Here is a 57,671-nt window from a genome sequence, read left to right as displayed (position 1 = left end):
TGGAAAAACCTTGACTGCCAGTCAGGTCTTAACCCACTTTCTTTTTCCACCTGCCAAACAATATGGAATGGTAAATAAGCTTAGCGGTGGTGAAAAGAAAAGGCTTCAATTAATGCGGGTTCTTATGAAGAACCCCAATTATTTGATTCTGGATGAGCCTACTAATGATCTGGATATAGATACCTTAAATGTACTTGAAGATTTCCTGATTAACTTCCCTGGAATTTTGATGTTGGTTTCACACGATAGATATTTAATTGACAGACTAACTGATCAGCTGTTTATTTTCGAAGGCGATGGAAATGTTCCTATCTATTCGGGTAATTACACAGATTATAGACTTGAACAGGAAGAACCTAAGAAGCCTACCAAATCTGTATTAAAAGCAGAAATAATTAATTCTGAACCTGAGGTACAGAAACGGAAACTGAGTTTCAAAGAAGAAAAAGAACTACAGAGCCTTGAATCAGAAACAGAAGAGCTTGAAAAACAGGTGGCGATACTAACTTCAGAATTAAACTCAGGTATTACAGATCATGCTCAATTGTCTGGAATCGCTATAAAAATAAAGGATTTAAAAGACACTATTGATGGCATGACCCTCAGGTGGCTAGAACTTACAGATTTAAAAGACAATAGATGAGCATATCAGATATAATAGCATCAATTGGGGTTTCACTTTTATTAATCGCTTTTTTTCTGAATCTAAAAAAGATAATGGGCACGGATAATAAATGGTACAGTGGGCTCAACATTGTTGGTGCAGCACTTTGTGGTTATTCATCCTACCTAATAGCATTCTACCCTTTTGTAATACTAGAAGCGGTTTGGGTTCTGGCAGCATTAAGTTCTTTTGTAAAGCGTGTTCCACGTGAAACAATTATTAAATAGTAATGATTAATTTTAAAAAAAATTATTGTTCCACGTGGAACATCAAAAAAAATGTTTGACAAATACGATGTAATAGTTGTTGGCGCGGGGCATGCGGGCTGTGAGGCTGCAGCAGTAGCAGCAAACCTGGGCTCAAAGGTTTTGCTCATTACCATGAACATGGAAACAATTGCACAAATGAGTTGCAATCCTGCAATGGGCGGAGTAGCTAAGGGGCAAATTGTGCGCGAAATAGATGCTCTGGGCGGTTATTCGGGAATAATAACCGATAAAACAACCCTGCAATTTAGAATGCTAAACAGCTCAAAAGGACCGGCCATGTGGAGTCCTAGAGCACAAAGCGACAGGAAAAGATTTGCTGAAGAATGGAGGCTAGCACTAGAAAGAACGCCCAACGTAGATTTTTGGCAAGATACTGCTACCTCATTATTAATTGAAGATGACCGGGTGCGTGGAGTAAAAACATCACTCGGAATAGAAATTACTTCAAGGGCGGTGGTGTTAACAAATGGCACATTCCTTAATGGAATTATTCATATAGGCGAGAAAAAATTTGGGGGCGGTAGAACGGGCGAAAAATCAGCAACTGGAATAACAGAACAATTAGTTGAATTGGGCTTTGAAGCAGGAAGAATGAAAACCGGTACTCCGCCACGAGTAGATGGCCGCTCACTCGACTATTCAAAAATGGAAGAACAATGGGGCGATGATAAGAGAGGAAGGTTTTCGTATACCGATGTAGAACTACCTAAAGAACAAAGATGCTGCTGGATAACCTATACAAATTCAGAAGTACACGAAACACTAAAAGAGGGTTTTGAAAAATCGCCTATGTTCACAGGAAGAATTAAAGGACTAGGACCAAGGTATTGTCCATCCATAGAAGATAAAATAAACCGCTTCGCAGAAAGAGACAGACATCAGATTTTTGTAGAACCCGAGGGTTGGAATACTGTAGAAATTTATGTCAACGGATTTTCAACCTCACTACCAGAAGATGTTCAATATAGAGCATTAACAAAAATTCCAGGGTTTGAGAATGCAAAAATGTTTAGGCCCGGATATGCAATAGAGTATGATTTCTTTCCACCAACTCAATTAAGTTTAACACTCGAAACCAAAAAAATTAAAAATCTGTATTTCGCAGGACAAATCAACGGAACAACGGGATATGAAGAAGCGGCTTGCCAAGGATTTATGGCAGGAATTAATGCTCATCTAAAAATAAACGAAAAAGAGGAGTTAATACTAAAAAGAGCGGAATCCTATATTGGAGTATTAATAGATGACCTGGTTACAAAAGGAACCGAAGAACCATACAGAATGTTCACCTCTAGAGCAGAACACAGATTGTTATTGCGTCAAGACAATGCAGATATTAGACTAAGTCAAATTGGGCATAAATTGGGCCTAATTAATGATGAAAGACTAGAAAAAGTAAATCAGAAAATAAAAAATTCGGATACCATCGTAACTTATTTAAAAAACACATCTATTGCACCAAGCGCTATAAATAATATTCTAGAAAAGCAGGGTACACCGGGAATAAGCCAAAATGTTAAACTGTTTCAATTAATCACCAGACCTCAAATCAGTTTTGAAGATCTTAGAAAAGCAGACCCAAACTTTAATACTATCTTAAATTCTTATGATCAAGAAACAGTTGAACAAGCAGAAATAAAAGTTAAATACGAAAGCTATTTTGAGAAAGAATTAGAAATAGTTGATAAAATGAAAAGGATGGAAGATCAAATTATAAATCCTGAATTTAATTATCGCGAACTTGTATCTCTTTCAAAAGAAGCCCGCGAAAAGCTAATGAAAATAAAGCCAAGAACTTTAGGTCAAGCTTCTAGAATATCTGGTGTTTCACCTTCTGATATTTCGGTTTTAATGGTTCACATGAGTAGATGATATGTAAAACATTGATTAACAATAACTTACACAAAAATTGGGTTCACAAAAAAACATTGTTTATAGGACACTTTCTAGGGTGTGCCAATATTATTATTCCAAAACAATATAAAATTCGCCAGAGGGCTTAAAAATGGCAAAAATTAAAAAGACAATATTTTTAACATTTCCGGGACTGGTATTTTTATACTCCTTGTTCCTGATATCGTGTGCAAGTGTCCAATCGCCAACCGGTGGACCAAGAGACACCATCCAACCCGTCATAGTTAAAGAAATACCCAAAAATTTAACAAGAAACTTTTCGGGATCTGAAATTGAAATAGAGTTTGACGAATTTGTTAAGCTCAGTAATGAATTTACAGAAATAAGCGTATCACCCGCGATGGACATACCGCCTGTCTATAAAGCAAAAAAGGAAATACTGAAACTCAGCTTTGAAGAGGCTTTACAAAAAAACACTACCTACACCATTAATTTTGGAAAAGCAATTGCTGATGTAAACGAGGGTAACATCCTAAAAAATTACAGTTACGTTTTCTCAACTGGCGATCAAATAGATTCCCTGTCCATTTCTGGTAAAGTTATTAATTCACTTACCAAACAAAAACTAAAAGACGTTACGGTTTTCATTTTACCAACAAGTCAGGATTCACTATTCGGAAAGAAAAAAGCTAGCTTCTTTACAACAACAGATACTTCGGGAACATTTAAACTATCAAATTTACGAGAAGATAACTATCGAATCTATGCGCTAAGTGAACAAGGGGGCGATCGAATCTATAATGGAAATTCTGAAGAAATCGGATTTTTGAATCAGGAAATAAATCTTAATAAAGATACAAGCAATATAGAGCTACGGGTTTTTAAAGAGGTACCAAAACTGTTTTCAATAACCGACAGAAAGATTGAAACCGATGGCCGAATCACCCTAATATTCAATAAAGCCATTCTTAACCCTTCGCTCACTATATTAGAACCAATCGAACTAAATACAAGTAAAACTGTAGAGTTTTCAACCACCAGAGATACGGCTCTAATCTGGCTTCCTGAACTTAGTTTTGATTCCATAAAAGTTGCTGTGAACTCAAAAGAAATAGGCTTAGATACAGTTGTTCTGAGAAGAAACAAAAGAGACACGTATACCCCATTGGTTAGTATAACCGATAATATTATTGGAACCAAAATAAGACCAGGCTCAGAACTTGCAATCAAGTTTTCATCACCCATAAAATCATTCGATAATAAACTTATAACTATACTAGAAGACTCAGTAGCACTACGGGGTTATGAACTAGTAAAAAACGAAAAAAGCCCAAAAACATATACCATAAAATACCCCTGGAAGCTCAAGAAACAATATATTTTAAAACTAGAGAGTGGTGCTTTCACAGATATACTGGGCACTAAAACAAAGGTCTATGCCAGAAAATTTGATCTCGATAGTGAAGATAATTATGGAAGTATATCTATTAAAGTTGGTGTACCAGACACCAGTAAAACCTATATCATACAATGGCTTAATGACAGCGATAAAGCACTAAGACAAGACCGGATTAGCAAAAACACGGTATTGAATTATACCCGATACCCAACAGCAAAGTACAAGATAAGAGTCATCTACGATGAGAATAATAATGGGGAATGGGATACTGGAAATATAATCTTAAAGAGACAGCCCGAAAATACCTGGACATTTGAAAAAACCATATCCTTGCGACCAAACTGGGATCTGGAAGAGGTAGTAACTATTCCGAATCCGGGATAAACCAGTTGGAATACATTTTATAGTTTTCTGGCAACTTCTTTAATAACGCGATCTGTTCTTCGGTTAACGGTTTGATCTTCTTTGCGGGTACACCAGCGTATAAATAACCAGATTCACAAACAGTGTTTTCAAGAACTATAGCTCCTGCAGCAATAATACAGAACTCTTGTACAACAACATGATCCATTACGATTGCCCCCATCCCTATCAACACGTGGTCTTGTAGGGTACATCCATGTACCAGCGCATTATGCCCAATTGAAACATTACTGCCTATACTAGTAGCGGCACTCAAATAGGTACAATGAATAACTGCACCATCCTGAATATTGGTATTATCACCAATCCTAATGTAATTTACATCTCCTCTGATCACCGCGTTGAACCATACAGAACAATGATTACCCAGGGTAACGTCACCTACAATAGTAGAATTTTCTGCTAGAAAACAGTTTTCACCCATCACTGGATAAACACCTTTAACTGGTAAGATTAGTGGCATAATTTATACATTTTAAAAAACTGTGTCGTGAGGGTCTTGGGCGTGAGGCTTATAATCTGTAGTATAATGAAGCCCACGACTTTCTTTGCGCATCATGGCCGACTTAATTACTATATAGGCATTTTGAATAACATTTCTTAATTCACAAAGTTTAACAGAAAGGGTGGTCTTTTTATAGAAACTCTCGGTTTCTTCATGTAATAAACCCAAACGCCTTAAGGCGCGTTCTAATCTGAAATCAGATCGAACAATACCAACGTAATCGCTCATGACCTTTTGGGTTTCACGAAGATTATGGGTCACTAAAATATCTTCATTCGATAATCTAGTATCTGTTTCATCCCACTCTGGTATATTATCAGGAATAACATTATTCTTAAACACTTTAATAGCGTGCTCAAATATTCTATGCGCAAAAACGGGTGCCTCAAGAAGAGAATTTGAAGCCAAACGGTTTGCACCATGAAGCCCAGTAGAGGTACATTCACCACAAGCATACAAGCGGTGTATCGACGATTTGCCATGTTCATCAACCAATATGCCGCCACACATATAATGTGCGGCCGGGGTTACCGGAATCATGTCATGTGTCATATCTATTCCAATACTCAAACACTTGGCATAGATATTTGGAAAATGAGATAAAATATCAGCCTTGGCACGATGCCGTATATCTAAATAAACAAAATCATCTCCCGACTTCTTCATTTCTGCATCTATTGCGCGAGCCACAATATCACGCGGAGCAAGAGAGCCTCTATCATCGTAATTCTGCATGAACTCTTCGCCATTCTTTGTTTTTAAAACACCGCCAAAACCTCTAACAGCTTCCGAAATTAAAAAAGAAGGATACTCGCCCGGATTATATAAAGCTGTGGGATGAAACTGTATGAATTCCATATTCCGAACTTTGGCTTTAGCACGATAAGCCATTGCAATTCCATCGCCTGTGGCTATTACAGGATTGGTAGTGGTGGCATAAATATGACCGGCACCACCAGAAGCCATTAATGTAACTTTAGATAAAAACTTTTCTACTTTATTTGAGGCGGTATTTAAAGCATAAATACCATAACATTCAATATCTCCAGATTTTTTGTCTACAAACTCACCAATATGATGTTGTGTAATAAGTTCAACAGCAAAATAATGGGTTAAAATTTCAATATTGGGATTACTATGAATTTGTGCTAATAACGCCCGTTCTATTTCAAACCCGGTTATATCCTTATAATGTAGCACCCGACTTTCAGAGTGTCCACCCTCTTTGGCAAGATCAAATATTCCTTTTTTTGTTTTATCAAAATGGGTACCGTATTTAATAATTTCATCAATACGAGCGGGACCTTCTTTTACAACTATTTCAACTATGTGCTTATCACATAAGCCATCTCCAGCAATAAGGGTATCTTCTATGTGTTTATCAAACGAATCTTCCTGCTTATCAACAACAACCGCTACACCACCTTGAGCATATTTTGTATTAGATTCATCTTCATTTGCTTTTGTAACTATCAGAACCTTTCCATATTGTGCTGCTTTTAATGCAAAACTTAAACCGGCAATTCCTGAACCAATAACTAAAAAATCAACATTCTTCATAGAATAAAAAAAAATAAAATATATCAGCAGTAAAGCTCATGTTAATAACCTCATCAAAGATGTTAATTTAGTGGTAATAGTAGTTGAATAAAATACTAACAAGCTTATAAATTGTTCAATTCAACCGAAATTAGTTTATTTTTGATTTAGTTTTAATCAAATAAATAGGAGTATTCCACTTTATGTAAATTCTAAAAAATAAACATATAACTAATTAAAAAATAATTAGGATAATTAAACTACTTGTTAATCAATACGATAGCATTAAATAATTGTTTAGAAATTGTTAAGAATTAATTAAAACAAATAAATCATATACATTTTTATATTTTTTTTAAACATTACCAACACGCTAATAAACAATAAGAATCTTATTTAAAATATAAATTGTATTTATTGAATAGTTGATAAATGAATACCTTCGAAGAACTTAATAGCAAAGGATTTATAGACGAACCGATTGACCCATCGCTTGATCTATTCGCAGAAATTAAACGTTTAAAAAAAGAAAAAAATGCGGTTATACTAGCACATTATTACCAGGAGCCAGATATTCAGGATATTGCAGATTATATTGGAGATAGTCTTGGTCTATCGCAAGAAGCAGCTAAAACCGATGCCGATGTAATAGTTTTTGCTGGTGTACATTTTATGGCAGAAACCGCAAAAATACTATCTCCTCAAAAGAAAGTATTATTACCAGATTTAAAAGCAGGTTGCTCTTTATCAGATAGTTGTCCGCCACGATTGTTTGCAAAATTTAAAGAGAAGTACCCCGATCATATGGTTATAACCTATGTGAATTGTACTGCAGAACTGAAGGCTATGAGTGATATTGTATGTACTTCATCTAATGCTGTTCAGATAGTAGAAAGTTTACCAAAAGATCAAAAAATAATCTTTGGACCCGATAAAAATCTAGGTGCATATGTAGCAAAAAAAACAGGTAGAAATCTAGTTCTTTGGAATGGTGCATGTATGGTTCATGAAATATTTTCACAACAAAGAATATTAAAATTAAAAAATAGACATCCCGAAGCTATTTTTATTGCTCATCCTGAATGTGAAGAGTCTATTCTTAAAATGGCTGATTATATAGGCTCTACTACTGGATTATTAAAATATACAATTAACAATCAAGCTACAGAATTTATAGTTGCTACCGAAAGTGGAATAATTCACCAGATGGAAAAGGCTAGTCCGAATAAAACGTTTATTCCGGCGCCACCAAATAATTCATGTGCATGCAATGATTGCCCACACATGAAAAGAAATACGCTAGAAAAATTATATTTATGTATTAAAAATAATCTTCCTGAAGTAAATGTTCCAATGGATATTATTTTAAAAGCACAAAAACCCATTGAGCGAATGTTAGAAATATCTGCAAAATTTGGATTATAAATTATGAATAACCAATCATCCGGTTTTCTTAAAAATTATAGTAGTATTCTTAAATTATTGCTAGGAATTATAGTAGGAACCATCTTGGGTTTACTATTGGGTAAGAAAGTTGAGGTACTTAAACCTCTTGGAGATATATTTTTAAACCTGCTTTTCACCGCAGTTATTCCTCTTATTTTCTTTGCAATATCTTCTTCTGTAGCCAATATGGACAGGGATAAAAAGATGGGTAAGATTATGTTTTTAACCCTACTGGTTTTTGTTGGAACTGTTTTTATTTCAGCCGTTTTAACCGTATGTACCGTTTGGTTATTCCCTTTACCTCAAACCATAGAAAATACTGTACTGGTGGTGGATGAAATGAAAACTCAAAGCTGGGGTGAACAGGCTACTAGTTTGTTAACTGTGAATGAGTTTTATGAACTTCTATCCCGCAAAAGCATGCTTGCTTTTATTATTTTTTCATTGCTTATTGGGTTTGCTACTTCCAGATCTGCTGAAAAAGCTGAGCCGTTTAAAAAATTTCTTATTGCCGGCGATGAAGTAATGAAGCAACTTCTTATTCTGATAATGAAAATTGCTCCAATTGGTCTGGGTGCTTATTTTGCCTATCAGATTGGTGTATTTGGTCCTCAGTTATTTGGAACCTATGGTCATTCAATGGCTATTTATTATGGATTAAGTTTGTTTTATTTTATCGTTTTCTTCAGTCTTTTTGCTTTTATTGCTGCAGGAATTCCCGGGGTTAAAATTTATTGGAAAAACAATATAATTCCCTCTTTTACTGCATTAAGTACCTGCAGCAGCATTGCCACTATTCCAGTAAATTTGACCGCCGCCAGGGCAATGAAAGTTCCAGATCATATAGCCAACCTAGCAATTCCCCTTGGGGCACCACTTCATAAAGACGGATCAAGTATTTCTGCAATTATAAAAATTGCAGCAGTTTTTGCAATTATGGGCAAAGATTTTATGAATCCCGAAACAATAATTATTGCTTTAGGGTTAACGGTTATCTTGAGCACTGTTGAAGGCGGAATCCCAAATGGAGGATATATTGCCGAGATTATGATCATGACTGTTTATAATTTTCCGGTTGAAATGCTTCCCGTTGTCATGATTATTGGCACACTGGTCGATCCAATGGCTACATTATTAAATGCAACTGGCGATACCGTTTCTGCCATGCTGGTTACCCGGTTTTCGGAAGGAAAAGACTGGTTAAAAAATGCTATTTAATATTTCTATGAATCCATTATTATTCATTGTTTACTTATTATTTATATTTTTCTTCAACAAGCCCGAAGATCTTCATACGCTATTTAAATCCTCGCAACTTATCGTAGTTACCTCGGGTTCATGGAATAAAATTGAGGGAGAAATGAATGTTTATGAATACGAATCGGGTGCATGGAAATTGGTTCTAAAGGATATTCCAATCGTGACGGGCAGAAGCGGCATGGCTTGGGGAAAGGGTTTACATCCAACAGAACTCAATAAAGGCAGGTTAAAAAAAGAAGGTGATGGCAATTCACCCGCCGGCATATTTTATTTAAGCGGCTTATTTGGATACCAAGAAATAAACGCTAAAATGACTTCTCTGAAAGTTGATCTGCAAACCTTTTGTGTGGATGATTCTAAATCAGCTTTTTATAATCAAATAGTGAAAACAGACACGGTTAAAAAAGACTGGGACTCGGCCGAAACCATGCGAATGAAAAGCGATGTTTATAAGTACGGAATCTTTGTTGATTATAATACCAAGCCCGTAACACCTAACGGGGGCTCGTGTATATTTATGCATATTTGGAGTGGAAGCACCAGCCCGACGGCGGGTTGTACCGCGATGAAAGAGGCCGATATTTTGAAGCTTATTGATTTTCTTGATCAGAAGAAAAACCCCATTCTGGTTCAGTTACCGCGTTCAGAGTATGATCAACTGAAACACCGGTATAAATTACCCTAGCCTAATCGTATTTCTTGTTTTTACACCTTTGCCACCAAAAAAAAATGGTTTACTGATGAAAATTAGCACCTTTGTGTTTTAAGAAATTATCATGTTTGAAAACAAGGGACGCACAGAAATCGAGCAATTAGGAGAGTTTGGCTTAATCGATCATTTAACAAAAAATTTTGCGATCAGCAATAAAAGCACACTTAAGGCCATTGGCGATGATGCAGCCGTTTTGAATTTTGAAGGCAAGAAGACGCTAATTTCAACCGATCTTTTACTTGAGGGAATTCATTTTGATCTTGCCTACACACCATTAAAACATTTAGGCTACAAGGCCGTTCAGGTTAACCTGAGTGACATATATGCAATGAATGGCACAGCTACCCAAATCACGGTATCTATTGGCTTATCCAGCAAATTCCCCCTCGAAGCCATTGAGGAATTATATCAAGGCATTAGTATTGCCTGTGAAAAGTACGGTATTGATGTGGTAGGCGGTGATACAAGCTCATCTAAGCAGGGCCTAATCATTAGCGTAACCAGTATTGGTTATGCCGACGAAAAAGACATTTGTTATCGCAATGGTGCAAACGAAGGCGATCTGTTATGTGTTTCAGGCGATCTTGGTGGTGCATACATAGGGCTTCAGTTGCTTGAAAGAGAAAAAAACATATTTCTTGAAAACCCGAATATTCAGCCCGATTTAGAAGGTAAAGATTATATCGTAGAGCGTCAGCTTAAACCAGAATCTAGGAAAGATATCGTTGAAGCGTTGAAGCTTATGAAAATCAAGCCAACATCTATGATTGATATTTCTGATGGGCTCGCATCCGAGATATTGCACATTTGCAAACAGTCAAACAAGGGCTGCAATTTATACGAAGAAAAGATTCCTATTGATCCAATGACCTATGATACGGCTCGAGAATTTGGTATTGACCCTACGGTTTGCGCTTTAAACGGAGGTGAAGATTATGAACTGCTCTTTACAATTAAGCAATCTGATTTTGAAAAGATCAAAAACAATCCAGACATCTCCATTATTGGTCATATGACCGAAGCGTCGGCGGGTTGTAATCTAATCTCTAAATCAGAAAAAGTTCATCCAATTAAAGCGCAGGGCTGGAACTCTTTAAAAGCTAATCAGGAATAGGGTGTATTCAACGAAATTCAGAATATAAAAAAGGTATATATTTAATGATCTTATACTATAACCCATGAACACAAGAGCTTGTAAATTTTTTTTAGTCTTATTGACATGGTCAATAAGTACTATAGCACAAACCAATAATAATAATTCACCCGCACCGGTTTTTCCAATACCAAGCCCAGAGCAAATGTTGTGGCACGAAATGGAAACCAATGCATTTGTACATTTCACCACCAATACATTTACTGGTTTAGAGTGGGGGTTTGGTGATGAAAAGGAATCTATATTTAACCCTACTGCGCTAGATGCAGGTCAATGGGCTAAAACACTAAAAGAAACGGGTTTTAAAACCATGATTTTAACCACAAAACATCATGATGGTTTTTGTTTATGGCCAAGTAAGTATACCGAACATTCGATAAAGAATAGTCCTTATAAAAGCGGAAAGGGTGATTTGGTAAAAGAAGCAGCAGACGCTTCAAAAAAATTCGGGCTTAAATTTGGAGTTTACTTGTCGCCATGGGATAGAAACCATCCCGAATATGGCCGACCAGCTTATTTGGAATACTACAGAAACCAGTTAAAAGAATTATTTACGAATTACGGGCCAGTTTTTGAAATGTGGTTTGATGGTGCAAACGGAGGCGACGGATATTATGGCGGTGCTCGCGAGGCTAGAAAAATAAATGCCAAATCTTATTACGATTGGCCAAAAACCCTAGACATTGTTAGCAAAATTCAACCCGGGGTTATTTTTTTCAGCGATGCCGGACCGGGTGTTAGATGGGTAGGAAACGAACGCGGATTAGCTGGCGAAACCAACTGGAATACTATTTCAACAGATACTTTACATGCCGGAAAGTCTGGAATATCAGACATTTTAAATACGGGTTCAATTCATGGAGATCAGTGGATTCCCGCCGAAGTTGATGTTTCAATTCGTCCCGGATGGTTTTACCATGCCAAAGAAGACGATAAAGTAAAGACCCCTCAACAATTGTTTGATATCTATTTGACTTCTGTTGGAAGAGGATCAACCTTGCTTCTTAACATTCCGCCAGATCAGCGCGGTCTTTTTCATGAAAAAGATGTAGAATCTTTAAAGGGCTACAAAAAGCTTTTAGATACCGAATTTGCAAACAATTTGGCTAAACAAGCGAGCGTAAAAACCAATTCTTTTAGAGCTAATTCACCAAAATATGCTGGAGCAAACCTAACCGATTCGAACAAAGAAACATACTGGGCCACAAACGATGGTCAGTTAAGCGGTAGTTTTGAAGTTGACCTAGGTAAAGTTTCTAAGGTAAAGTACATCCTGCTGCAAGAATATATCAAGCTTGGTCAACGCGTTAAAAGTTTTACTGTGGAGGTGTGGAATAATGGACAATGGACCAAGGTTGCGGCTGCAAGCACCATAGGTTATAAAAGAATAGTAAAAATTGATCCCATTCAAGCCTCAAAAATTCGGGTTACGATACTGGATTCCAAAGCATGTCCGCTGATTTCAACTATAGAAGTATATTAATGGTCGATAAAAAATACAAAGGAACAGTTGTAACCATCACCTTTAAACTATTGCCTAAATCAGAACCATAGGTTTTTTAAAGATCATCTTCATTAATGAATTTTTGATCCAGTTGCTTTCCTGTCTTAGCACCCAGTTTCTTGATCTTTTCTGCAGTAATGCTAAGATTACCCCTGCCGCTAGACAATTTGTTTATAGCTTTATCATAAGCATCTTGACTTTGCCTGATGTTTTTACCGATACCCTCCATGTCGCCAACAAAACCAATAAATTTATCATACATCTCACCACTTAGTCTGGCAATTTCCATTACGTTGCGGTTCTGACGTTCCTGTTTCCACATACTAGCAATGGTGCGCAATGTGGCTAGTAGCGTTGATGGGCTTACAATAACCACCCGTTTATCCCAGGCAAAATTGAACAGTTCGGCATCTTTTTGAACCGCAATTCCAAAAGAAGATTCTATCGGAACAAATAACATCACAAAGTCGGGTGAGTTGATCTTATAGAGCTCGCTGTAGTTTTTTGATGATAACTCTTGGATGTGATTTCGTATAGAGGCAACATGCTGTTTTGTAAATAATTCGCGATCTTCTTCGGTTTCGCTATTTACTAGGCGTTCATATGCAATTAAAGAAACCTTGGCATCAATAATCAAGTGCTTATCATCAGGAAGATCAATAACCACATCGGGTTGAAAACGACCACCTTCAGACGATTGATGTGAAGCCTGGATTCTGTATTCCTGATCTTTCACTAATCCAGAACGCTCCAAAACCCTTTCTAAAATCATTTCGCCCCAGTTTCCTTGCTTTTTATTATCTCCCTTTAATGCTTTGGTCAGGTTTTGTGTTTCAAGGTTCATCAGGTTAGACTGCTCAATCAGCTGGTTAATATGACCTTTCAAAACATTTCTTTCATCCGATTCGGCCTTGTACACCTTTTCAACTTTTTCTTCAAACGCCTTAATGTTTTCTTTGAATGGATTTAAAATAATATCCAGGTTGGTTCGGTTTTCTTCAGTGAATTTCTTTGTTTTTTCATCTAGGATTCGCGAGGCTATTAGCTCAAAATCTTTATTGAATTTTTCTTGATTATCTCTGATTTCTGCTTTTTGTTCGTCGACTTTTTCCTGTTGTGCCCTCAAATAGGAACGCGAGCTTTCCAGAGATTTCATTGCTTCGGTTAGTTTTTCCCGTTCAGAATCTAACTCTTTTTGCAGCTTATCTGATTCTGCCTTCAGGTTATCGGCACGTTCTTCAGCTTTTGCTTTGCTTATATTTAATTGGTCGATTACTTCCTGACTTATTCCCCCTGTTTTTGTCTTGGTTCTGACGAATATAAAAAACAGAATAATCACCAATGCTGCAACGATAATACTATAGATTTCCATTTTGTTGAAATTTATTTAAAATACATTTTTGGCTACTCTTTTAAAGATCAATAAGATTTGCGACTTGCTCACCAAGCAGGCTTCCCATTGCAATACCCATTCCATTGCATCGAACCGCACAATAAAGACCGGGCCCGATCTTCTTTACAATCGGTTTCAATTCCTTTCCAAATCCCATAACCCCACTCCAACGCTGTTCAATCTTAACTTTTTGTTGTGGAACGATGGTTCCAAAAAGCAATTTTTCAAGATATTCTTGAATAATATCTGTGATTCCAATTTCAAGTGTTTGCTCAGTTTCAAAATCAAGATCTCTGCCTCCACCTAGAAGAATACGATCACCAACATTTCTGAAATAGGTATACCCCCGGTTATAATGAAAACTCCCTTTAATTTTCAAACCCTTTATGGGCTGGGTAATCAAAATTTGTCCCCTTCCGGGAATTACATCTAGTTCTGGAATTAACTCTGCTCCGAATGCATTGCTTGCTAAAATTATAGATTTTGCTTTGAATTTACCCTGATTGGTGATGAGAGCTTGTTCATTTAATTCAGATTCAATTTTTAGCACCCGGCAATTATTAAAAACCGAAACGCCCAACCCTTGCACTTTTGATACTAATGCGAGCATCATTTTTCCGGTGTCTATCTGGCCTTCGTAGTTGTTTTGGATGAGGTTTGTGATACCATTCATGCCGAAATCAGCAATTTTAGCATTATTAACTGCATAAATGTCAGGCTTTCCAATTACCGACCCTAGCAATTTATTAAAGTAGGGAATCTGTTCAATACACGTTTTTGCAAAATCTAATTCTGATTCCTTAAATACTTCATAACCGCCGTATTGTTTAAATAAAATAGCCTTATCTCCCAAATTTTTTCTCAGCTTTTCCAGCCCCTTCCAGCGCAACTCTATTAATTCCGCGATTTGCTCTTCGCTTCCTGTTTTTAATTCTTCAATTAGCTCTGAAATGCTTCCAAAGCATGCAAAACCCGCATTTTTAGTGCTAGCGCCTGCGGGCAGGAACCCAGCCTCTAACACCCCAATTTTTAATTTGGGTTTTTGTGATTTTAGGCTTAAAGCTGCACTTAATCCCACAATCCCGCTGCCGATTATCAAAACATCCAAACCGCTTAAAAAGGACTCTTGTTCCCAATAAGAAAAATTATTTTTCATACGTTATTAAAGGTAAATTATTTGTGATTATTTTTATTCGGAATAATTTTTGAATGGTTTATTAATAAATTAAATAAAATGGGAATAATTTTAATGATAGTCATAGCCGTAGTAAGTTTTGCGGTTCAATGGCGTTTCAAAAGTAAATTTAAACAGTATACCGAAATGCCTCTTGGATCTGGCTATAGCGGAAAGGATATAGCAGATAAAATGTTAAAGGACAACGGTATTTATGATGTCCAGATCATTTCGGCCGAGGGGCAGTTGTCAGATCATTATAACCCTGCTGATCGTACCGTAAATTTAAGCCCGGAGGTTTACCATGGAAGAAGTGTTGCCGCGGCAGCTGTTGCCGCACATGAATGCGGACACGCAGTTCAGCATGCAAAAGCATACAGCTGGTTAAAATTCAGATCTTCAGTAGTACCCGCTGTGAACGTAGCATCCAAGATTACGCAATGGGCCTTAATGATTGGCGTGATGCTCATGATTTTTTCTGGGGATATTACGGTTCTAGCAATTGGAGTTGTGGCATTGGCTATAGTTACGCTATTTGCCTTTATTACCCTCCCTGTTGAATTTGATGCAAGTAATCGGGCATTGGTATGGTTACAGAATAATCGGGGCATTATGCAGGCCGATAGTGAGAATGATCAGGCCAAAGATGCACTTTGGTGGGCTGCAATGACTTATGTGGTTGCCGCCTTAAGTTCTCTTGCAACTCTGGTATATTATGCCAGCATGTTGATGGGCAGAAGAGACGAATAATTTAGGTTTAATAAAAAAGCCCCGTACTGATAATAATCAATACGGGGCTTTTTTGTATAGAAACTTTTTTAATTAAGTTTAAAAGGTGTGATCAAATAAAATTCAGGGATATTGACCCGAAAAGTTTGACCATCTACTATTCGTTTCATTTCATATGAACCCTTCATACTACCAATATCTGTTTTTAAATTACAGCCTGAAACATATTCATGATTGTTTCCGGGTTCAATTACGGGTTGTTGACCTACTACTCCTTCGCCTTCAACCTCACGTTTTGTACCATTAGAATCGAAGATAGTCCAGTGGCGATTCATCAATTGAACACTGTATTCACCCATGTTTTCTATTTTTACCCGATATGCGAACATGAAATGCTCGTTTACCGGATTAGAGTATTCTGGTTGGTATATGGTGTCTACCGATACTTTTACTCCGTCAGTAATCTTTGTTACCATAATGTATTGACTTTATGAGGGACAATATAAAAATAAAATTTTATCAGACCATTTCAGTTTGGAAACGTTCATTAATTTCTTCAAGAACAGCATGAATTTCATCAATGCTCTCGAGCGAAACTAACTTCATCCGATATTCCTTAAAATCAGCTATACCTTTAAAATAATTGGCATAATGCCTTCTCATTTCAAAAACCCCTGTTTTATTACCTTTCCAGGCAATAGACTTGTCTAAGTGTGTTTTACAAACTTCTACCCGCTCAGTGATTGTGGGTTCAGCTAAATATTCACCCGTTTTAAAAAAGTGTTTGATTTCTCGGAATATCCATGGGTATCCAATCGCAGCTCTGCCAATCATGATACCATCAATTTCATATTCCATACGCCAAAGGGCAGCTTTTTCTATAGAGTTTACATCTCCATTTCCAAAAATTGGAATCTTTATTCTCGGGTTTCTTTTGATTTCCCGAATCAGAGTCCAGTCTGCTTCACCTTTATACATCTGAGCACGGGTACGCCCATGGATGGTTAAGGCCTGAATTCCGATATCCTGCAAACGCTCGGCTACTTCGTAAATATTTTTGGTGTTATCATCCCATCCAAGACGGGTTTTTACCGTTACCGGAAGATGTGTAGATTCAACAACGGCTTTTGTCATTAAAACCATTTTATCAATATCCTGCAATAAACTTGCCCCAGCACCACGGCAAGCCACATTTTTTACAGGACAGCCATAGTTGATATCGATTAGATCGGGTTTTGCCAGTGTGGCAATGCGAGTTGCTTCACGCATACTTTCAATTTCACTGCCAAAAATTTGTATACCAATTGGTCGCTCATATTCAAAAATATCAAGCTTTGCACGGCTTTTAGCCGCATCCCGAATTAGACCCTCTGACGAGATAAATTCAGTATACATCATATCTACCCCATTCTGTTTACATACAAAACGGAACGGCGGATCGCTCACATCCTCCATTGGAGCAAGTAAAAGCGGGAACTCCCCTAAATCAATATTTCCTATCTTTACAGACATTAGCTATCTTTCGAACGTGTATTTTTACATGATCTTATTGATCGATGTAAAAAGCAAAATTACAAATAAATTATTAGCATGTTTAAATCAAGGTCAACAGAACGTCATCCTTTTAGCTCACTGTTACTATTGCTTCTTTTGGTATTTACTTGCGCCATAGCTTTTACCATTATTGCGTTTGTAGCCGGCATTTTAATCTATGGTTTTCAACCCATTATTAGCATGTCAGAAAGCGATTCGTCTAATGTCGAAATGCTTAGGCTATTGCAGATCGTTTCATCTTTCGGGATGTTTGTAGTGGCGGCCTTTATATTTGCAAAAATTCAAAGTAGCGATTGGTTAACGTACTTAAATCTCAAAAAATTTAATCTCGTTTTAGCAATACTTACGCTTTTGATCATACTCAGTTTTAGTCCACTCTTAGAGTTTAGTAATGAGCTGAACAAGAACATGGTTTTACCCAAATTCTTAAATGAACTTGAGGCTTGGATGAAATTGAAGGAAGCCCAAATGGCTGAAATGACCAAGCAGCTGCTTGTCATGAAATCAATTCCCGTATTATTAATCAATTTGTTAATGCTTGCGATCATACCAGCTGTTGGTGAAGAGTTTATATTCAGGGGTTGTTTACAGAAGATATTTGGCCGCTGGATTGGTAATTACCACATTGCTATCTGGATAACGGCAATTATTTTCAGTGCCATACATTTTCAGTTTTATGGTTTTATGCCGCGTATGTTACTAGGTGCCTTGTTTGGATATCTTTTAGTTTGGAGTGGTAGTCTATGGCTTCCAATTCTTGCTCATTTTATGAATAATGGCGTTGCAGTAGTTACTGCCTATGTTTTTCAGCAGCAGGGAAAGCCCTTAGAATTGATGTATGAATCTGATCCAGCTAGCCAGCCAGTTTTTATTGCAAGCATTGCTGTTATGGCAGTATTGCTCTGGTATTTTTACAACTATAGTTTTAAATTAAAAGAAATAAATACAGAGCTATCTGATGGAAGCAGGCTGGGTTAAGGTATATACATCTGCTGATTTTTTTAAATCAGAATTGGTACGACAAGTTTTAATTGATCATGAAATTGATGCTATTCTTATCAATAAGCAGGGTTTTCCTTATCGAATTGGCGAGGCTGAGGTTTATATCCATGAAGGTAATGCTCAAAAAGCATTAGAAATAATCACAGAAAACGAATTATAAATGAAAACAAGGGCTATAACAGGTTTTATTTTTGCATTTATTGTATTGGCTTTGATTCTGATCAATGGTTATTCATTTACTGCCCTTTTTATAATTATTACCACCCTGTGCACACTAGAATTTTATAAACTGGTTAAGGCTGGTGATGTAAAACCCCAAGTAATTACTGGGCTTGTGTTGGTATTTAGTGTGATTATTCCTTTTATCTTTCATTTTTTATACGGCAAACCCATTAGCAATTTACTTTTTTGTGTCCCATTTATCATTCTTGTTATCATTACTGAGCTGTATAGAAATCACAGCATTCCATTCCATAATATCGCTTACACAATCTTTGGGGTTGTTTATGCAACGGTACCCTTCTGTTTTTTTTATGCCCTTGCTTTTAGCAATGGCCAATACTCGTTCCATTATCCCCTTGGTTTTATACTTATGCTTTGGTCTAGTGATACTGGAGCGTACGTTTTTGGGATCACTTTTGGAAAAAATCGTCTTTTTGAAAGGCATTCACCTAAAAAAAGTTGGGAAGGTTTTGCCGGAGGGCTTATATGCAGCATGCTAACCGCATTTATTTTAAGTATCTATTTTACTGAGTTGCCGCAAATTCACTGGTTGGTGATTGGTGCCATTATTGCATCTGCGGGTACCCTGGGTGATTTATCCGAATCAATGCTAAAGCGTAGCCTCTCAACAAAAGACTCGGGATCATTCCTTCCTGGGCATGGGGGTTTTCTCGACCGCTTTGATGGACTTTTGCTAGCAGCTCCTCTTGTTTTTGTATATTTACACGTGATCACAATTAATTTTTGATCCTAGCCCTAAAATTGGAATTCTTTTTATTTAACCTCCAGTAGAATCCTAAAATTTATGGAGCAGAACTTTTACACTAATCCAAATCCGGGCCCAGAGAACCAGCCCAAAGCCGATCGCTCATTATTGTATATGGGTATCGTACTTGGTCTTGTTATTGTAATCTTGGGCTATCTCACTCTTTTTGTTGATGATGCAGCGAGTGTTTTTTCTAGTAAAGAAGAAGCAAAGTTGGTTACCATAGTAGAGAACAATTCAGATGTTCTGAATGAGAATTCTGCGATGGATGATGAAGAGGTTAAAAATTCATTGATCAAGTTTATAGAGGTTTTTTACACCGATCAGAAAAAAGGATATTTTGACCCACCAAGTTATTTTCCACCCATAACCCGTACGTACTATAATTATCATAATCTAACCTATCAGAGAATTAAGGAGCTTCATTGGAAGCGAATGGCAGACAGGAAGAATTTTGATTTGAATTGGATCGTTTCTACTCTTGAATTTGATCGAAGTGGAAATGAATTAATTGCCAGCTATTGGACAGTAGTTCGCTATTTTCAGCCTTCCCGCAATCAGGATGTGACAGCTGATATCCAATACGAAATGATTATTAATCAGGAAGGGAAGATCAGCTCATTAAGAGAGCTGGAAATAAAGAATCTTGTTGAAACACCCCATAACTCTTCAATTGATACTTCTAGGAGTGTAGAAATCGCAATTGGCCCTGATGTAAAATCATCTGAGAAGGAAATTCAGCTGAGTCAATCAGCCGAGTCTGTAAATGAAGGCTTAAGATATGAAGGGAAGTTGTATGATCTTGGAAATGTAGAGCTAGCTCCAGAATATCAGGGTGGGCAAAAAGCACTGCTTAAATTTTTGGCCGCTAAACTCAAGTATCCCGTACGCGCAAAAGAGAACAAGGTTCAGGGTAAGGTTTATATTGGTTTTATTGTAGAAAAGAACGGTAGCCTGAGTGATTTCAAGGTGGTTAGGGGCCTTGGTGCTGGTTGCGATGAAGAAGCAATACGTATACTTAAATTAAGCCCGATCTGGAAACCGGCTTATGTTAATGGAAAGCCTGTTAGAACTTCCTATACGCTACCCATAGCCTTTCAGTTAGGTATTTAAAGTTAATTACAATCAGGTACCAGTGCAATTTCTTGCAACATTTCAATTGCGGTATCTAGCGTTTGAACATGTTCAATGGCTAAGCGAAGCGTGTTTTTTACTTCTTTCAGATTGCTGATTCTGGGATGAGCTTGCAAAAATGAAAGTACCTTGCCAAACTGTTCCGTTTCAAAATAAGCTGATTGCTTATTTGTAAGAAAATATCCCCTTAATACTCCGTTCTTAAATGAGATCTTTTCAAATCCAATCATTTTACCAAGATTCTGCAGGCGCCAGGTATTGATCAGCTCAATTACCTGTTGCGGAACTGGTCCGAATCGATCTGCCAATTTCTGTCTAAAAGCATCTAAATCCACCTCATTTTCAATGTTTGAAAGCTCGGTATATAAATTGTAACGTTCGGCAATATTGGTTACATATTCATCAGGTATCATTACCTCCAGATCAGTATCAACATGGGTGAATGATATGAAAGGCCTTGGTTTTTCATCACTAAACAAATTTTTGAACTCATCGTCTTTCAACTCCTGAATGGCTTCATCAAGAATTTTATGATACATTTCAAAACCAATTTCAGCAATGAATCCGCTTTGTTCTGCTCCCAAAAGATTTCCACTTCCGCGAATATCCAAATCGCGCATAGCCACATTAAATCCGCTGCCCAAATCCGAAAACTCTTCTATGGCGCTCAGTCGTTTGCGGGCCTCATTGGTGAGTGTTGACAACGGCGGACTTAAAAGATAGCAAAACGCTTTCTTGTTGGAACGCCCAACACGCCCACGCATTTGATGCAGATCACTTAGGCCAAACATGTGTGCATGATTGATTAGAATTGTATTTGCATTGGCGATATCTAATCCCGCTTCAATAATTGTTGTGGCAACTAAAACGTCATACTCGCCCCCAACAAATTTTAGCATCACATCTTCTAGTGCATCACCTTCCAGTTGCCCATGAGCTATTCCAATTCTGGCCTTTGGAACCAAGGTATTGATCAGCCCACCAAGTTGCATCAGGTCTTGAACTCTGTTATGAATGAAAAAAATCTGTCCTCCACGGTCAATCTCAAACTCTACAGCTTCTTTGATCAGCTTTTCGTTGAAAACATGAAGTTCGGTAAGAACAGGCTGCCGGTTTGGTGGTGGAGTACTGATGATACTCAGATCTCTTGCACCCATCAATGAAAAATGAAGTGTGCGTGGAATTGGTGTAGCCGTTAAGGTTAAGGTATCTACATTGGCTCTGAACTGCTTCAGTTTTTCTTTAACTCCCACCCCAAATTTTTGCTCTTCATCAATGATCAGTAGACCCAGATCTTTAAATTTTACATCTTTACTTACAATTCTGTGTGTACCTATGATAATATCAACCTTGCCCTGAGCAAGTTTTTCGAGGGTTTCTTTGATCTGTTTTGCTGATTTAAACCGATTGATATAATCGATATTGCACGGAAAATCTTTTAGTCGCGAAGTAAAAGTTTTAAAATGCTGTAAGGCCAGAATGGTAGTAGGAACTAGAATGGCTACTTGTTTGCTGTCTGTTACTGCTTTAAACGCTGCACGAATAGCGATCTCTGTTTTTCCAAATCCTACATCACCACACACCAACCGATCCATTGGATGAGCTGATTCCATGTCTTTTTTTACATCTGCGGTAGCTTTTACCTGATCGGGCGTATCTTCATAAATGAAAGATGCTTCAAGTTCGGTTTGTAGGTAAGTATCGGGAAGAAATGCTGTTCCAGTCTGTGATTTTCTAATTGCGTAAAGTTTGATCAGATCGCGGGCAATATCTTTAACTTTTTTTTTCGTGGTTTTCTTCAGTTTTTCCCAGGTATCTGTTCCAAGCTTATTCATTTTGGGAACAGTTCCTTCTTTTCCCGAATACTTAGAGATGCGGTTCAGAGAATTGATATTCACATAAAGTAAATCATTATCGGCATAAATTAGGCGTATCATTTCTTGCGATCTGCCATTCACATCAACTTTTTCGAGTCCAGCATATTTACCGATTCCATGGTCTATATGCGTAATAAAATCACCGGGCTTTAGATCGCGAAGTTCTTTCAGGGTAATTGCCTGACTACGGATATAGCCTCGCTTTAATTTGTATTTGTAATATCTGTCAAAGATCTGATGATCAGTATAGCAGGCCAATTTTTGTCCATGGTCAATAAATCCTTCTCTTAGCGACAGGTGAATTGGTTTGAATTGAATTCCCGCTTTTAAATCGTCAAAAATGCTGTATAAACGTTCTATCTGTTTTGTAGAATCGGTGAAGATCAGGTTTTCGACACCCGCATTTTCATTTTCTTTGAAGTTATGAATGAGCAGATTAAAATCTTTGTTGAATGAGGGCTGGGGTTTTGTATCGAAGTGAATGGTTTCATCTGCTTCGTAAAAAAACTGTTTACCAAACTCAATCAGATCAAAATCTTTAAGCTGGTCAGCCAGCATTTTTTCATCTGTGAAGTTAAATTTTGGATCAATCCATTGAGGATTTTGATTCTTATCTTCAACAGCTAATGCCTTCCAGAATTCAACCGCTTTTTTAAATCCTGTTTTTACAATGTCAAGTGTGAATTCTACATCTTTGAACCAGATGATACTATCCTGATCAATGTATTCAAGAAGGGATATATTGTGGTCTGTTAGAAATTTCGACTGAACATTGGGCACAACGGTAATGCTTTTTACCTGTTCAACCGAAAGCTGGTTTTCAATTTCAAAGGTTCGTATACTTTCTATATAATCAGCAAAAAACTCGATTCGGTAAGGAAGTTCGTGCGAAAAAGAAAAGATATCTACAATTCCTCCCCTGATTGAAAACTGTCCGGGTTCATAAACAAAATCAACACGTTCAAATTCATATTCGATCAAAAATTCATTGATGAATTCAATACTTAGTTTGTTTCCTACAGAAATTTCGAGTGTATTTTTTTCAAGTGCTTGCCGGTCGATGACCTTTTCTGCTAAGGCCTCTGGATAGGTAACTATTATTTTTCCGAATTCACTGGCATGATTTAGTTCGTTTAACACTTCGGCTCGCTGCAAAACATGGCTGTTGTCGACCTGGGTAAATTCAAATGATTTTCTGAATGATGAGGGGAAAAACAAAACCTCTTTTTCAAGAAGGCTTTCAAGATCGTTCAAAAAATACGCTGCTTCTTCGCGTTCTGGTAGCACAAAGATCAAGTGCCTGTGAAGTAAAAAATACGCAGCTATCGCAATGACCGAATCACTTGACCCGATAAGACCTTTTAAATGAACCCGAGTTTTTCTGCCCTTATTTAGGCTTTCTGCCAGGATGGCTATGCGGGGGTCCGATTTATACTGAATTAAAATATCCCGAATGTTCACGCCCTGATTTTCAATTCAAATATACTATTTAGGCGACAAATATTTTTCGTTGAGGTTTAATAGGATGCATTTCTGCTTATTAAATTCATGCTAAATTGCAATTTGGTCAAATCAAAAAATTTGAGTAACATAGTATGAATTCGTTACTCTTATCATTCAAGAGAATCACATGCTAAAAAAAATACCTATAGAATTAATGGTTTGGGCTGGAGCTTTATTGTTCCTTGCATGTACTAAGACCTCTGGTATGTCACATTCTTCATTATGTCCACTTCACCTTCTCGGTTTTGATTGGTGTCCTGGATGCGGATTGGGCCGGTCAATCAGGTACATGCTTCATGGAGATCCCATACGTTCATTTGGTCAGCATTGGTTTGGAATTCCGGCATTATTTATCCTGATTTACAGAATCATACACTTATTAAATAATTTCCTTATAAATTTATATAATTCAACACAGTTTCAACATGGAAAGAGACATACTAGTTAATTTAAAGGGCATGAGCCCCGATGAATACTCTTATTTGAGGCAGATTTTAACTGAAATGAATGAGCGGCAGTCTCAGAATTTCGTTGCATTTTATTCGAACCGTCGCAAAGATCCTCAAGAAATTCTTCTCTTCACATTACTTGGCTTTTTAGGTATTGCCGGAATACAGCGTTTTATTGTTGGTAATATAGGCATGGGTATTCTATATGTTTTGACAGCTGGTTTATGTTTTATTGGGACAATAGTTGATACCATTAATCATAAAGCCTTAACTTTTGAGCATAACCGTAAGGCTGCAAATGAGTGTGCACTTCTAGTCAAAATGATGGATAATCCACCATTGAATTCTATTTAATTTATGAATAGCGGGACTGGAAAGATCCTCATATTGTCTGGACTTTTACTATTTTTTATAGGATTACTGATCTATTTTTTTCACGATAAATTGAGCTGGATAGGAAACTTGCCAGGAGATTTGAAGATTGAGCGGCCGGGTTTCAAACTTTATACTCCCTTTACCACAATGATTCTATTCAGTATTCTAATCAGTTTGATTATTCGGATTTGGAGCTGGATAAACAAATAGGGTATCTTTGAATATGAAATTAAGAGAATTAACCTCTTTTCTTGAAGAGATCGCACCATTGGCTTATCAAGAAGACTATGATAATTCAGGTCTTATTGTGGGCAATCAGGATATGGAAGTATCTGGCGCCCTGATCTCTTTAGATTGCACAGAGTCTGTTATTGATGAAGCCATCCAGCTCGGTTTCAATTTGATCATTTCTCACCATCCCATTGTTTTCAAGGGCCTTAAAAAGTTTAATGGAAATAGTTATGTGGAACGGGTGGTGATCAAAGCAATTAAACATGATATTGCCATTTATGCGATACACACAAATTTGGATCATATCCTGCAAGGTGTGAACAAGAAAATATGTGAAAAGCTGGATATCCGAAATGTTAGCATTTTGAAAGTTAAAGCAGGTGTTCTTAAAAAATTGGTCACTTTTTGCCCCTTAGCAGCTGCAGACAATGTGCGAAAAGCACTTTTTGAAGCTGGTGCTGGAATGGTCGGAAATTATTCGGAATGCAGTTTTAATGTAGAAGGTATTGGTACGTTTAAGGCTAGTACTGGTTCTGTTCCGTATGTTGGTGAAATTGGTAAGCAGCACCATGAAGCCGAAGTGAGGATTGAGGTTATTTATCCAGTAAATAGGGAGCGAGTGATCATTGCTTCGCTGCTTGGGGTGCATCCTTACGAAGAAGTTGCCTATGATATTTATCCCTTAACTAATGGTTTTCAAGAGGTTGGATCGGGAATGATAGGCAACCTTGAAGCAGATTGGGATGAGCTTGAATTTTTGAAATTTGTTAAACAAAAATTGGGCGCCAAAGTTATTCGTCATACCGAATTGAGATCGAAAAAAATCAGGAGAGTGGCGGTTTGCGGTGGTTCTGGCAGTTTTCTCTTGCAAAATGCACTAAATGCAGGTGCAGATATTTTTATCACTGCAGATTTTAAATATCATGAGTTTTTTGACGCTGAAGGAAAACTAATTATTGCCGATGTTGGACATTTTGAAAGTGAGCAGTTTACACAGGAATTATTGTTGGAATTAATTACAGAAAAATTTTGTAACTTTGCCCTCCGTTTAACATCACAGAACACAAACCCCATAAATTATTTGATTTAATGGAACAATCAGTAGAAGAGAAATTAAAAGCATTATTCGAACTTCAAACCCTTCACACACAGATCGATAAGATCCGTCAAACAAGAGGTGAACTTCCAATGGAGGTTGCAGACCTTGAAGATGAAGTTGCAGGTTTAGAAACCCGGATACAGAAAATAAAGGCAGAACTTGATGAACTTGAGGATTCGATCGTAACTCGCAAGAACATGATTAAAGAGGCTCTTGCTGCTACAAAGAAGTATGAAACTCAACTTAACGATGTTAAGAATAACCGTGAATACGATGCGATATCTAAAGAGGTCGAAATCCAGGGTTTAGAAATTCAGGTTTCTGAGAAAAAGATAAAAGAATTTTCGTTCGACATTCAGAACAAAACCGATATCTATGAAAAAGCCTTAGCTGTTATTACTGAGCGCAAAAAAGATCTTGAGTTAAAGAAAGCTGAATTAGATACGATTACTGCTGAAACCGAGAAAGAGGAAGCAAGTATCCAGGCAAAAGCTGTAGTAGCTGAAAAACATATTGAGGAACGTCTCTTGATTGCATATCACCGTTTGCGCAGTAATGCAAAAAATGGACTTGCAGTAGTTACCATTAAACGTGATTCATGTTCAGGATGTTTTAATCAGATTCCTCCACAAAGACAATTAGATATCCGTCAGCGTAAGCGTATTATTGTATGTGAGCATTGCGGCAGAATTGTTGTTGACGAAGGCTATGCTGAAGAAGTAGTACCAGCAGCTGTTTAAGCTTCTTTTATAATATTATTAAGCGATCAGGAAACCTGGTCGCTTTTTTTTTGCGTTTTTAGTTTAATTTTTGGCCTATGATAATAGTATTGAAAACAGATATAAACCCAGTGCTGAATTCGCAAAAAATAGGGATAGAAAAACGCTTTAATTAAAAGCGATAAACCATAGAGTTTATATTCATCCCGGCACCAACCGAAGTAAATACAACCGTATCTCCCTTGTTGATTTGGTGCTCATTCAGTTTGTTTTTCAAGATTAAATCCAATAAAGTTGGAACCGTTGCCACTGAACTATTACCAAAATTTGCAATGGTCATTGGCATCACATTCATTGGTGTATCTGTGATTCCATTTAATTTGAACAGCCTTTTAAGAATGGCCTCATCCATTTTTCCGTTTGCCTGATGAACCAGTACTTTTTTTACATCCCGCACATCAGTTCCTGATTTGTCAAGTGTTTGCTGAATAACAAGAGGTACATTTTTTAAGGCGTACTCATATATTTTTCGGCCATCCATTTTTATGAACTGATCGTCTGTTATAAGATCAGGATTGCTGGAACCACCTGAATAAAGATAGTAGGCTTCTGCTGAGGTATGAGTTTGTGTTTTATGTGCTAATATCCCTTCATTTTCTGTTATTCTTCCTTCTAAAATGGTTGCACCAGAACCGTCGGCATAGATCATGCTATCTCTATCATGGGGGTCTGTAACTCTGGATAAGGTTTCTGTCCCAATGATAAGTACCCGCTTGGCATCACCTGAGCGGATATAATAATCTGCCTGTATCATTCCCTGCAACCATCCCGGACAACCGAAAGGAAGATCATAGGCTACACAATCCGGGTTTTTTATCCCCAATTTATGCTTTATCCTTGATCCCAGAGTTGGAAGTACATCTACACGAGTACTTCCTGTTGCAATATCTCCAAAGTTGTGTGCAACAATGATATAATCTAAAGTTTCAGGGTCAATAGCAGAACTTTCAATAGCATTTAAAGCCGCAAAATAGCCCAAATCAGACGCCATATGCTCTTTATTTGCATAACGACGTTCTTCAATTTCGGTAATGTCTTGAAATTTTTGTATCACTTCAGAATTCTCACGTAAAATGGGTTCGCCATTTTTTTCGTAAAAACGATGTTCTAAAAAGTCATTATTTGAAATGATATTTACAGGTACAAAACTACCCGTTCCTACGATTATAGACTTGATACTAGTGCTCATTAAAAGAAATTATACGGAATACTATATTGGTTTATTGTATTAAAGGTACGTATTCTTTTCAAATTAACTATCTCATCTCTAGAATAGGCACTATTGATATTATGATTGAAAGAAAAATGCGCTTAGAAATTGGCTGTTTTTTAATGATGTAAAAGCACTCAATATATTTCTGTACTTTTGTTTCTGTATTTTATTTTGAAGAAAATCATAAAGATTTAATTCTCCAAAATTATTTTTATGAAAAACTTAATTCTTGAATCCGAACCTTTGGTGGTTTTTTCACCCGATGTTGATTCTAATCAGGCTTTTGCTGAATTAGAAATCCAACTAATCGGTAATTTAAATCTATCTGTTATAGATTCTGCAAGTGGACGTCCGGTTAGCCATGCATTAATTAGTATGGATAGTATTGGAAAAACAGCTGTATGTGGAGCCTGCGGAAAAGTTAGTTTACACGATCTTAATTCTGGAAAATATCTTTTGGATATCATTTCGCCGGGTTTCATAGCTCAAACCATATCACTTAGTATTCATACTACTGGTACCTATGAGTTGGAGGTGAAAATGATCAGTAATATCTGATCTATATAGCGTCCAGTATTTGGATATACTGCTATCTTTTAATTCTCCAGCAGAAAAACATAGAGCTCTTTTGGTCCGTGTGCGCCTAAAACCAGTGTTTTCTCTATATCTGCCGTTCTACTCGGTCCGGTAATATTTGATACCATACTAGGCATGTTTTCAGGATATTTTTCCTTCAAAAGTTTAAATCCGTCTTTTAGATCGAGTACCAATTGAGAAGTGTAGGCTATCACGATATGTATGTGCGGATAGATACTTAATCTTCTTCCAGCTGCTGTTCCATTCGAAACAAGTACACTCCCATTCCGAGCAACCAAAGCTTCACAATAAGTGATACCCACATCTGCATTTAAAAACTCAGTATCGGTACTGTAAAAAGGGAATTCATACTTGTTTAGTAATGACTGCAATTCAGTTTCCCATGCGTATATTCTTCGCCAATTATTTTTCTCAGCAAGGTCAAGCAAGTTTTCGATAAGCTGAATTTCGTCTTCGCAGAACACAAAATTTCCTGAAACTGCACTTAATTGTCCGGCAAAAAGAACATCCAAATGATCGTTATATTCTTCGTAAAGCGGGGTATCTTCTAAATTTGGATAAGGGTTATCGCGTTTTTCAAGAAGTGCCTTTCGGATCTTCTTCAACATCTTTTCTTTAGAAGTTGTTTCTTTCATGGACACCTATCTATTAAATCACGAAACCAGAACATTTTGTATGTTTTGATTTCGTGATCATATTATGATTTATGTTAATCTTTTTTTGAACTTTTTTTTGGAAGATCAATACTTTGATCTACTGTTTCTTCTTGTTTAATTTCTTCTATTTCTTCTTTGGGCTCAATTCCATTCACAAATTCATCATATGTTGTACGATTGTCAAACGGACGCTTTCCTAAAATTTCTTCCAGGTCTGATTGAAAAAGAATCTCTTTTTCCAATAGTTTTTCAGCAAGCTTTTCAAGTCCATCCCGTTTTTCAGTAAGTAACTGCTTGGTACGTTGATAGGCCCGATCAATCAGATTACGAACTTCAACATCAATCATTTCGGAGGTTTTTTCAGAGTATGGTTTGTTGAACTGATATTCTCCCTGCGTATCGTTGAATGAAACATTACCTACTTTATCGTTCATACCATAAATAGTTACCATGGCATAAGATAATTTTGTGATACGTTCCAAGTCATTTTGAGCGCCTGTGGATATTTTATTGAACACAAGGTCTTCGGCTACCCGACCACCCAATGTCATACACATGCCATCAATCAATTGTTCTGTGGTATATAGGAACTGTTCTTTTGGCAGATATTGAGCATAACCCAATGCCGCTACCCCACGAGGTACGATTGAAACCTTAACCAAAGGATCGGCATGTTCCAAGAACCAACCCGCAATGGCGTGACCTGCTTCATGATAAGCTACAATTCGTTTTTCTTCAGGAGATATGATTTTATTCTTTTTCTCTAATCCACCAATCACACGATCCACTGCATCCTGGAAATCTTGCATATCTACAGCTTCTTTATTGCGACGGGCTGCAATCAGGGCTGCTTCATTACAAACATTCGCAATTTCGGCACCCGCAAAACCAGGAGTTTGAGCTGATAATTTTTTAGCGTCTACACCTTTTGCAAGTTTTAATGGTTTCAGGTGAACTTTAAAAATTTGTTCACGCCCAACTAAATCAGGCTTATCAATGGATATCTGACGGTCAAATCGTCCCGGACGAAGTAAAGCTGTGTCTAATACGTCTGGTCTGTTTGTTGCTGCCAGAATGATAATTCCGGAGTCAGTTCCAAATCCATCCATCTCAACCAGTAACTGATTTAATGTATTTTCTCTTTCGTCGTTTCCACCAACAATATTATTCTTTCCACGGGCACGTCCAATGGCATCTATCTCATCAATAAATATGATACAAGGGGCTTTTTCTTTTGCTTGTTTGAACAGATCTCGAACACGCGATGCACCAACCCCAACAAACATTTCAACAAAATCTGAACCTGAAAGTGAGAAAAATGGAACCTGAGCTTCGCCCGCAACCGCTTTTGCCATTAGGGTTTTACCAGTTCCCGGAGCACCAATCAAAAGTGCACCTTTAGGTATCTTACCTCCCAGATTGGTATATTTTTTTGGATTTTTCAGAAAATCTACGATCTCCATCACTTCCTGTTTTGCCTCTTCTAATCCGGCAACATCATTGAATGTAATGGTTACCTGAGATTCTTTATCGAATAATGTAGCCTTTGATTTTCCAATATTGAATATCTGACCACCACCGCCACCACCGGCACCACCACCCATCCGTTTCATTATAAATACCCAGAAACCAACAAGCAAAAGCACAGGTAAAATAAATGACATGAACCACCCAGCCCAAGGACTTTCTCTGGTTTCAGAAACTATTGGTGTACGCTGATTAGCCGGAAGGGCTTTCTCTGCTTCATTGATCTTACTTTCAAAACTCTCATAGGTAGCCTGTGTAAACGTATACTGAGGCCCTGTAGGTGCTGCATTAAAACTACCCTTAGGTTTTACATCTTCGTATTTTTTTTGATCTAAACGATCTTTCTTGATGTATACATCGATACTATAAAGATCGCCGTTTTTATAAGAGACTAGTTTTTCAACATCACCAGTTTTCAACATTTCGGTTTCGAACTTCTGGTAACTGATCGTTTTTGCATTGTTCGAGCTGAATATGTACTGAACAACAAATAAACCCAGTATAATGACAGCATAAAGCCACATTATATTAAACTTAGGTGGTTTAGCTACGATTTTTTTTCCTGGTATTTTTTTGATGGGCTTCTTCGTATCCGAATTATTTTCTTTCATTTTATAGCAATAAGTATTTTTATTTTAACCAGCATTTACCTTGAAAGGTTTATGCACTTTTATAGGATTGCAGTTCTGCATCTCCCCAAAGATCTTCAATTCCATAGTACTGCCGCTTGTCGGTTTTGAAAATATGAACTACAACATCGACATAATCAAGAATAATCCAATCGGCCTGCTGATATCCTTCTTTTCGCCATGGCTCAAGTTTTAGCGCTTTAAAAACTTCTTCTTCAACACTTTGTGCAATAGCTTTTAGTTGGGTAGATGATTCGGCATGGCAAACCACAAAGTAATCGGCAACAGAGCTGTGTATATTTCTTAAATCAAGACGTACAATTTCATTTCCTTTTTTTTCTTGTATGCCATGAACAACAAATTCAGAGATTGAGGTTGATTCTTGAGCATTTTTATTTTTTACCATTAAAAAATTTTAGTTTTGATAAATTATATAAAGCAAATCTTCATTGCAAAATAATACTTTTTCAGGACTATTTGTTGGTCATAATCTAATTACCTTAAAAGAAGTAGACTCAACAAATACCTTTCTTAAGGATGCTGTGTCAAAATCTACGCCATTATTGGATGGTACTGTAATAATGGCAGAGAAGCAATTTGCCGGAAGAGGCCAGGCCGAAAATTTATGGCAAAGCGAAGCGGGTAAAAACCTGACTTTTAGTATCCTATTGAAGCCGTCTTTTATTGCCGTGGATAGGCAATTTGAACTTAATAAGGCAATTAGCATTGCTCTAAATGATGTTTTAATAAACTATATTCCTGCAAGTGCTTTTATTAAATGGCCCAATGATCTGTATATCTACACTAAAAAAATTGGTGGAATGCTGATTGAAAATATTGTTCAAGGCAATAAAATTAAGTATGCCATAATTGGGATAGGTTTGAATGTGAATCAAGAATATTTTCCTGCAAATCTTAAAAATGTTACCTCACTTAAACAAGAATTACATCAGGATTACGACTTATTGGGATTATTAGGTGAAATTTGCAGTGCTGTTGAAGCCAGGTATCTTCAGCTTAAAGCTGGATCGTTTAAAAAGATCAATGATGAATATCTGAATATGTTATACCTAAGGGATCAATGGGCTTCATTCAAGTTTGATGGAAGGATTCAAAATGGAAAGATCATTGGAATAACTGACATTGGACAGCTCATACTGGAAACAGAACAGGAGACAAGAATTTTTAACACTAAAGAAATTGAGTTTATAAATTAATAAGAACATGAAGAAACTTTTCGGAATAGTATTACTGTTTTTTTGTTTTGCTGCACAGGCTCAGTTTCCTGATCCTAATGCCAAGATATTTGACCCAGTCAACTGGTCTTATTCATCAGAAAAAATAAATGATAAAGAGTTTGATCTGTTAATAACAGCAAAAATTGAAAAGGGATGGCATCTTTATTCTCAGTTTATTGAAGAAGGAGGGCCAATTCCAACTTCCTTTAAATTCAATCCTTCTGCTGCATATAAGCTAATTGGGAAAGTTACTGAAAGCCCTAAACCAGTAACTGCTTTTGATAAGAATTTTAATATGCAAATAGCCTGGCATAAAGATCAGGTAGTATTTAAACAGCGCATTAGCTTAAATAAACCTGTAACAGCTATTACAGGTGTACTTGAATTTATGGTTTGTGATGATCAACGTTGCCTGCCTCCCGCCGAAGTTGAATTTGAGATTCCTCTAGTTGCTGGTTCTGAAGTTATAACAGCTTCAGAAAATAGTACCCCAGACAGTGCTATCGAAGCCGGGCAAGTAATTGATACTAGTTCCAGTATGCTTGCTTCAGCTGTAGTTTCTAATAAAACGGCTTCTAAGGCCGAGGGGTCTTTATGGGCCATATTCATCGCCGGATTTATTGGAGGCCTTGCCGCGTTTTTTATGCCCTGTATCTACCCAATGATTCCGATGACGGTTTCATTTTTTACCAAGCAGTCGGGTTCAAGAGCAAAAGGAATTAGAAGTGCCATTGTTTATGGTGTATCAATTATTATTATTTATGTTGCCTTGGGCTTATTAATAACCCTGATCTTTGGTGCCTCGGCCCTAAATGAAGCTGCCAGCAGTGCCACTTTCAATCTTTTATTCTTTGTGGTTCTGATCATTTTCGGAATTTCTTTTCTGGGTGCATTTGAGATCACTCTTCCTTCCGCTTTAGTTAATAAAATGGATGAAAAGTCAAATCAAAGCGGCTTCATGGGTTTATTTTTTATGGCGTTTACACTTGCCCTGGTTTCATTTTCATGTACAGGCCCAATTATTGGTACCCTGTTGGTTGATGCAGTTTCTAAGGGTTCATACTTAGGCCCAGCAATTGGGATGCTTGGATTTTCATCAGCATTGGCAATTCCTTTCACGCTGTTTGCAATATTTCCATCTTGGTTGAAAGAGATGCCAAAATCAGGCGGATGGCTAAACACCGTAAAGGTATCACTCGGCTTCCTGGAAATTGCTCTTGCCTTTAAGTTCTTATCAAATGTTGACCTTGCTTACCATTGGGGTATTTTTAATAGAGATATATTTTTGATCATTTGGATTGTGATTTTTGGAATGTGGTCACTTTATTTGCTAGGTAAACTTCGTTTATCACATGATTCCGAGATCAATTTCCTTTCATTACCAAGGTTATTCTTTGCTATGTTTATTTTGGGATTCACCATTTATATGATACCGGGTTTATGGGGAGCGCCATTAAAAGGTATTAGTGCCTGGCTACCACCACAGACTACTCAGGAATTTGATCTTTACTCAAATGCCGGATCTGCGGTAACTAAGATCGAGACATCTGGAAAAAAGTATGCCGGCTTGTTTCATGCGCCACATGGTTTGGATGCATTTTATGATTATGAACAGGGTCTTGCTTATGCAAAAAGTGTAAACAAACCTATTTTGATTGATTTTACAGGATGGAGCTGTACCAATTGTCGTAAAATGGAGGCCAGTGTATGGCCTGATAAGGAAGTATTGCGTCGCCTTCGCGAAGATTATGTTTTGATATCTTTATATGTGGATGATAAAACAGAACTAAGTCTGGAAGAGAAATACAATTCAGCGTTTAGTGGAAAAAAAGTAAGTTCGATTGGGCAAAAATGGAGTGATTTTCAGGCCTCAAAATTCGGTACTAATTCACAGCCATATTATGTGATAGCTGATCATACTGGAACCGTGTTAGTTGCGCCACAGGCATTTAATTTGGATGTAAATAATTACATTAAATTTTTAGAAAGCGGTAAGGTCGCTTTTGAAAAAAAATAATAAAATGAATAAAGCAAATATTAAAAATATTGGTGTTTTTACTTCTGGAGGCGATTCGCCTGGAATGAATGCCGCAATTCGTGCGGTTGTAAGAACCGCATTGTATTATGATTTGAATGTTACAGGCATTTTGCGTGGCTATGACGGAATGATCAGCGGTGAATTTAAGCAGATGGATAGAAAATCAGTTGCAAACATCATTCAGCGTGGTGGAACCTTATTAAAAACTGCCAGAAGCGATGAATTCCGAACAAAAGAAGGCAGAGCTAAGGCGTACGAACAGTTAGTGAACAATGGAATTGATGCCATTGTGGCTATTGGTGGTGATGGTACATTTACAGGAGCCAATATTTTTCATGAAGAGTTTAATATTCCCGTTATCGGACTTCCCGGAACCATTGATAATGATTTAATGGGTACCGACTTTACTATTGGTTATGATACTGCCATAAATACTGTTATTGATGCTGTAGATAAGATACGTGATACCGCCGAGTCGCATGATAGGTTGTTTATTGTTGAAGTTATGGGCCGTGACTCCGGTTTGATTGCTTTGAGAAGTGGAATTGGTACTGGTGCCGAGGCCATTTTGATCCCTGAAACCAAAACAGATATCAATGCTTTGATTCATCGATTGGAAATAAGCAGGAAGGATAAGTCGTCAAAGATTATAATTGTTGCCGAAGGAGATGATGCCGGTGGCGCCTTTGAAATTGCAAAAAATGTAAAAGATAAATTCCCAGGTATTGATACTAGGGTTTCTATTTTAGGTCATATTCAAAGAGGCGGAGCGCCATCCTGTATGGACAGGGTGCTGGCCAGCAGGTTGGGCGTAGCGGCTGTTGAAGCATTGATGCAAAGTAGAACCTGTGAAATGATTGGTATAGTGAATCAGAAAATACATTTCACCCCCTTTAGTAGTGCCATTAAACATAATACAGATGTAAATTCTGAGCTATTGAAGATCGTTGATATTTTATCGCTCTAATGTAAAAAATTTGTAATTTCTGCATTTTTGAATTACGGGGTTTTATAGTTAAACATCAGGTTAAAACTTAATTAATCCTTAATTTAAATTTATATAAGGCCTATGAAAAACTTGAGTTTCCTGATTAACACGTTGTTTGTTTTAGGCATAGGATGTTCGGCACCATCGCCAAAAAAGACAAATGAGCCAGTTATTACATTAAAGATCCAGAAAATTGCCGAGGGGCTTCATTCTCCTGTTACAGCTGCATTTACTGCAGATGGAACCATGCTCATTGCTGAACAAACCGGACAGATTAGGGTTTTAAAAGGCACGGATCTTCTTGAAGTAGCATTTCTTGATCTGAAGAATAAACTTGTTAAATTGAGTGGTGCTTATGATGAACGTGGTTTATTGGGTTTAGCTCTTCATCCTGATTATAACCGGAATAAAAAATTCTATGTTTACTATAGCTCTCCTGCCACTGAAGCAGGAAGCGATCACCAGTCTGTAGTTTCCGAATTTATCACATCTTCTGATCCCATGAGGGCAGATTCTGCATCCGAAAGGGTTTTACTGACCGTTCAGCAGCCAGAAAGCAATCATAATGGCGGTGATCTTAAATTTGGTCCGGATGGTTATTTATACATCGGATTGGGAGATGGTGGTGGTGCGGGTGATAAACATGGACCTTCAGGTAATGGTCAGAATATGAACACCTTGCTTGGAAAAATTCTAAGGATAGATGTAAATACAGAAAGTTCGTATAAGATTCCTCAGGATAATCCTTTTGTTGGAACGCGGGCAAAATCAGAAATTTGGGCCTATGGCTTGCGTAATCCCTGGCGATTTTCTTTTGACCGTAAAACCGGGCAGCTTTTTGCAGCTGATGTTGGCCAAAATAAATTTGAAGAGGTTAATATCATTGAAAAAGGCGGTAATTATGGCTGGAGGATTATGGAAGCCACACATTGTTTTGATCCTGAAGCAAATTGCAAAACCGATACACTAAAATTGCCCATTAATGAATATAAGCATGAATTGGGTATTAGTATTACCGGTGGATATGTTTATAACGGATTGGCAATAAAAGTACTATCAGGAAAATATATATTTGGAGACTGGACCGGACCACTGTTCTTTCTTGAGCACAAGGGTCAAACATGGACCCGTGGAAATATTGAATTAACAGGCAAACCATCTGGCGACTTTAAAATCCTGGGATTTGCCGAAGATAATTTTGCTGAGCTGTATGTTTTGACCAATCAGGAAGTAGGCTCAAAAGGAACAAAAGGAGCTGTTTATAAATTTGTGAATCCCTAATGGATAGAATTAAACAACATTTTACCGAAGCCAGAGAAGTACTGGATACATTTATTGCTGACCCTAATAATTTCAGCACTATTGAATCAGCCGGAAAGCTCTTAGTAGATGCTATTCAATCGGGCGGCAAGGTTATTTCATGTGGTAATGGTGGTTCTATGAGTGATGCCATGCATTTTGCAGAAGAACTATCGGGCAGGTATAGAAACGACCGACCTGCATTTCCAGCTATTGCAATTTCTGATCCTTCTCACTTGAGTTGTGTAGCAAATGATTATGGCTATGCCTTTGTTTTTTCAAGAATGGTTGAAGCTATCGGACAAAAGGGCGATGTGCTTTTTGCGATCAGCACCAGCGGTAATTCTGAAAATGTTTTGAAAGCTATTGAGGCCGCAAGAATTAAGGAAATGAAAGTGATTGGTTTGACCGGTAAAGATGGTGGCCATATGGCCGGACTTTGTGACGTAGAGATTCGCGCTCCCAAATCAGAATATGCCGACAGGGCACAGGAAATTCATATTAAGGTGATTCACTCGCTGATTGATTATGTGGAATTAAATCTTTCTGCGATTTAAAATCAGAAATGTTTAATACCTAAATTCGATCTTCCACAATAACCGCTGTACCCGATGCACTAACCATCAGCATGCTTCCATTGCTTCCAAGGGTTTCATAATCAAGGTCAACGCCAATAACTGCATTTGCTCCTAATCGAGTGGCCTGCTCTTGCATCTCACGCAATGCGATATCTTTTGCTTCACGCAGTCCCTCTTCATAAGACCCAGATCTTCCGCCTACGATATCTCTGATCCCTGCAAAGAAATCTTTGACAATATTTGCACCAATAATGGCCTCACCGGTTACAATTCCGATATATTTAATTATTTTTTTTCCTTCAAGTTCGTTTGTGGTAACTGCTATCATCGCTTTTTGATTTTTTTTTGGACGTTAAAATTGATGTTATGTTACGCTTTAAATCACTAAAGTAATTTCGCTGCCACCTCTTTCCAATTATTGACCCGTTCGTATCCAGTCAATAACATATTATGCGGCGAGGTAAAAAGCAGTTTTCTTCCATCAAAATCGACAAAATTTTTGATGCGGTCATCGATAATAATGTCAACATTTACGATTTTGTGTCCGCAAAAGATAATATTTTGCCATCCGATAAATGAAAAATGTTCTTCGAGCCATTCATACTTATCTTGCAGTGAATTGGGGAATTCCATTGCAGCAGAAACAATAAAAACATCATACTTTTCTTGCAGCTGTTTTAGTATTTCAACGCTGTCAGGAAGTACTGGCAGATCTCTGAAAAAGCCCTTTTCATTGATGTAATCCCATAATTTCAATTTTATATTTTCTGGAACATGGTGATACATCTCGTTTCCGGGAAGTATTTGAAGATCAAGCGGTATACCGTAATCACGGTTGTAAAGACTTATAAATTTAGATATCGGATCGGCAATTACTTCATCCATATCTATGGCAATTCGGGGTTTTCTTTCAGACATATTTCAAAAATAGGAATTTCCATTTTTTAAATGTGATTTTTTTATATCTTTGCAACCCCGCAGAATAGACTCCGGGAATATGTTGAATACATAAAACTTAAAAAATGGCAACTAAAATCAGATTGCAAAGATTTGGTAAAAAGGGAAAACCTTTTTATCATGTAGTGGTAGCAGACGCTCGTGCTCCAAGAGATGGTAAATTCATCGAAAGATTAGGTTCTTACAATCCAAACACAAATCCGGCTACAATTGAAATCAATTTCGAAAAAGCATTGGATTGGGTTAACAAAGGCGCTCAACCTACAGATACTTGTCGTGCTATACTTTCATATAAAGGTATTTTATACAAGAAACATCTTGAAGGTGGTGTTAAAAAAGGTGCTTTAACTGAAGAACAAGCAGAAGCAAAATTTGCTCTGTGGTTAGAAGGAAAAACAGTTAAGATTGAAGGAAAGAAGGAAATTCTTTCTAAATCTAAACAAGAAATCAAAAAAGCTACTTTATTAGCTGAAGCGAAGAAGAAAGAAGAAATGGCAGCAGCAATTATTGCCAAAAATACTCCTTCTGAAGAAGTTGAAGAAACTGAAGTTGAAGAAACTTCGGAAGTTGAAGTTTTGGCAGGGGTTGAAGAAACTGTAGCTGAAGAAGCTCCAGAAACTGAAGAAGAAGCACCGGTTGCTGAAGTTGAAGAAACTGTAGCTGAAGAAGCTCCAGAAACTGAAGAAGAAGCACCAGTTGCAGAAGTTGAAGTTGCTGAAGAAGCTCCAGCAGATGAACCAACTGAAGAAGCTCCATCTGACGAAACGGCAGAGTAATTTCTGTTAAATCATAAAAATAAATAACGTCATTGCAGATGTTTACCATTGCGTTTTCTTTATTGAAAACTCAAAAGGGCGCATTGGCAATGACGTTTCTATTTTGACGCTATGAAGATTGAGGATTGTTTTTATATAGGCTATATTACCAAAACTAAGGGTTTAAAAGGTGAGGTACAGGTTTATTTTGAATACGATGAGCCAGCAAATCTTCCACTTGATTCTGTTTTTGCCGAGATCAATGGCAAGCTGGTGCCATTCTTTATTTCAACGTATAAATTGCAGAATAACCAGACCGGTAATTTTTACTTCGATGATATCGATACCATTGAAAAGGCGCAAACACTTATCCGAAAAAAGCTATACTTACTAAATAGTTTAAAACCTGTCAGGGATGATGATGAATTCCTGATTACTGATCTTAAAGGTTTTATGGTTCATGACCAAACCGTTGGTGAATTGGGTGATATTATTGAAATTCATGAGTATCCACAGCAGTTTGTGGCAGTTGTTTCCTATAAATTTAAAGAGATCATGTTTCCACTCAATGATGATCTAATTGTAGAGATTGATGAGGAAAATGGAATTCTTAAAGTAGACCTTCCCGAGGGCCTGGTTGATCTGTATCTGGAATCTTAAATTTTTAAAGTATATCCCTTCGAGCTAATTTTCTATTTTTATAGAGAATATGAATCCTAATATTGCTTCTCTTTACGTTATTGCCAATAAACCGATCCGGAAAATTATTGGGCTGATGTCTGGAACCTCGTTTGACGGACTGGATATTGCCCTATGCGAATTTAGCGGTAGCGGATTAGAAACCAAAGTAAAGGTTGTACACTTTGCGAGTAAAGCGTATTTGCCTGCATTCAAAGAAGATCTTAAATCTGTTTTTGCAAAGAGAACCGTCGACCTAGAAAAGGTTACTTTATTAAACGCTTTTATAGGTAATTATTATGCTGAACTTATTCTAGAAAGTTTAAAAGACTGGGATATTTCTCCAGCAGATATTGACCTAATTGCTAGTCACGGGCAGACCATTTACCATGCTCCCAAAGGGCAGCGTCAGGCAGATGTATATTTGAATGCTACCCTTCAGATTGGAGATGGCGATCATCTGGCCATGAGATCAGGAATAATTACGATCAGTGATTTTAGGCAAAAACATGTAGCGGCCGGATGCGAAGGTGCACCCCTGTCGGTTTATGGTGATTATTTGCTTTTCTCGAATCCTACTGAAAACCGCATCATGCTTAATATCGGAGGCATCTCTAATTTTACATTCCTTCCTTCTGCAGGTTCAACAGATTTCTTCTCTTCAGATGTTGGACCTGGAAATACATTGATGGATCAGTTTGTTCAGCTGAACTATCCCGGAAAGTATTTTGATCAGGATGGGGCGATTGCATCAAGTGGAAAAGTGAATCAAAAATTAGTGGATTCACTGTTTGATCATGATTTTTTCAGATCAGGATACCTTAAAACTACCGGTCCCGAACTTTTCAGTTTAGCTTATTTAAACCGTGCGATTGAAAATTCGGGCTTGGAAGACCTTTCAAATGAAGATGTGATGGCCACCTTGGCTGCATTTACAGCCAAAAGTATTGTGAAGGCCATTTCTTATTGTGTTGAAGGCAAAGGAGCTTATGAAATCTATATCAGCGGAGGAGGAATGCATAATCCCCTATTGACCGGCATGATCGAAGAGCAGCTTGGTAAAAAACTGAAATTTAGTTCTGATCTGGGTATCGCTCCTGATGCTAAAGAGGCGGTTTTGTTTGCTCTTTTGGGCAATGAAGCTATTGCGGGTGGCAAAACTGATTTTGGTAAACACCCGGGCGTTCCTTCTATATCGATGGGGAAGGTAAGTTTTCCGGGCTGATAAAATGGAATCTGACTAATTTATGGTTATCTAGATTTATAAAAGGAAGTAGAGCTGATTTAGGATTATTAATAGGGTCTTTGCTTTAATCCGCCAATCTCACATCTCAATACTCATATCTCATATCTCCTTCCTATCTTTGCAGTATGCGTTTTGATATCATAACCGTATTGCCTGACTTGCTTGAGAGTCCTTTTGCACATTCTATCTTGCAGCGTGCTCAGAAAAAAGGGTTGGCAGAGATCGTGGTTCATAATCTGAGGGATTATTCAACCAACAAGCAGAAATCTGTCGATGATTATCAATACGGTGGAGGCAGCGGAATGGTGATGGGAATTGAGCCTTTTGCAAATTGTATCGAAAAATTATTGGAGGAGCGAAAATACGATGAGGTGATCTTTATGACACCCGATGGGAAAACGCTTAATCAGAGTATGGCCAATGAGCTATCAGGAAAAGAAAATATCATGATCCTTGCCGGGCATTATAAAGGTATTGATCAGCGTATTCGCGATATTTTTGTAACCCGAGAGATCTCCATAGGTGATTATGTTTTGTCGGGAGGTGAATTACCTGCTGCGGTACTGGTTGATAGTATTGTTCGATTATTACCGGGAGTGTTGAATGATGAAACCTCAGCATTATCAGATTCTTTTCAAGGAGAGCTCCTTGACGCGCCAGTGTACACACGTCCGGCCAACTGGCGGGGCCACACGGTGCCCGATATCCTGTTAAGCGGACATGAGGCAGCGATTAACGATTGGAGGCATGAGCAGGCTCTGGAGCGCACAAAGCAGCGGCGACCAGATCTTTTAGATTAGCAGGTATATACCTGTTTGCTAGTACCTAAATTAATTTGGTGTGAGAAATTATCTAAAATCCTTTTATAAGTAAAATATTTTTCCTAATATTGCAATCCGATTTTTACGGGCTAAAAATCGGATTAAGAGCTTAAAATCATGGATTTAGTAAAATTTGTTGAAGAGCAGGCTGTAGTTATAAAGCAAGTTCCTGCATTCAAAGCCGGTGATACGGTTAGTGTTCACTATAAAATTCGCGAAGGAAATAAAGAACGTATCCAGATTTATCAGGGTGTTGTTATCCAACGCAATAGTGTAGGTGTTAATGAAACATTTACAGTTCGTAAAATGTCAAATGGAGTGGGTGTAGAGCGTATCTTCCCGGTAAATTCTCCGAACATTGATAAGATCGAAGTAAACAGTCATGGAAAAGTTCGCAGAGCGAAATTATTCTATCTGCGCGAGTTAACTGGTAAAGCAGCTCGTATCAAAACGAAAAGAGTGTAATTAAATAATAAGATTTAACCTCCCGGATGATATTCGGGAGGTTTTTTCGTTTATAAGGGTTTGTGATTTTAGTGCTGTATTCCCTTACCTTATGCTTGGTGGTACCCACCAAGCATTCATAATTTCTTTCCGCTCATAGCCGCGGGGGCCTTACCTTTTTCTATAGGAAAAAAATACCAATGCCGAGGCGGTACGACGAGACCATGAGTGCCTTTAAAAAACAATAAACTACACCGAATAAATGCCGCCGCTGCGCCTGCTGCTATGAAAGGTTCTGCGAGGGCTGGGACTGTAATTGCCGCACCAGTCAATGCGGAAGAGAGGTGAACGGAGGTTCAGTGAATGGACGATTTGTTTAAGATTGATATAAGTTTTCCTGTACTTGGAGTTAGCTAGCTTTCATTCATAATTTCATTCCGCTCATAGCCGCGGGGAGACAGCATAACGGAAAAAGATATGTCGAATTCAGTTTAATATTTAAATCAAATTTTCTTTAGGCATCCAGTGTCCACCGCTGGCGGGGGAATAAAAGGGGGTGGTTTTTAATTTTAGTGTTGAGAATCATCAAGCATTCATAATTTCACTCCGCTCATAGCCGCGGGGGCTTTACCTTTTTCTGTAGCAGAAAAGGACCAAGCCGAGGTGGTACGACGAGACCATGAGGGCCTTTTAAAAACAATAAACTACACCGAATAAATGCTACCGCTGCGCCTGCTGCTATGAATACAGTGGGTTGGCTAATTAAGTAATTGCCGCACCAGTCAATGCGGAAGAGAGGTGAACGGAGGTTCAGTGAATGGACGATTTGTTTGAGGTTGATATAAGTTTTCCTGTTCCTGGATTTAGCTGCCTACCATTCCTAATTTTATCCCATTCATAGCCGAGGTGGTACTACGAGACCATGGGCACCTTAAAAAAACAATAAACAACAACGAATAAATTCCATATTTTAGATATATTCAAACTCTTTTAAATCTCAGCTATGCAAGTAATTTTAGGTGTTATCTTTCATTTTATTGGCGGCGCTGCTTCCGGGAGTTTTTATATTCCTTTTAAAAAGGTTAAGGGTTGGTCATGGGAAAGCTACTGGATAATTGGCGGCTTATTTTCTTGGTTAATCGTTCCTCCTCTAGCTGCATACCTCACTATTCCAGCTTTTGCTGAGATCATCAGTAATACGGATAACTCCATTTTGAAGGTTACTTTTATCATGGGATTGCTTTGGGGAATTGGGGGTTTAACCTACGGGCTTGGAGTTAGATACCTCGGCATGTCGCTTGGTAACTCAGTAGTTTTGGGTTTCTGCTCAGCATTAGGCTCCCTTTTGCCACCTGTATTTTACGATCTGTATCCGCAAACAGGAAAGATCAGTTTTACCGATATGCTTAACAGCGAAGGTGGACGTATCGTACTTCTTGGTGTGCTGGTATGCCTTTTCGGTATTTTTCTTTGTGGGAGAGCGGGAATGTTAAAAGAACGTGAACTGAGCGAAGAAACAAAAAAGGAAACCATACAAGAGTTTAACATGGTCAAAGGGCTCATTGTAGCCATTATTTCAGGAGTTTTAAGTGCCTGTTTCAATTTTGGAATTGAAGCTGGAAAACCAATGGCAGATGCGGCAAATTCTTTATGGAAAGCTGCTAATCCTACAGAAACCACTGAATTTCTCTTCCAAAATAACGTAACCTATGTGGTCTTGCTTTGGGGAGGACTAACAACAAACCTAATTTGGTGTACTATTTTGAACGCTCGTAATAAGACGTTCGGAGATTATGCGAATGCGAAAACTCCGCTTCTTAAAAACTATATTTTTTCGGCCATAGCAGGTACAACCTGGTTTCTTCAGTTCTTCTTTTACGGTATGGGAGAAAGTAAATTAGGGAATGGAGCTAGCTCGTGGATATTACACATGGCTTTTATCATTCTGATCGCTAATATGTGGGGGCTGTTACTGAAGGAATGGACGGCAGTGAGTAAAAAGACATTCACAACTTTTATTTTAGGAATTAGTACTATCATTATTTCCGTACTTCTGGTAGGCTACGGAAACTCAATTTAATCAATTATGTCAAAGACAAATTATAAACATGTAAGCTACCTCTGGGATGTAGCTGAAGCCGCGAAGCTTGCAAATGATGAAGTGGGCTTATTGATTTACAGATCTAACTTGTTGGGTGCTGACCTTCGTTTAACCAATTATGGTGGTGGCAATACATCCTGCAAAGCTATGGCTAAAGATCCATTAACTGGAGTAGAGACTGAGATCATGTGGATCAAAGGATCTGGTGGTGATATTGGTACCCTTAAGCGCAGCGGACTGGCAGCTTTATACAATGACCGTTTAATTAACTTAAAAAATATCTACCGCGGACTAGAGCATGAGGATGAAATGGTTGAACTTTTCAATCATTGTATCTATGATCTCAATTCAAAAGCTCCTTCAATCGATACACCCCTTCATGGGTTTCTTCCGTTCAAGCATATTGATCACCTTCATCCCGATGCGGCAATTGCTATTGCAGCAGCTAAAGATGGCAAGCGTATTACAGCAGAGCTTTTTGATAATACCATTGGTTGGGTTGACTGGCGAAAGCCGGGTTTTGAATTAGGTTTAGAGCTAAAAGCCTGCTTGGATAGTAATCCGGGAATCAGAGGAATTATGTTAGGTTCACACGGGCTATTTACTTGGGGCGATACCGCTTATGAATCGTATGTCAATACATTAGAAGTAGTTGAAAAATGTGCCGAATACATTGAAGAAAGTGTAAGAAAGAATGGAAGCGTATTTGGAGGGAAGAAAATTGAGGGACTGGCAGAGCAGCAAAGAAAAGAGCAGGCAGCAAGAATTGCACCTGTTTTACGCGGGCTATGTTCGTCTGAACGTTCCATGATTGGGCATTTTACAGATGATTCACGGGTTTTAGAGTTTATCAATTCAAATGATCTTGATAGACTGGCTCCAATGGGAACCAGCTGTCCGGATCACTTTTTAAGAACAAAAATTAGTCCGTTGATCCTTAACCTTAAACCAGACGCTGATCTTAATAATGTTGAAGAGCTCCGAGCTCAGATTGAGCCCTTGTTTGAAGCCTACAGAAAGATGTATGCTGAGTATTATACTAACTGCAAGCATCCAAACTCTCCGGCTATACGAGATTCAAACCCGGTTATTATACTTTATCCGGGAGTTGGATTGTTCTCTTTTTCAAAGGATAAACAAACGGCCCGTGTAGCTGCAGAATTTTATACCAATGCAATCAACGTGATGCGCGGTGCAGAAGCTATTTCAGAATATACCTCACTTCCAAGACAGGAAGCATTCAATATTGAATACTGGTTGCTCGAAGAAGCAAAACTTCAGCGAATGCCAAAACCTAAATCATTAAGCGGCAAGATTGCCTTGGTAACAGGCAGTGCAGGCGGTATTGGGAAAGCAATATCTAGAAAGTTTGCTGAAGAGGGCGCTGTGGTTGTATTGAATGATTTGGATCAGGATCGGCTGGCAGCTGCCGGAGCTCAGTTTCTGAAAGAATTTGGACGCGACAGTTATGCTACTGTACAACTGAATGTTACTGAAGACGCCGGTATAAAAAATGCCTTTTCAGAAGCGGCTTTAAACTTTGGCGGAATCGATATTGTGGTTAATTGTGCCGGATTATCAATTTCAAAACCAATTGAAGAGCATACCGATAAAGATTGGGATTTGCTTTATGATGTTCTTGTTAAGGGACAGTTTAAAATCACACAACAAGCGGTGAGTGTTTTAAGAAAACAGAAAAGAGGCGGTGATATTTTGAATATTGTAAGTAAAAATGCCCTAGTTTCAGGCCCAAATAATGCGGGATATGGCTCTGCAAAAGCCGCACAGTTACATCTCAGTCGATTGAATGCCGCTGAACTGGGTCCAGATAAGATCCGCGTAAATGTAGTTAACCCAGATGCCGTGATCGCAGATAGTAAAATATGGGAAGGCGCCTGGGCAGAAGGCAGAGCAAAAGCATATGGAATCACGGTGGCTGAACTTCCTGCATTTTATGCTAAACGTACCCTGTTGAATGAAACCATTTTACCAGAAGACATTGCTAATGCTTGCTTTGCTTTTGTGGGAGGTTTATTGGGAAAATCAACAGGAAATGTTTTGAACGTAGATGGCGGTGTTGCTATGGCTTTTGTAAGATAATAGTATATGAAGCTAACGGACAATGTAATTACTGAACATAACCAGAAATCTATCGATCTTCATAGGTTTAAGTTTGATTTTTTGAAGTCACAACTAAATGATTTTGAATTAATTATATTAAAACTGATTGACTTCCAGATTGCCATTCCCAGCTGGGCATTGGGCAATGGGGGTACCCGTTTTGGTCGTTTTCCGGGTGGCGGCGAACCCAGAAACCTGGAAGAGAAGATCGAAGATGTGGGATTGATCCATAAACTGAACTGTTCAGGTAATGCCATTTCTCTGCATATACCATGGGACATTCCGAAAGATTATCAGGCAATCAGAGATCTGGCAAGTGAACATGGATTACGCTTTGATGCGATGAATTCCAATACATTTCAGGATCAAAAAGGTCAGGAAGAAAGTTATAAATATGGATCGCTTCAACACGTTGATCCGGCAGTCAGGAAGCAAGCTATTGATCATAATATTGAGGTAATCAAACATGGCATTGAGCTGGGCTCTAAGTCACTGACTGTATGGCTTGCCGATGGATCATGCTTTCCTGGTCAACTGAATTTCAGAACTGCTTTTCAAAATACGCTGGCCAGCTTGAAAGAGATCTATGCTGCCTTACCGGCCGACTGGAAAATTTTCATTGAGTATAAAGCGTATGAACCTAATTTTTACTCAACTACTGTTGGCGATTGGGGGCAATCGCTTTTATATGCTAGTAAATTAGGTCCGAAAGCATTTACTCTGGTAGATTTAGGCCATCATTTACCCAATGCCAATATTGAGCAAATTGTTTCTTTATTGTTAATGGAAGGCAAACTGGGTGGTTTTCATTTCAACGATTCAAAATATGGCGATGATGATCTCACTGCCGGCAGTATCAAACCATACCAGCTATTTCTGATTTTCAATGAACTGATTGAAGGGATGGATGAACGCAAAATGAATCATGCTACTGATTTGGGATGGATGATCGATGCATCGCACAATGTCAAAGATCCACTCGAAGATCTATTGCAATCTGTTGAGGCCATTATGATTGCCTACGCTCAGGCATTGATCGTAGACAGAGTTGCACTAAAAGAAGCACAGTTAAAAAATGATGTAGCTAAAGCTCAGGAGATCTTGCAGGATAGTTTCCGCACAGATGTCAGACCATTAGTTGCTGAAGCTCGTTTAAGAGCAGGAGGAGCCTTAGATCCGATTGGGTTATTCCGCAAGCTTCAGGTAAGGCAAGAATTGATCAAAGAGCGAGGGTTTGAAACTGTAGCTACTGGTTTATAATCATAAAAAATATATGAAGATTCCGGTTATTGCAGTTTTTGACATTGGGAAAACCAATAAAAAACTCCTTTTGTTCAATGAACATTATCAGGTAGTTTTTGAGCAATCTAGAAACCTTGCCGAAACGAAAGATGAGGATGGTTTTCCATGTGAAGATCTGGATAGTTTAAGTCTTTTTGTATTTGATACAATGAGATTAATTTTTAGCAATCCTAATTTTGATATACGGGCTGTTAATTTTTCATCGTATGGGGCAAGCCTAGTTTATCTAGATGAAAACGGACAGCCATTAACACCACTGTATAATTACCTGAAGCCTTATCCGGATAAACTGTTGGAACAGTTCTATTTAAACTATGGAGGTAAGGATGAGTTTGCATACAAAACAGCTTCTCCGGTATTGGGAAGCTTAAATTCAGGGATGCAGCTTTACCGGATAAAATATGAACGGCCGGAATTACTCGATAAGATCAAAACTGTTTTACACCTTCCGCAATATCTGGGTTCTCTCATTTCTGGAAAATTAGTTACCGACATCACCAGTATTGGATGTCATACCAATTTCTGGGATTTCAGTAAAAATGAATATCACCAATGGCTGATCGATGAAGATCTTTTAAATAAGCTGGCTCCAATTGCCGCCTCAGATGAACGAATTAAAACCAGCTTTGAGGGCCATTCTTTTGATTCAGGAATAGGTCTTCACGATAGCTCTGCAGCACTAATTCCGTACCTGATCAGTTTTACAGAGCCATTTGTATTGATCTCAACCGGTACCTGGTGCATTAGTTTAAACCCTTTTAATGCAAGCCCGCTAACCAAAGAAGAACTTGAATCAGATTGTCTTTGTTATTTACAATACAAGGGTACACCGGTCAAGGCATCGCGCTTATTTGCCGGCCATGAGCATGAGCAGGAAGTAAACCGGCTCGCTGAATATTATGGACAGCCTAAATCGAGATTTGAAGAAATGTCATTTGACAAGACTCTTCTAAATCTTGAAAATAGAGAACTGAAAGAAGAGGATTTTTCAAAACAAGATCTTGCTGTATTTTCATCAGATTCAGAAGCCTATCATCACTTGATATGGAATCTGATAAAAAAGCAAAAAAGATCTACTCAGATGATTCTAAATGGATCAAATGTAAACAGGATCTTTGTGGATGGAGGGTTTAGCAAAAACTCCATTTACATGAATTTGTTATCCTTACTGTTTCCTGAAATGGAAGTTTTTGCCGCATCTATGGCACAGGCCACAGCATTGGGTACTGCTTTAGTTGTTCATCAATCATTAGGAGATTGTTCACTACCAAGCGATTTAATAGAGCTAAAGTTTTACTCCGGAAAATAAATTTGGGAGATTAATTTGACGATGATGAATAACCTGGTATAAAAGATAAATGATGGAGAAAATCGCTGCATTTAAAATGAAACTGAAACCCGGTTTCAAAGAGGAGTACAAACGCCGTCACGACCTAATCTGGCCTGAATTGAGTGCTTTATTAAAGCAAAACAACATTCACGACTATTCCATATTCCTGGATGAAGAAACGGATATCCTTTTTGCTGTTCAGAAAATATCTGGAGCGGGCACTTCGCAAGATCTGAGTAAAAATGAGATCGTTAAACGCTGGTGGGTTTACATGGCTGATATTATGGATACGAATGCGGATCATTCACCGGTTTCAAAACCTCTTGAAATGGTGTTTCATCTGGATTAATTCCTATTCAAAAATCCTACGCTTTGTAAGCTCGCCTAAAGATTCTATTTTTGCACTATGAAATTACCCATCATAGCCTATGGAGATTCAGTTCTTCGTAAAAAAGGTGTAGATATTACAGCAGATTATCCTGATTTGAATGTTTTGATCGCTAATATGTTTGAAACGATGTATGGTGCGCATGGTGTAGGTCTTGCGGCTCCTCAAATCGGATTATCAATCCGTTTATTCGTTATTGATGCCACTTCTTTTGGTGAAGATGAACCTGCACTAATGGATTTCAAAAAAGTATTTATCAATGCCGAGATTCTGGAAGAGAACGGCGAAAAATGGTCTTTCAATGAAGGATGTTTAAGCATTCCTGATATCCGTGAAGATATCGACAGAAAGCAAAATGTGACCATTTCTTATTTTGATGAAAACTGGCAAGAGCATGAAGAAACGTTCAGCGGACTAGCAGCACGAATTATTCAGCATGAATACGATCATATTGATGGCAAACTCTTTGTCGATAAATTAAGTCCACTGCGTAAAGCCATGCTCAATAATAGACTGACCTCAATTTCAAAGGGAATTGTGAAGGTTGATTATAAAATGAAGTTTCCTGCGATTAAGAAGGGTAGAAGGTAGATTTTGGTTGGTTAGTTGGTTAGAATCTAGTAATTAGTATTTGGACTATTTGTTTTTGATTAAAAATCAGAGAATTGTCTCACCTCAGCTTTCCCCTTTTGGCTTTCCGCTTTTGGCTTTCCCCTTTCAGCTTTTAACTTTGTCAGTGCGAGCGCAGCGCGGAAATCTCAAATTATAATTGAATTCAGATCTTGAGATTGCTTCGTCGTGCCTCCTCCTCGCAACTACAGCAGGATTATTTAGAATTTTTATCTAAACCAAAATTAAAAACTTACAACCTATAACTTACAACCTATAACCTATAACTTACAACTCCAACCCTACTGCTCCCTACTCCTATCCCCCTGCATAATTTGCTGTATAAGTGCTCCCCATGCAAAAGGATTAAGCAATGGATTTGCCAGACGCTGATTGATATTTTTGTTAACCAGGCGGTTATGATTATTCTGGAAATTAAAACTCTGCATTTCAGCACCATCTCTTGGAAGGCTGGCCATCATGGCAGATAAACTTTCACGTGAAACATTCTTCTTAGCTATTTCAAGATCATCGTCTGCGAATTTAAGAGTCATGAATTCTTTCTTGAATTCATCTGTGCTTGCCCAAGGATACACCCGCACCATAGGTAGATTGATGACATCCTGCTGCATCTTCATCAAAATGGTATACTTATTATCCGATAGATTTGTTGGGATTACAACACCTTCCCGCTTATAACCAACAGCAGTAAAAACTAAGGTATCGCCTTCGTTGGCTACAAATGAAAAATAACCTTTATAGTTAGCTGAAAAAAATTGATCTCTACCAGTTACATTGGTAATAGTTACATATGGAACCACAGTATTACTGTCGCGGTTCATAATTATTCCTGAAAATTGCACGAGCTTCTTATCACCAACCTGAGAGAACCCAGAAAGTGAACAAAACAGAAAAATAAGGAATAACCAATTTCGCATGCTTCAAAGGTAGTAAAATCGTATCGGAGTGATGTTAAATAGTGTTAAATAGTATTTAATACAGACAATATAATGATTTATTACACAGGTAAATTTACTTCAATCGTTCAGGCAAAATTGCTTCAGGATCATCAATATCGGTTAGATTGATTGCTTCAATAGACTCAATTTCAGGAACGGAACGTTTGATAGCCTGCTCAATACCTGCCTTTAATGTCATGATACTCATCGGGCATGAGCCACATGAGCCTAACAATCTAAGCCGCACAACATTATCAGTTGTTATTTCCTCAATGGATACATTTCCACCATCGGCTTCCAAATAAGGGCGGATAGTGTCTAATGCATTTTCAACTCTTTGCAACAAATCCATGATTCTTCTTTTTATAAAGATACAATTTTTTTAAAAAATGCTATTTAACAGCATTAAGAATAGCTACTTGTTGTGCAACGCGTTCAGCAATCTCCAAAAAGGCTATACCCATCGCATGATTATCTTCCAGAATGATAGGTTTTCCAACATCACCCGCATCACTGATACTTTTTACCAAGGGTATCTCACCTAAAAATGGGGTGTTAAATTGCTTGGCAAGGTCTTGACCTCCATTTTTACCAAATATATAATACTTATTATCGGGCAGTTCTGCTGGACTGAAATAAGACATATTTTCAACTACCCCAAGTAGAGGAATATTGATGGAGTCCATTAAAAACATACCAACCCCTTTCCGAGCATCAGCAAGCGCAACATTCTGCGGGGTAGTAACGATCACAGCACCTGTGATTGGAAATCCTTGAGCAACGGTAATGTGAATATCGCCAGTGCCCGGCGGAAGATCTACAACCAGATAATCAAGTTCACCCCAGTCGGCATCATTGAATAACTGCTTTACCGCAGTTGAAACCATTGGGCCACGCCATGGAACCGGCTGGTTGGGATCTGTAAAAAACCCGATTGACAATAATTTGATACCGTATTTTTCTATGGGTTCTATCCGTATTTTACCTTCAGCATTCTGTGTGGATTTAGGACGGGCGCCTTCCACTCCAAACATCATAGGGATAGATGGCCCGTAAATATCTGCATCAATCAAACCTACAATCGCACCTTTTTTAGCCAGTCCAAGTGCCAGGTTCACTGCTACAGTTGATTTACCTACGCCACCTTTGCCGGATGCAACTACAATAATATTTTTAATTCCAGCTAAGGCCCTTTCTGGTCTGCTGGTTACTCTTGAGGTCATATTAATAGCTAGTTCTGCCTCCTTACTCACGAAATGAAGAATAGCATTACGACAGGCATTTTCAAGCATCGCTTTCATCGGACAGGCCGGTGTGGTCAAAACCACTGAAAAACTTACCTTGTTGCCATCAATCTTTAGATCTTCAATCATGTTCAGTGTAACCAGATCTTTCTTTAGATCGGGATCCTCTACATTACGAAGTGCATTATATATTTGTTCCTGCGTGATCATTTTTGAATATTAAGGAGATAATATATTTTGATTATGTTTATCCCAAATCTACTAAAAGTACGAAGCTTATTGTTAGAAGATGAAGGTTTTTACAGTGAACTGACCTGTAAATATTTATTAGTCTGAAACCTTTTTTATCTAAAAGCCTTATCTTTCAGTTAATGTATATTTTACCACATGCAGCTACCCGAAAAATATTATAAGATTACCAAGATTACACTATTTAGCTTACTTGCTATTATTTTTATTACGGTTGGAATAGCCTTTGCCAAACGTGAAGCTTTACTTAATGCGGCGATCAAAAAGGTGATCAATAAAGCGGATAGAGAGTTTGATCTGGAGCTGAAAATTGAAAGCGCTAAATTTGTTGGGTTGAGCAGCGTAAACTTTAAAAATATAACTGCCGTGCCAAGGGGTAGAGACAGTTTGGCAAAAATTCAAAACTTTGAAATAGGCATTAAAATATTTCCTTTGATTTTTGGAGATATAAAAATTGCTGAAATAAATCTGGATAACGGAATCATTAACTTGGTAAAAAAAGATTCCACAAGCAATTATGATTTTCTTTTTCGCAAAAAGCAGTCTGATACTACAAAAGCAAAGCCCGAATTAGACTTGGCAAAGTTTGCCAATAATCTGATTAATAAAATGTTGTATAAAATTCCGGATGACATGGATATCAGGGATTTTAAAATAAAATTTACCGATGACTCAAGCCTTGTTGATATCCATACCACAACGGCAACAATTGATGGGGGTGATGTCAGTTCAACAATTAAAGTGAACGGAAATGAATCAACCTGGCATATAGAGGGCAGCGTTGCCCCGAGCGATAAAAAACTCAACCTGATGCTTTTTGCAGATAATAAAAAGGTTGAATTGCCCATTCTCGAAAAAAAATTCGGACTAAAACTCAATTTTGATACGGCATCAACCGAAATGAGAGGGCTTAATCGAAGTGGAGATGAGCTTCAGATCAATGGCTCATGGAAAGTTAAAAACTTGCTAGTTAACCATTCCCGAATTTCATTGAATGATGTAATTGTACAGGATGCCTCTTTGGATGCTGATATGGTGATTGGCAAGAATTTTATTTCAATCGATAGTACTTCAACCATTCACATGAAGGATATTGATATTCATCCATTTATAAAATATACCCTTTCTCCATCTAAAATTTACGAATTAAAAATCTTTACAGAAGAGCTAGATGCTCAGCAATTGATCAATTCATTCCCGCAAGGATTGTTCGAATCATTAGAAGGTATACAGGTTGCCGGGAAATTGCAATACAATCTTGATTTTTACCTTGACTCTGAAAAGCCGGACGATGTTATTTTTAATTCCAGGCTAAAAAATGCTGGGTTCAAAGTGAAAAAATGGGGAAAAACGAACCTCCAGAAGATCAATGGAAGTTTTGTTTATACCCCTTATGAATATGGGATACCGATGCGGGATATTATAATTGGTCCTGAAAATCCGGATTATACCCCAATTGACCAAATCTCTCCCTATTTAAAAAATGCGCTGCTGACCGCAGAAGACCCGTCATTCTATAGTCATAATGGATTTGTTGAAGAATCTATCCGAAAATCTATCGCAACCAATTTTAAAGAAAAAGCATTCAAAAGAGGCGGGAGCACCATTTCTATGCAACTGGTAAAGAATGTTTATCTCAACCGACAAAAAACACTGGCCAGGAAGATTGAAGAGATTTTGATTGTTTGGATTATGGAAAATGGTCATTTGTCAAGTAAACAACGCATGTATGAAACCTATCTTAACCTGATTGAATGGGGCAGAAATGTGTATGGTATTGGTGAAGCGTCTCGCTATTATTTTAGTAAGCTTCCGGCAGATCTTACTATTGGAGAGAGTATTTTCCTTGCCAGTATAGTTCCAAAGCCTAAATCAGGTTTGTACCGGTTTGAAGGAGATGGAAGCTTAAGATCTGGGCTATCATCCTATTTTAATTTTATTGGTGGAATTATGGCCAGCCGCGGATTGACTCCTCCTGACAGTAATTATTATGGGTTTTATTCTGTCCGTTTAAAAGAAAGCTTACGATCTGGTTTACCCCTTGATTCGCTGGTTTCAGATAGCTTGCTGATTGACAGTGGTGCCGAGGAACAAGATGGAATTCTGCAGCAGCTATTTGGTAAAAAACGAACAGATAGCCTACAGGTAAAAGAAACCCCGAAGCCAAAGAATATTCCTAGAGACAGTATTGTAATAAGGGCACCAAGTACCCGAAAAGACAAACGGGAGCAGAGAAAATTGGAGAGGGACTCAAAAATTAAAAAAGGGAATTAGTAAATATTTCTCCAAATTAAAGCAATGAAGATAGAAATTGATGAGAAAAACTTCGAGTTGATGCTAGAATATGAGCAGATCAAGAAAAGGATTCGCCTCTTAGCTATTCAGATGAATGTTGATTTCGAAAACCGCATCCCGGTGTTTATTGGAGTACTGAATGGAAGTTTCATATTCCTTGCTGATCTGATTAAAGAGATCCATATTTCTTCTGAAGTAAGCTTTGTGAAGGTATCATCTTACGAAGGAGACAAAAGTAGCGGAAAGATCAAAAAAGAAATTGGCCTGCAGATGTCTTTAAAGAATCGGGATGTGATTATTGTGGAAGATATAGTTGACAGTGGTAAAACGCTCGAATATCTGCTAGAGATGATCAAAAAGGAAAATCCTGCCTCTGTTCATGTTTGTACACTCTTATTTAAACCAGAATCATTAAAAGTCAAGATTGATGAAATTAACTATATCGGTTTTGAAATTGCCGATGAGTTTGTTGTGGGTTATGGCCTGGATTATAATGGCTTAGGTCGTAATTTGAGAGATATTTACAAAGCAGTTAAAGCATAAATATTAAACAGTCCATAGCAGTTTAATTTGAAAAATTGTATTTTTACGCAGAACTAACCATCATAAAATGACTATTCACAAAGAAGGCTATTCTTCAATCGCACTCTGTATTCTCTTTATTTTTGTATTGAATGCAGTTGTACACTACCTTCTTCCCAATACTGCCTGGTTTACCTGGATCATTTATATTTTATCATTTGCCTTGTTTGTGATCATCCTTCAGTTTTTCAGGAGTCCGGCAATTACGGTAATAATGAATGATCAGCATGTAATTTGCCCTGCAGATGGTAAGGTAGTTGTGATTGAGGAAACGGAAGAATCGGAATTCCTTAAAGATAAGCGTATTCAGGTTTCGGTTTTCATGTCGCCAATCAATGTACATATTAATAGAAACCCAATCTCGGGTATCGTTAAATATTATAGATACCATCCTGGAAAATTTCTGGTAGCATGGCATCCAAAATCATCTACTGAAAATGAAAGAACCACGGTTGTTATTGAAAATAAAGCAGGCGTTTCAGTTCTTTTCCGTCAGATAGCAGGTGCTTTAGCCAGGAGAATTGTTTGTTATTCTAAAGAAGGTCAGCAAGCTGTGCAGGGAGAGGAGTTCGGTTTCATTAAATTTGGTTCTAGAGTAGACTTGTTTTTACCTTTAGGAACTGAAATCAAAGTAGGACTTGGTGAAACTGTAAAAGGAGGCATCACAGTTTTAGCACATTTAAAAAACTAATCAAAATAACATGAAAAAAATAGTAGGATTTTTAGCGATCGCATTCTTCGCAGCAACATTATCGGTAACTGCCCAAGAGCCTAAATCTGCTCCAAAACCAGCAGAAAAAATGGAATGTAAAATGGGTAAAGACTGTAAGATGAGCTGTTGCTCAGACAAGTCTAAGACTAGCGAAAAAGCTCCAAAAGCATCAAAGAAAAAGAATTAATTTGATTCTGGATTCATGATTTAAGGATAAGCATTGTCGCGCAGATGATCCTTATCCTTAAATTAATTCATTTAGTCCTAAACAATCAGGACTTTTTTCAAAAGCTTAATTTATTCTTTCGGATTAAATATCAGCGAGCTTAATTGCGTTGGTTCAAACATTTCATTGGCAATTTCAAGCAACTGAGTGGCAGTCACTTGGTTAATTTTAGCAAATACCTCCTCTAGAGAATCGACCCGGTTAAAGTCTAGTAGGCTTTTACTCATAGAAATGATCAGTCCCATTCTGTTTTCCTCACCTAACGCGATTTGTCCGATGAATTTATGTTTGGCCTGCTGTAATTGAACGGGCCCTAGTTTTTGATCTCGGAGTTTCTTTAGTTCTTTTTCGAGCAGTTTGATAGCCTTTTCAGTTTTTTCAGTATCTGTTCCAAAGTAGATAGAAAAAATACCCGAATCGCTCATTGGGGTATAGTTCGACTCTATGGTATAGGCAATGCCATATTTCTCTCGAATTTCCAGGTTCAGACGTGAGCTCATACCTGTTCCGCCCAATAAATTATTCAGAAGCAAAAAGGCTGTCCTGTGTTTATGGTGAAAAGAGTACGATCGGTTGCCAATCACACAATGTGCCTGATTGATAGGCTTACTAAAAACAGTGTGTTTCGGGGTATATGTCGCTATTTTTTGGCGTACTCTCTCCGTTAAATTGGCTGGTACCTTTCCGTAAAGCTTCTCGCTGATGCGGATAACTGTCTTAAAATCATAATCTCCGAAAATCCCAATGATGATTTCATCTGTACGATAATTGGATTTCATAAACAGCTGAATATCTTTTTTCTTAAAGCCTTTTACTGATTCGGGGGTTCCCAGAATATTTCTGCCTAGAGGATGACCTTCAAAAAGCAGATCCT

Annotated in this window: 57 protein-coding genes (1 of these 57 running past the window's edge); 40 read left to right on the top strand and 17 right to left on the bottom strand. The window is 37.8% G+C overall.

The genetic code is table 11. The annotated features are described in order from the left end of the window. From ACIQZ6_RS02845 to ACIQZ6_RS02830, 4 genes are all read left to right on the top strand, one after another. On the top strand, positions 1-643 hold the 3' end of the coding sequence (locus ACIQZ6_RS02845; RefSeq protein WP_395808009.1) for an ABC-F family ATP-binding cassette domain-containing protein. 1,226 nt of this gene lie to the left of the window's left edge; 643 of the gene's 1,869 nt are visible here — the last part of the coding sequence; the start codon falls outside the window, past its left edge; the stop codon is at positions 641-643. After that, positions 640-891, top strand: a complete 252-nt coding sequence (locus tag ACIQZ6_RS02840) for a hypothetical protein (RefSeq protein ID WP_395808007.1) — start codon at positions 640-642, stop codon at positions 889-891. Before ACIQZ6_RS02845 ends, ACIQZ6_RS02840 begins: the two co-directional genes overlap by 4 nt. A gap of 51 nt (positions 892-942) precedes the next feature. After that, a complete protein-coding gene (gene mnmG / locus ACIQZ6_RS02835; protein ID WP_395808005.1) occupies positions 943-2,805 on the top strand; it encodes a tRNA uridine-5-carboxymethylaminomethyl(34) synthesis enzyme MnmG in 1,863 nt (620 codons plus the stop codon). Between the two features lie 133 nt (positions 2,806-2,938). Next, a complete protein-coding gene (locus ACIQZ6_RS02830) occupies positions 2,939-4,570 on the top strand; it encodes an Ig-like domain-containing domain (protein ID WP_395808003.1) in 1,632 nt (543 codons plus the stop codon). Here ACIQZ6_RS02830 and ACIQZ6_RS02825 read toward each other — a convergent pair. Both ACIQZ6_RS02825 and nadB read right to left on the bottom strand, forming a co-directional pair. Continuing rightward, the gene (locus ACIQZ6_RS02825; RefSeq protein WP_395808001.1) at positions 4,551-5,072 is read right to left on the bottom strand and encodes a gamma carbonic anhydrase family protein; all 522 of its coding nucleotides are present in this window, start codon (positions 5,070-5,072) and stop codon (positions 4,551-4,553) included. The two genes, ACIQZ6_RS02830 and ACIQZ6_RS02825, sit on opposite strands and share 20 nt — an antisense overlap. Positions 5,073-5,084: 12 nt before the next feature. Then, entirely contained in the window at positions 5,085-6,674 is a 1,590-nt protein-coding gene (nadB, locus tag ACIQZ6_RS02820) for an L-aspartate oxidase (protein ID WP_395807999.1), read from the bottom strand. A 411-nt stretch (positions 6,675-7,085) separates the two neighbouring features. Here nadB and nadA point away from each other — a divergent pair, with 411 nt between their 5' ends. The 5 genes from nadA to ACIQZ6_RS02795 all read left to right on the top strand — a co-directional run bounded on the left by nadA (position 7,086) and on the right by ACIQZ6_RS02795 (position 12,707). Continuing rightward, positions 7,086-8,078 carry a quinolinate synthase NadA gene (nadA, locus tag ACIQZ6_RS02815; protein WP_395807997.1) on the top strand — a complete coding sequence of 331 codons (993 nt, stop codon included), beginning with the start codon at positions 7,086-7,088 and terminating at the stop codon, positions 8,076-8,078. Positions 8,079-8,081: 3 nt separating this feature from the next. Next, the gene (locus ACIQZ6_RS02810) at positions 8,082-9,317 is read left to right on the top strand and encodes a dicarboxylate/amino acid:cation symporter (protein ID WP_395807995.1); all 1,236 of its coding nucleotides are present in this window, start codon (positions 8,082-8,084) and stop codon (positions 9,315-9,317) included. 7 nt (positions 9,318-9,324) lie between these two features. Then, a complete protein-coding gene (locus ACIQZ6_RS02805; protein ID WP_395807993.1) occupies positions 9,325-10,044 on the top strand; it encodes a L,D-transpeptidase in 720 nt (239 codons plus the stop codon). A gap of 91 nt (positions 10,045-10,135) precedes the next feature. After that, on the top strand, positions 10,136-11,185 hold the full coding sequence (gene thiL / locus ACIQZ6_RS02800) for a thiamine-phosphate kinase (protein ID WP_395807991.1): 1,050 nt from the start codon (positions 10,136-10,138) through the stop codon (positions 11,183-11,185). A gap of 64 nt (positions 11,186-11,249) precedes the next feature. Then, positions 11,250-12,707: an alpha-L-fucosidase gene (locus ACIQZ6_RS02795; protein ID WP_395807989.1), complete on the top strand. Its 1,458-nt coding sequence runs from the start codon at positions 11,250-11,252 to the stop codon at positions 12,705-12,707. A 76-nt stretch (positions 12,708-12,783) separates the two neighbouring features. Here ACIQZ6_RS02795 and rmuC read toward each other — a convergent pair whose 3' ends face one another. Together rmuC and ACIQZ6_RS02785 are read right to left on the bottom strand one after the other, a co-directional pair. Next, positions 12,784-14,100 (bottom strand): DNA recombination protein RmuC, encoded by a 1,317-nt coding sequence (gene rmuC / locus ACIQZ6_RS02790; RefSeq protein ID WP_395807987.1) that lies wholly within the window; start codon positions 14,098-14,100, stop codon positions 12,784-12,786. A gap of 40 nt (positions 14,101-14,140) precedes the next feature. Beyond that, positions 14,141-15,277 carry an NAD(P)/FAD-dependent oxidoreductase gene (locus ACIQZ6_RS02785; protein ID WP_395807985.1) on the bottom strand — a complete coding sequence of 379 codons (1,137 nt, stop codon included), beginning with the start codon at positions 15,275-15,277 and terminating at the stop codon, positions 14,141-14,143. 78 nt (positions 15,278-15,355) lie between these two features. On the opposite strand from ACIQZ6_RS02785, the gene ACIQZ6_RS02780 reads away from it, so the two are divergent. Then, on the top strand, positions 15,356-16,045 hold the full coding sequence (locus ACIQZ6_RS02780; RefSeq protein WP_395807983.1) for a zinc metallopeptidase: 690 nt from the start codon (positions 15,356-15,358) through the stop codon (positions 16,043-16,045). Positions 16,046-16,113: 68 nt separating this feature from the next. Here the strand turns inward: ACIQZ6_RS02780 and apaG are convergent, their stop codons facing one another. Both apaG and dusB read right to left on the bottom strand, forming a co-directional pair. Then, complete coding sequence (gene apaG, locus ACIQZ6_RS02775) at positions 16,114-16,500, bottom strand: Co2+/Mg2+ efflux protein ApaG (RefSeq protein ID WP_395807981.1); 387 nt, start codon at positions 16,498-16,500, stop codon at positions 16,114-16,116. A gap of 43 nt (positions 16,501-16,543) precedes the next feature. Then, complete coding sequence (dusB, locus tag ACIQZ6_RS02770; protein WP_395807979.1) at positions 16,544-17,536, bottom strand: tRNA dihydrouridine synthase DusB; 993 nt, start codon at positions 17,534-17,536, stop codon at positions 16,544-16,546. A 78-nt stretch (positions 17,537-17,614) separates the two neighbouring features. Here dusB and ACIQZ6_RS02765 point away from each other — a divergent pair, with 78 nt between their 5' ends. From ACIQZ6_RS02765 to ACIQZ6_RS02750, 4 genes are read left to right on the top strand one after another with little or no spacing between them, the layout of a single operon-like run. Continuing rightward, complete coding sequence (locus ACIQZ6_RS02765; RefSeq protein ID WP_395807977.1) at positions 17,615-18,556, top strand: lysostaphin resistance A-like protein; 942 nt, start codon at positions 17,615-17,617, stop codon at positions 18,554-18,556. Further along, positions 18,537-18,740 carry a putative signal transducing protein gene (locus ACIQZ6_RS02760; RefSeq protein WP_306551987.1) on the top strand — a complete coding sequence of 68 codons (204 nt, stop codon included), beginning with the start codon at positions 18,537-18,539 and terminating at the stop codon, positions 18,738-18,740. Before ACIQZ6_RS02765 ends, ACIQZ6_RS02760 begins: the two co-directional genes overlap by 20 nt. Further along, positions 18,741-19,550, top strand: a complete 810-nt coding sequence (locus ACIQZ6_RS02755; protein ID WP_395807975.1) for a phosphatidate cytidylyltransferase — start codon at positions 18,741-18,743, stop codon at positions 19,548-19,550. 57 nt (positions 19,551-19,607) lie between these two features. Continuing rightward, complete coding sequence (locus tag ACIQZ6_RS02750; RefSeq protein ID WP_395807973.1) at positions 19,608-20,681, top strand: energy transducer TonB; 1,074 nt, start codon at positions 19,608-19,610, stop codon at positions 20,679-20,681. Between the two features lie 2 nt (positions 20,682-20,683). On the opposite strand, the gene mfd is transcribed toward ACIQZ6_RS02750, so the two are convergent. Continuing rightward, entirely contained in the window at positions 20,684-24,040 is a 3,357-nt protein-coding gene (gene mfd, locus ACIQZ6_RS02745; RefSeq protein ID WP_395807971.1) for a transcription-repair coupling factor, read from the bottom strand. A 169-nt stretch (positions 24,041-24,209) separates the two neighbouring features. Here mfd and ACIQZ6_RS02740 point away from each other — a divergent pair, with 169 nt between their 5' ends. From ACIQZ6_RS02740 to ACIQZ6_RS02720, 5 genes are read left to right on the top strand one after another with little or no spacing between them, the layout of a single operon-like run. Then, entirely contained in the window at positions 24,210-24,530 is a 321-nt protein-coding gene (locus ACIQZ6_RS02740) for a DUF2752 domain-containing protein (protein ID WP_395807969.1), read from the top strand. Then, entirely contained in the window at positions 24,508-24,885 is a 378-nt protein-coding gene (locus ACIQZ6_RS02735; RefSeq protein ID WP_395807967.1) for a TM2 domain-containing protein, read from the top strand. Before ACIQZ6_RS02740 ends, ACIQZ6_RS02735 begins: the two co-directional genes overlap by 23 nt. A 3-nt stretch (positions 24,886-24,888) precedes the next feature. Then, positions 24,889-25,116, top strand: coding sequence for a DUF2905 domain-containing protein (locus ACIQZ6_RS02730; protein ID WP_395807965.1), 228 nt, complete (start codon positions 24,889-24,891; stop codon positions 25,114-25,116). A 13-nt stretch (positions 25,117-25,129) separates the two neighbouring features. Beyond that, a complete protein-coding gene (locus ACIQZ6_RS02725) occupies positions 25,130-26,227 on the top strand; it encodes a Nif3-like dinuclear metal center hexameric protein (protein WP_395807963.1) in 1,098 nt (365 codons plus the stop codon). Further along, positions 26,227-26,976, top strand: coding sequence for a zinc ribbon domain-containing protein (locus tag ACIQZ6_RS02720; protein WP_395807961.1), 750 nt, complete (start codon positions 26,227-26,229; stop codon positions 26,974-26,976). The genes ACIQZ6_RS02725 and ACIQZ6_RS02720 overlap by 1 nt, the downstream gene beginning before the upstream one ends. Positions 26,977-27,127: 151 nt before the next feature. On the opposite strand, the gene ACIQZ6_RS02715 is transcribed toward ACIQZ6_RS02720, so the two are convergent. Continuing rightward, on the bottom strand, positions 27,128-28,204 hold the full coding sequence (locus ACIQZ6_RS02715; RefSeq protein WP_395807959.1) for a 3-oxoacyl-ACP synthase III family protein: 1,077 nt from the start codon (positions 28,202-28,204) through the stop codon (positions 27,128-27,130). A 237-nt stretch (positions 28,205-28,441) separates the two neighbouring features. On the opposite strand from ACIQZ6_RS02715, the gene ACIQZ6_RS02710 reads away from it, so the two are divergent. After that, positions 28,442-28,786 carry a hypothetical protein gene (locus tag ACIQZ6_RS02710; RefSeq protein WP_395807957.1) on the top strand — a complete coding sequence of 115 codons (345 nt, stop codon included), beginning with the start codon at positions 28,442-28,444 and terminating at the stop codon, positions 28,784-28,786. Positions 28,787-28,824: 38 nt separating this feature from the next. Here the strand turns inward: ACIQZ6_RS02710 and ACIQZ6_RS02705 are convergent, their stop codons facing one another. From ACIQZ6_RS02705 to rsfS, 3 genes are all read right to left on the bottom strand, one after another. Next, entirely contained in the window at positions 28,825-29,460 is a 636-nt protein-coding gene (locus ACIQZ6_RS02705; protein WP_395807955.1) for a lactate utilization protein C, read from the bottom strand. A gap of 74 nt (positions 29,461-29,534) precedes the next feature. After that, positions 29,535-31,619 (bottom strand): ATP-dependent zinc metalloprotease FtsH, encoded by a 2,085-nt coding sequence (gene ftsH, locus ACIQZ6_RS02700; RefSeq protein ID WP_395807953.1) that lies wholly within the window; start codon positions 31,617-31,619, stop codon positions 29,535-29,537. Between the two features lie 49 nt (positions 31,620-31,668). After that, a complete protein-coding gene (rsfS, locus tag ACIQZ6_RS02695; protein ID WP_395807951.1) occupies positions 31,669-32,043 on the bottom strand; it encodes a ribosome silencing factor in 375 nt (124 codons plus the stop codon). A 43-nt stretch (positions 32,044-32,086) separates the two neighbouring features. Between rsfS and ACIQZ6_RS02690 the strand changes: the two genes are divergently transcribed. The 5 genes from ACIQZ6_RS02690 to lpcA all read left to right on the top strand — a co-directional run bounded on the left by ACIQZ6_RS02690 (position 32,087) and on the right by lpcA (position 37,757). Then, positions 32,087-32,854, top strand: coding sequence for a biotin--[acetyl-CoA-carboxylase] ligase (locus ACIQZ6_RS02690; RefSeq protein WP_395807949.1), 768 nt, complete (start codon positions 32,087-32,089; stop codon positions 32,852-32,854). Between the two features lie 7 nt (positions 32,855-32,861). Then, positions 32,862-34,892: a cytochrome c biogenesis protein CcdA gene (locus tag ACIQZ6_RS02685; protein WP_395807947.1), complete on the top strand. Its 2,031-nt coding sequence runs from the start codon at positions 32,862-32,864 to the stop codon at positions 34,890-34,892. A 4-nt stretch (positions 34,893-34,896) separates the two neighbouring features. Further along, the gene (pfkA, locus tag ACIQZ6_RS02680; protein ID WP_395807945.1) at positions 34,897-35,880 is read left to right on the top strand and encodes a 6-phosphofructokinase; all 984 of its coding nucleotides are present in this window, start codon (positions 34,897-34,899) and stop codon (positions 35,878-35,880) included. A 102-nt stretch (positions 35,881-35,982) separates the two neighbouring features. After that, positions 35,983-37,182: a PQQ-dependent sugar dehydrogenase gene (locus ACIQZ6_RS02675; RefSeq protein ID WP_395807943.1), complete on the top strand. Its 1,200-nt coding sequence runs from the start codon at positions 35,983-35,985 to the stop codon at positions 37,180-37,182. Further along, entirely contained in the window at positions 37,182-37,757 is a 576-nt protein-coding gene (gene lpcA / locus ACIQZ6_RS02670) for a D-sedoheptulose 7-phosphate isomerase (RefSeq protein WP_395807941.1), read from the top strand. The genes ACIQZ6_RS02675 and lpcA overlap by 1 nt, the downstream gene beginning before the upstream one ends. A 19-nt stretch (positions 37,758-37,776) precedes the next feature. On the opposite strand, the gene ACIQZ6_RS02665 is transcribed toward lpcA, so the two are convergent. Together ACIQZ6_RS02665 and ACIQZ6_RS02660 are read right to left on the bottom strand one after the other, a co-directional pair. Further along, a complete protein-coding gene (locus ACIQZ6_RS02665; RefSeq protein ID WP_395807939.1) occupies positions 37,777-38,106 on the bottom strand; it encodes a heavy metal-binding domain-containing protein in 330 nt (109 codons plus the stop codon). Positions 38,107-38,162: 56 nt separating this feature from the next. Continuing rightward, on the bottom strand, positions 38,163-38,696 hold the full coding sequence (locus ACIQZ6_RS02660; RefSeq protein ID WP_395807937.1) for a 5'(3')-deoxyribonucleotidase: 534 nt from the start codon (positions 38,694-38,696) through the stop codon (positions 38,163-38,165). A gap of 104 nt (positions 38,697-38,800) precedes the next feature. Here ACIQZ6_RS02660 and ACIQZ6_RS02655 point away from each other — a divergent pair, with 104 nt between their 5' ends. The 11 genes from ACIQZ6_RS02655 (at position 38,801) to def (ending at position 50,512) form a co-directional block, all read left to right on the top strand. Beyond that, positions 38,801-39,511, top strand: a complete 711-nt coding sequence (locus tag ACIQZ6_RS02655) for a 30S ribosomal protein S16 (protein WP_395807935.1) — start codon at positions 38,801-38,803, stop codon at positions 39,509-39,511. Positions 39,512-39,622: 111 nt separating this feature from the next. Next, the gene (rimM, locus tag ACIQZ6_RS02650) at positions 39,623-40,150 is read left to right on the top strand and encodes a ribosome maturation factor RimM (protein ID WP_395807933.1); all 528 of its coding nucleotides are present in this window, start codon (positions 39,623-39,625) and stop codon (positions 40,148-40,150) included. A 49-nt stretch (positions 40,151-40,199) separates the two neighbouring features. Continuing rightward, on the top strand, positions 40,200-41,393 hold the full coding sequence (locus ACIQZ6_RS02645; RefSeq protein ID WP_395807931.1) for an anhydro-N-acetylmuramic acid kinase: 1,194 nt from the start codon (positions 40,200-40,202) through the stop codon (positions 41,391-41,393). 146 nt (positions 41,394-41,539) lie between these two features. Beyond that, positions 41,540-42,214 carry a tRNA (guanosine(37)-N1)-methyltransferase TrmD gene (gene trmD / locus ACIQZ6_RS02640; protein WP_395807929.1) on the top strand — a complete coding sequence of 225 codons (675 nt, stop codon included), beginning with the start codon at positions 41,540-41,542 and terminating at the stop codon, positions 42,212-42,214. Positions 42,215-42,352: 138 nt separating this feature from the next. After that, positions 42,353-42,700, top strand: a complete 348-nt coding sequence (gene rplS / locus ACIQZ6_RS02635) for a 50S ribosomal protein L19 (protein ID WP_306551965.1) — start codon at positions 42,353-42,355, stop codon at positions 42,698-42,700. A gap of 982 nt (positions 42,701-43,682) precedes the next feature. Continuing rightward, a complete protein-coding gene (gene rhaT, locus ACIQZ6_RS02630; protein ID WP_395807926.1) occupies positions 43,683-44,759 on the top strand; it encodes an L-rhamnose/proton symporter RhaT in 1,077 nt (358 codons plus the stop codon). Between the two features lie 6 nt (positions 44,760-44,765). Beyond that, complete coding sequence (locus tag ACIQZ6_RS02625) at positions 44,766-46,880, top strand: bifunctional aldolase/short-chain dehydrogenase (RefSeq protein ID WP_395807924.1); 2,115 nt, start codon at positions 44,766-44,768, stop codon at positions 46,878-46,880. 6 nt (positions 46,881-46,886) lie between these two features. Beyond that, a complete protein-coding gene (locus ACIQZ6_RS02620; RefSeq protein WP_395807922.1) occupies positions 46,887-48,161 on the top strand; it encodes a TIM barrel protein in 1,275 nt (424 codons plus the stop codon). 13 nt (positions 48,162-48,174) lie between these two features. Further along, positions 48,175-49,512, top strand: a complete 1,338-nt coding sequence (locus ACIQZ6_RS02615) for an FGGY-family carbohydrate kinase (RefSeq protein WP_395807920.1) — start codon at positions 48,175-48,177, stop codon at positions 49,510-49,512. Positions 49,513-49,561: 49 nt separating this feature from the next. Continuing rightward, positions 49,562-49,882 carry an L-rhamnose mutarotase gene (gene rhaM / locus ACIQZ6_RS02610; RefSeq protein ID WP_395807918.1) on the top strand — a complete coding sequence of 107 codons (321 nt, stop codon included), beginning with the start codon at positions 49,562-49,564 and terminating at the stop codon, positions 49,880-49,882. Between the two features lie 57 nt (positions 49,883-49,939). Beyond that, the gene (gene def / locus ACIQZ6_RS02605; protein WP_395807916.1) at positions 49,940-50,512 is read left to right on the top strand and encodes a peptide deformylase; all 573 of its coding nucleotides are present in this window, start codon (positions 49,940-49,942) and stop codon (positions 50,510-50,512) included. Between the two features lie 320 nt (positions 50,513-50,832). Here the strand turns inward: def and ACIQZ6_RS02600 are convergent, their stop codons facing one another. The 3 genes from ACIQZ6_RS02600 to ACIQZ6_RS02590 form a co-directional block, all read right to left on the bottom strand. Further along, positions 50,833-51,468: a hypothetical protein gene (locus ACIQZ6_RS02600; protein WP_395807914.1), complete on the bottom strand. Its 636-nt coding sequence runs from the start codon at positions 51,466-51,468 to the stop codon at positions 50,833-50,835. Between the two features lie 94 nt (positions 51,469-51,562). Continuing rightward, positions 51,563-51,841 (bottom strand): NifU family protein, encoded by a 279-nt coding sequence (locus tag ACIQZ6_RS02595; RefSeq protein WP_395807912.1) that lies wholly within the window; start codon positions 51,839-51,841, stop codon positions 51,563-51,565. A gap of 40 nt (positions 51,842-51,881) precedes the next feature. Beyond that, complete coding sequence (locus ACIQZ6_RS02590; RefSeq protein WP_395807910.1) at positions 51,882-52,943, bottom strand: Mrp/NBP35 family ATP-binding protein; 1,062 nt, start codon at positions 52,941-52,943, stop codon at positions 51,882-51,884. Between the two features lie 177 nt (positions 52,944-53,120). On the opposite strand from ACIQZ6_RS02590, the gene ACIQZ6_RS02585 reads away from it, so the two are divergent. From ACIQZ6_RS02585 to ACIQZ6_RS02570, 4 genes are all read left to right on the top strand, one after another. Continuing rightward, on the top strand, positions 53,121-55,256 hold the full coding sequence (locus ACIQZ6_RS02585; protein WP_395807908.1) for a transglycosylase domain-containing protein: 2,136 nt from the start codon (positions 53,121-53,123) through the stop codon (positions 55,254-55,256). 24 nt (positions 55,257-55,280) lie between these two features. Continuing rightward, positions 55,281-55,820: a hypoxanthine phosphoribosyltransferase gene (gene hpt / locus ACIQZ6_RS02580; RefSeq protein ID WP_395807906.1), complete on the top strand. Its 540-nt coding sequence runs from the start codon at positions 55,281-55,283 to the stop codon at positions 55,818-55,820. A gap of 67 nt (positions 55,821-55,887) precedes the next feature. Then, on the top strand, positions 55,888-56,550 hold the full coding sequence (locus ACIQZ6_RS02575; protein ID WP_395807904.1) for a phosphatidylserine decarboxylase family protein: 663 nt from the start codon (positions 55,888-55,890) through the stop codon (positions 56,548-56,550). A 10-nt stretch (positions 56,551-56,560) separates the two neighbouring features. Further along, positions 56,561-56,758, top strand: a complete 198-nt coding sequence (locus ACIQZ6_RS02570) for a hypothetical protein (RefSeq protein ID WP_395807902.1) — start codon at positions 56,561-56,563, stop codon at positions 56,756-56,758. Between the two features lie 110 nt (positions 56,759-56,868). Here ACIQZ6_RS02570 and ACIQZ6_RS02565 read toward each other — a convergent pair. After that, positions 56,869-57,671: M16 family metallopeptidase (locus ACIQZ6_RS02565; protein ID WP_395807900.1), on the bottom strand; the 803-nt coding region annotated here is incomplete at its 5' end.

It is taken from the genome of Daejeonella sp., assembly GCF_044348475.1.
Classification (GTDB): domain Bacteria; phylum Bacteroidota; class Bacteroidia; order Sphingobacteriales; family Sphingobacteriaceae; genus Daejeonella.
Note: the sequence above shows the minus strand (reverse complement) of the source record. Positions and strands in the feature narration are given on the sequence as shown.

Bases quoted from the DNA above. Each gene is read 5' to 3' on its own strand.
- ACIQZ6_RS02765 (WP_395807977.1), top strand. From the start codon at position 17,615: ATGTTTAAATCAAGGTCAACAGAACGTCATCCTTTTAGCTCACTGTTA.
- pfkA (WP_395807945.1), top strand. From the start codon at position 34,897: ATGAATAAAGCAAATATTAAAAATATTGGTGTTTTTACTTCTGGAGGC.
- rmuC (WP_395807987.1), bottom strand. From the start codon at position 14,100: ATGGAAATCTATAGTATTATCGTTGCAGCATTGGTGATTATTCTGTTT.
- rsfS (WP_395807951.1), bottom strand. From the start codon at position 32,043: ATGGTAAAAAATAAAAATGCTCAAGAATCAACCTCAATCTCTGAATTT.
- ACIQZ6_RS02570 (WP_395807902.1), top strand. From the start codon at position 56,561: ATGAAAAAAATAGTAGGATTTTTAGCGATCGCATTCTTCGCAGCAACA.
- trmD (WP_395807929.1), top strand. From the start codon at position 41,540: ATGCGTTTTGATATCATAACCGTATTGCCTGACTTGCTTGAGAGTCCT.
- ACIQZ6_RS02795 (WP_395807989.1), top strand. From the start codon at position 11,250: ATGAACACAAGAGCTTGTAAATTTTTTTTAGTCTTATTGACATGGTCA.
- rhaT (WP_395807926.1), top strand. From the start codon at position 43,683: ATGCAAGTAATTTTAGGTGTTATCTTTCATTTTATTGGCGGCGCTGCT.
- ACIQZ6_RS02750 (WP_395807973.1), top strand. From the start codon at position 19,608: ATGGAGCAGAACTTTTACACTAATCCAAATCCGGGCCCAGAGAACCAG.
- ACIQZ6_RS02830 (WP_395808003.1), top strand. From the start codon at position 2,939: ATGGCAAAAATTAAAAAGACAATATTTTTAACATTTCCGGGACTGGTA.
- ACIQZ6_RS02805 (WP_395807993.1), top strand. From the start codon at position 9,325: ATGAATCCATTATTATTCATTGTTTACTTATTATTTATATTTTTCTTC.
- hpt (WP_395807906.1), top strand. From the start codon at position 55,281: ATGAAGATAGAAATTGATGAGAAAAACTTCGAGTTGATGCTAGAATAT.
- mnmG (WP_395808005.1), top strand. From the start codon at position 943: ATGTTTGACAAATACGATGTAATAGTTGTTGGCGCGGGGCATGCGGGC.
- ACIQZ6_RS02615 (WP_395807920.1), top strand. From the start codon at position 48,175: ATGAAGATTCCGGTTATTGCAGTTTTTGACATTGGGAAAACCAATAAA.
- ACIQZ6_RS02740 (WP_395807969.1), top strand. From the start codon at position 24,210: ATGCTAAAAAAAATACCTATAGAATTAATGGTTTGGGCTGGAGCTTTA.
- ACIQZ6_RS02840 (WP_395808007.1), top strand. From the start codon at position 640: ATGAGCATATCAGATATAATAGCATCAATTGGGGTTTCACTTTTATTA.
- ACIQZ6_RS02810 (WP_395807995.1), top strand. From the start codon at position 8,082: ATGAATAACCAATCATCCGGTTTTCTTAAAAATTATAGTAGTATTCTT.
- ACIQZ6_RS02590 (WP_395807910.1), bottom strand. From the start codon at position 52,943: ATGATCACGCAGGAACAAATATATAATGCACTTCGTAATGTAGAGGAT.
- ACIQZ6_RS02710 (WP_395807957.1), top strand. From the start codon at position 28,442: ATGAAAAACTTAATTCTTGAATCCGAACCTTTGGTGGTTTTTTCACCC.
- ACIQZ6_RS02780 (WP_395807983.1), top strand. From the start codon at position 15,356: ATGGGAATAATTTTAATGATAGTCATAGCCGTAGTAAGTTTTGCGGTT.
- ACIQZ6_RS02715 (WP_395807959.1), bottom strand. From the start codon at position 28,204: ATGAGCACTAGTATCAAGTCTATAATCGTAGGAACGGGTAGTTTTGTA.
- ACIQZ6_RS02595 (WP_395807912.1), bottom strand. From the start codon at position 51,841: ATGGATTTGTTGCAAAGAGTTGAAAATGCATTAGACACTATCCGCCCT.
- rimM (WP_395807933.1), top strand. From the start codon at position 39,623: ATGAAGATTGAGGATTGTTTTTATATAGGCTATATTACCAAAACTAAG.
- def (WP_395807916.1), top strand. From the start codon at position 49,940: ATGAAATTACCCATCATAGCCTATGGAGATTCAGTTCTTCGTAAAAAA.
- ftsH (WP_395807953.1), bottom strand. From the start codon at position 31,619: ATGAAAGAAAATAATTCGGATACGAAGAAGCCCATCAAAAAAATACCA.
- ACIQZ6_RS02685 (WP_395807947.1), top strand. From the start codon at position 32,862: ATGAAGAAACTTTTCGGAATAGTATTACTGTTTTTTTGTTTTGCTGCA.
- ACIQZ6_RS02625 (WP_395807924.1), top strand. From the start codon at position 44,766: ATGTCAAAGACAAATTATAAACATGTAAGCTACCTCTGGGATGTAGCT.
- ACIQZ6_RS02735 (WP_395807967.1), top strand. From the start codon at position 24,508: ATGGAAAGAGACATACTAGTTAATTTAAAGGGCATGAGCCCCGATGAA.
- ACIQZ6_RS02725 (WP_395807963.1), top strand. From the start codon at position 25,130: ATGAAATTAAGAGAATTAACCTCTTTTCTTGAAGAGATCGCACCATTG.
- ACIQZ6_RS02675 (WP_395807943.1), top strand. From the start codon at position 35,983: ATGAAAAACTTGAGTTTCCTGATTAACACGTTGTTTGTTTTAGGCATA.
- ACIQZ6_RS02825 (WP_395808001.1), bottom strand. From the start codon at position 5,072: ATGCCACTAATCTTACCAGTTAAAGGTGTTTATCCAGTGATGGGTGAA.
- ACIQZ6_RS02705 (WP_395807955.1), bottom strand. From the start codon at position 29,460: ATGAAAGAAACAACTTCTAAAGAAAAGATGTTGAAGAAGATCCGAAAG.
- apaG (WP_395807981.1), bottom strand. From the start codon at position 16,500: ATGGTAACAAAGATTACTGACGGAGTAAAAGTATCGGTAGACACCATA.
- ACIQZ6_RS02730 (WP_395807965.1), top strand. From the start codon at position 24,889: ATGAATAGCGGGACTGGAAAGATCCTCATATTGTCTGGACTTTTACTA.
- lpcA (WP_395807941.1), top strand. From the start codon at position 37,182: ATGGATAGAATTAAACAACATTTTACCGAAGCCAGAGAAGTACTGGAT.
- ACIQZ6_RS02620 (WP_395807922.1), top strand. From the start codon at position 46,887: ATGAAGCTAACGGACAATGTAATTACTGAACATAACCAGAAATCTATC.
- ACIQZ6_RS02645 (WP_395807931.1), top strand. From the start codon at position 40,200: ATGAATCCTAATATTGCTTCTCTTTACGTTATTGCCAATAAACCGATC.
- ACIQZ6_RS02760 (WP_306551987.1), top strand. From the start codon at position 18,537: ATGGAAGCAGGCTGGGTTAAGGTATATACATCTGCTGATTTTTTTAAA.
- rhaM (WP_395807918.1), top strand. From the start codon at position 49,562: ATGATGGAGAAAATCGCTGCATTTAAAATGAAACTGAAACCCGGTTTC.
- nadB (WP_395807999.1), bottom strand. From the start codon at position 6,674: ATGAAGAATGTTGATTTTTTAGTTATTGGTTCAGGAATTGCCGGTTTA.
- ACIQZ6_RS02600 (WP_395807914.1), bottom strand. From the start codon at position 51,468: ATGCGAAATTGGTTATTCCTTATTTTTCTGTTTTGTTCACTTTCTGGG.
- ACIQZ6_RS02720 (WP_395807961.1), top strand. From the start codon at position 26,227: ATGGAACAATCAGTAGAAGAGAAATTAAAAGCATTATTCGAACTTCAA.
- dusB (WP_395807979.1), bottom strand. From the start codon at position 17,536: ATGTCTGTAAAGATAGGAAATATTGATTTAGGGGAGTTCCCGCTTTTA.
- nadA (WP_395807997.1), top strand. From the start codon at position 7,086: ATGAATACCTTCGAAGAACTTAATAGCAAAGGATTTATAGACGAACCG.
- thiL (WP_395807991.1), top strand. From the start codon at position 10,136: ATGTTTGAAAACAAGGGACGCACAGAAATCGAGCAATTAGGAGAGTTT.
- rplS (WP_306551965.1), top strand. From the start codon at position 42,353: ATGGATTTAGTAAAATTTGTTGAAGAGCAGGCTGTAGTTATAAAGCAA.
- ACIQZ6_RS02585 (WP_395807908.1), top strand. From the start codon at position 53,121: ATGCAGCTACCCGAAAAATATTATAAGATTACCAAGATTACACTATTT.
- ACIQZ6_RS02655 (WP_395807935.1), top strand. From the start codon at position 38,801: ATGGCAACTAAAATCAGATTGCAAAGATTTGGTAAAAAGGGAAAACCT.
- ACIQZ6_RS02665 (WP_395807939.1), bottom strand. From the start codon at position 38,106: ATGATAGCAGTTACCACAAACGAACTTGAAGGAAAAAAAATAATTAAA.
- ACIQZ6_RS02785 (WP_395807985.1), bottom strand. From the start codon at position 15,277: ATGAAAAATAATTTTTCTTATTGGGAACAAGAGTCCTTTTTAAGCGGT.
- ACIQZ6_RS02755 (WP_395807975.1), top strand. From the start codon at position 18,741: ATGAAAACAAGGGCTATAACAGGTTTTATTTTTGCATTTATTGTATTG.
- ACIQZ6_RS02660 (WP_395807937.1), bottom strand. From the start codon at position 38,696: ATGTCTGAAAGAAAACCCCGAATTGCCATAGATATGGATGAAGTAATT.
- ACIQZ6_RS02575 (WP_395807904.1), top strand. From the start codon at position 55,888: ATGACTATTCACAAAGAAGGCTATTCTTCAATCGCACTCTGTATTCTC.